The organism is Ornithinibacillus jepli, from assembly GCF_047228935.1.
Taxonomy (GTDB): Bacteria; Bacillota; Bacilli; order Bacillales; family Amphibacillaceae; genus Ornithinibacillus.
Map to the genome: position 1 here is coordinate 1 of NZ_JBFEGG010000010.1, position 49,013 is coordinate 49,013.

The window sequence follows — 49,013 nt, forward strand, 5'->3', positions numbered from 1 at the left end:
GGCCTTTAAGGCCGAGGCCGGTAATAGAGGCTTCCAGCCGCAGAGCAAACCACCAGTTCACACTGGTGGTTTTGATTCAACAAGTATATTCATTGAAGATGAGGTTTATGGTTCGATTTATAAAATTAATACGCCCTATGGTGATGGTTATGTAAGTCGTGAACAAGCAGTAATAACAGAGGATGAACATTTCTCACAAGTTGGACTCGAAGTCTTTTTACCGTTGTTTCCGGATATGTTTGAACAATCATATGGTTTTTTCTTTTTATTCTTAAATGAGAATACCGAAATAATAGAAGATAATGTACAGGGACTAACTGATGTAATTGAAAATCAAGTTGGTGTATCAAGTTTAGAATACAGTAATTATAGTTTTTCTTATTTAATCAATGAAGATTTATTATCATATGGTATTGAAGTTAGGAACATAAACTTGAATAGTCAAGTAATTGAAGATCTAAAGCCACTAGCAAGTCTTTCTTCAACTACAGGTGACATGTATTATTTTTTAACTGAAGAATATGAAGTATTGTTGGATATTGGAAGAGAACGGATAACTTTTAGACTTAATAATTAAATAACATACTTGTATTATAAATACATAAGATTCGATTTTTCTAATAAAGACTTTATTTTGTTAAATATGCAGCAAGTGAATTTAACAAAAGTAGTGTGAAATCATAATGAGACGAATAGAGATAGTGAATTTCCGTGAGTTGCAAATCAATTCTACCTTCAAGTCTGAGAAATCAGTTTACCAGATATACTTAGCAATTATAATTTTTATTAAAAGTTCAAATCACGATGATACCAAGTAATGAATCGACGGAATTACTCAAAGTTAAAACCGGGCACTAATCAACCTGTAAACAAATTATTTGATTGTGCTTGGTCTTTTTTTTGTTATCTTCCCATTTCATAAGTGGAATAGAAAAGGAGTAAGTTGTTCATCAAAATCAGTAAGTAACAAGTATTCCTAAGAGAGGAGGTACATAAATTATAATGCTTATGAGATTCTATGTGGTAAAGTAATGAAATGTTACTCGAATTATAGGGTTCTTAAGAGGTTGACATAGGTTTTAGAGATTAGAATTAAATCTTGTTCACCTTGGTTCAGTTCAATCATCACTTTTCTAAGAATCAGCAATGAAACTTAGGGAAATAAAGTGAATAGAATATAGCATGAATTTAGAATAAACGCCTTATTCTTTTCTTCTTCAATATCTTTTGAGGCTCGTTTCTAATAACGTACTGTCCATCAATCAATAACTTTGAATTTTCCAGGTACATATAATATATCTCTGTTCCGTAGGTCTTCTTTATAATATTATAGGCTTTTTGCATGTGAAATCCCCTATTAGTAATGTTATGAGCATCAGATGCTATAAAATGTGTTAAATGATGTTCTATAAGTTGATGGGCAAATTTTTGTATGGGTTTACCGAAATTACCTGTAAGACTAGATGCAGTTATCTGAGTAAGGGCACCTTTATTAACTAAGTTATAAAGAATGGAAGGATTTTCAGCTAATTTTCTATTACGTTCTGGATGGACTATTATAGGTATATAACCGTTAAGTTGAATTTCGTATATTACTTGCTCAGTAAAAATGGGGACTTCCCAAGAAGGGAGTTCTATGAAAAGATACCTAGTATTATTTATTGGTGCAATTATACCTGATAATATTTCGTTAATGATATTCAAATTGATCCTGATTTCTTGGCCAGGAAGGACAGTAAGTGGAATGTTAGCTTCCTGCAATTTATTATTTAACTCCAATATATGGTATTCGATATCGTTTTTGGGATTAAAATAATAACCGTTTTGGTGGTGTGGTGTAGCAACAATGGTGTGGATCCCTTCGTTAACAGCTGCTCTGGCCATATTCAAACTTTCAGAAAGATCAACCGCTCCATCATCAAATCCAGGTAAAATATGACTGTGTATATCAATCATCTACTTCACATCCACTCACTATATTCTCACCCTATATTATAACAATAAAAAGGAAAGGGGAATAGGTTCTTTGTCCCTCAAGTACTAATATATCCACTAATCTCTAATATCGCGGTTCTACTTCTTCAATATCAATAATTCCTTTGGACTGTAGCTGTATGTTTAATTCTCATTCATATTCTTGCAATTCATATAAATCTCCGTTTATATTTCCATCTTTCACAATAATTTTCGCTCTATCTCAAGTATTCAATTTAATTTCTGATTACTTATAATTCACTCCAAGATAAAGATGAGTGTGCCCCACACATAGGATTCCATAAGAAACTCCCAGCTGCTTTATATAGTATATTACAAGTTTAGAGTGGAAATAGAATGATACAAGAAGTAAGTTGAAACGTTAGTGGGTCGTTGCACCTAATGCTATAGCCCTATCAACCATAAGGAATGGGATATTTTTCCTGCTTGTTTAACTTTCCATTTAATCCCATCCGCGACCTTTGACTCAATTTTTAGAAAAGAACAACAACTTAAAAAAATTCTATGGTAGAATTGTAATGAAACTTACGGTCTAAAAAATACATTATTTAGGATACATAATTCTGTGTAAAGCTTTTAAGTTATGGATACCGAATCGAAACAACTCAGATTGCCTCAGAAGGACCCTCGAAGATCCAACACAAAATATTTATACAATCAAAACATTTTTATATAAAGAGTAATTATCTAACATCATAACAATATTTCAAACGACATAAATACGGTTAACGCCGTGTGGCAGGTGTATGTAATGGGAGTATTAACGGAGTATGGAGCAATTCGCAATATAACCAGTGGTTCTAATGCTAATATTGCGTATGTTCTTCATGATAATAACGACTTTTCACTAACTGAATACAAAGTATTGCAAAGTCAGTATAATACCGGTTTTATTAAGTGCATGCAAATGATGTACAACGGAAAGATTGAATTGTATTATTTGACATCCGAGTATAAAACCTTTTCATCTATGTTACCTACACTGGATGATAAAGGGTTTAAGACGGTTATGGTTAATCTACTGAACGCCATAATAGAGGTTAAGAATAATGGTTTCTTATCGTATCAAAAGATTGATATCTCTTTTGATCACATCTTTATTCATCCAAGCAATCTATCGGTTGGTCTGATCTATGTCCCAATTACTATTCGTGAATTTAAGGATTACGCAACCTTCGAGACGGAATTTAGAACGAGTTTAGTCCAATTTATAAATAGCCTCCCAACACTTCGTTCTCAAAGAATAAGTGATTTTTATACAGGACTTTCTAATGGTACACTTCCGCTCGAAGCTTTAGTAAGTCGAATAATGTATAGTACCCCAAGAACTGAAAAGGAAAGTTATGAGAGTAAGGTTCCAATGATACTTGAAGCATTAAATGCTCCAGAAACTCTCGAACTATCAGTGAATAAAGAAACGTTTATCATTGGTAAAAGTACGATTGATGCGGATGGAGTGATTTCTTTTAATAGTGCCATTAGCCGAACCCATTGTAAGATAACCCAGACAAGTAGAGGCTTCCAGTTAGAAGACCTACAAAGTACAAACGGCACGTACTTAAATAACGTACGACTTCAAGCCTTTGAACCTGTGGGGTTAAAAAACGGCGATGTTATTCGATTAGCAAACACTGATTTTCGAGTTCGTATGATGGACAGGTGAGAAAAGAATATGAATAAACCAAGAATAATTATTGCAGATAGCGATGAAAAATATATATCTCCTCTACAGCTTAAATTTGTAGAAGAATATTTTAATAAAGTTAATCTGGAGATTATTACCGATAAACGGTATTTTGAGGAGTTGTTTTCTACCCCTCAGAAAGTAGATATTCTTGTCATTAGTGAGGAATTTTATAGTGAAACGCTTCATCGCCATAATATAAATCATATTTTCATGATGACAGAACATAATGAGCATGGAATAACAGAGGATTTAGCGGTTGTTCGTATCTTCAAATATACAAGTATTAAAGTCATATTTAATGAAATCGTTGGAAAAAGCTCTGCGGCGCTTCAGAATTCAGAGAAGCTAGAAGAGTGCCAAACGGTACTTGTATACTCGGCTTCAGGTGGGGTTGGTAAGACTACACTTGCACTTGGCATGAGTCATTGCTTAACAAAAAGTTACAAGCGGGTGTTATACATAAACGCTGCTAGATTGCAATATTTTCAGGCATTATTGGAAAACCAAAGTGCCATTACTGCAGCCGATTTCTATTCTAAACTTGCAACAGCAGATGAATATATATATGACCAAATCAAACATGTGATAAGAAGGGAAGTATTTCATTATCTTCCACCCTTCAAAGCACCATTGATGTCGTTGGGATTGCCATATTCCATCTTTGAAACAATTATTAAATCGGCAAAGGCTTCGAAAGCGTATGATTACATCATTATTGATGCCGAATCGACATTTGATGAGGATAAGGCTACGTTAATCAATTTGGCTGACAAAGTAATCGTAGTAACAAAGCAAGACAGAATCTCTGCTTATGCAACAAATGCTTTAGTCAGTAACATCGATGGCGTTACTTCAGAAAAATATATTTATGTTTGCAATGATTTTAAAAAAGACCGAGACAATGCATTGGTCTCATCAGAAATTCATTTCACAGTGAATGACTATATTACGCACTTTGAAAACTATGATCAGATGAAATGTGAAGACTTCTCAATAGATAGTGGAGTCCAAAGAATATCATATTTAGTATTATGAGGGGAAAATCATGGCTGATGAGAAAGCAATTGTAATCCTGAAAATTCATAAACGAAAATTTACTGTTGATTTAGAGGTACCTCTTGATATATCCGCAAATGAGTTCGTCATTGCTCTGAACACCGCTTACGATTTAGGCATAGATGTTTCGAATGTGAAAAATTGCTACTTGAGAGCAGAAAATCCGATTGCTTTACTGAAGGGAAATAAACTGTTGTCCGAATTTGGGGTTCGGAACGGGACGGTTATAAACATTCTATAAGTAGGAGAAGCAAATGCTGAGCAGATACAAACTAATGATATCAAATAAAAATGTATATAAAGAAGTTGAAATTGCTTCTGATACAAGTGAGTTACGAATAGGAACGGGACTAGATTGTGATGTGCGTCTGCGAAAAGAATTGTTCTTTGGTCAGGTCGAACTAACACTTACCAAGCATAAGGATAGTTGGAATCTAATAGTCTCTGACAATTTATATTTGTCTCTTGGTGATGTTCGTAAACTGATGAACAAACAGCTCCATCATGGGGATGAACTAGTTTTAAAATATCAAGAATCAGGAAATGAAGTCTTTACCCTGTCCTTCATGATTGACTTCGATTATGAAAAGAAAGCGTACAATCGCATTATTGATATAGCTGGCGCCAAGCAACTGCGCATCGGAGGCGAGGCTTCTTGTGATATTTCTATCCGTGATGAATTTCTAGATACGGATTCCATGACTCTATCATTTGAAAATGGTAAGTGGTATATCATCGATAACAACACGAAATATGGTGTTTTCGTCAATGGGTGGCGTATAGAGAAGAAACAAGAGCTTCATGACTATGATTTTTTCGCGGTTGTTGGCTATAGTTTTTATTTTAAAAAAGGGAACTTATATACTTCAGCTAGTGAGAATGTAACGATTCATCACTTTAGCTATGAAGACCGATTTGAACAAAAAACTCAATTAGTTTATCCGAAATTTAATCGTAACACACGGATTCAATATGAAATTCCAGAAATCGAATTAGAGATTCAAAATCCGGAAAATAAACCGAATAAGCCGAGGAGAAATTTACTATTATCGCTTATACCAGCATTAGTTATGTTAGCGGCAATTCTCATTCTAAGAGGGTTAATTGGCGGAGGAAGTATATTTATTGTTTACAGTGCGATTGCGATGTCCATGGGTGCGTTTATGTCCGTTGCAACCTACTTTTCCGAAACGAAAAAATACAAGGAAGAAACTGCGGAAAGAATTGAAAGATACCAACAATATATAGTGGAAAAACAGGAAGAAATCGAAAAGGCTCGTGAAAAAGAGCTGCAAATTAGAAATTTAATTTATGAGTCTCTTGAAAATAGTATGAAAGAAGTTTACGACTTTGGTAGAAGATTGTTTGAAAAATCTACCAAAGATGCTGACTTTTTACAAGTGTATTTAGGGAAGGGGCGCATCGAATCTAGCAACCAAGTTAAGTTCAACAAACAAGAAATCATCGATCTGGAAGATCCGTTAGCTACACTTCCGGAACGAGTAACGAAACAATTTAAATATATCGAGGATGCACCTATTATTTCAGATTTCCATGCTTCTAGTGGTATTGGTGTCGTTGGCAAAAAGTCAGACCTCGGGAAAATTATTAAGAATATTACCTTGGATTTGGCAATCCGCCATTACTATGGTGATGTAAAGTTTGTCTATCTCCTTAATGACAATAATGTGCAAGAAATGAGCTGGGTCAGGTGGTTGCATAATGTTGAGAACGACCAGCTGGACGTGAAAAATATTATTTACGATGAAGAAAGCATGAATGTATTACTAGAAAATCTGTACATTATCCTTAACGCTAGAGAGAATACAAAACGGGGAAAAGACTCAGAGGATTGGGAAGAGTATTATGTTGTTTTTGTAACGGATGCATCGGTAATCCGTACGCATCCTGTTTCCAAATATATAAAAAATTGTCATGAATATGGTTTTACGTTTGTATTCTTTGAAGAGTATGAAGAAATGTTGCCACAAGGTTGTACAGAGATTATTCGGATAAATTCCAAGCAAGGGGAAGTCCTACACACAAAACAAGGGGACCATGTGTTAACTTTCGACTATCCGGAAATCCCGACGAACACCGCCTTAGATATTGCACTCAAGCTTGGTGCGGTTACGGTTGATGAAGTTTCATTAGAAGGGGAATTGACCAAAAATATATCGATGTTTGAGTTATTGGGGATTATGTCAGTTGAGGATTTGGATTTAACAGGTAGATGGGATTCTTCCTTGGTATATAACAGTATGGCTGCTCCACTTGGAGTGAAGCGGAAGAACGAGGTAGTTTATCTAGATATAAGTGACAAAGCGGGAGCACATGGACCACATGGATTAGTTGCTGGTACGACTGGTTCAGGAAAGAGTGAAATCATTCAGACTTACATTCTATCCATGGCATCCTTATTCCATCCGTATGAAGTTGGTTTTGTCATTATCGACTTTAAAGGTGGTGGAATGGCAAATCAGTTCAAAAATCTACCGCATCTCATAGGAACTATTACTAACATTGATGGAAGAGAAATTAACCGATCCTTATTATCGATTAAAGCGGAGTTAGTGAAGCGACAAGAAATGTTTTCCGAGGCTGGTGTCAATCATATTAATGATTATATCAAGCTATATAAATCTAACAAGGTTGATACTCCGATGCCACATCTCATTATGGTTGTCGATGAATTTGCTGAACTGAAAGCTGAGCATCCTGACTTTATGAAAGAGATTATTTCTGCTGCTCGTATTGGGCGAACTTTAGGGATACACCTCATCCTAGCAACACAAAAACCAGCTGGTGTGGTTGATAACCAAATATGGAGTAACTCTAAATTTAAATTATGTCTAAAGGTTCAAACGAGAGAAGATAGTACTGAGGTAATCAAAACACCTCTTGCTGCAGAAATTGTGGAGCCTGGTAGAGCTTACTTCCAAGTTGGAAACAATGAAATATTTGACTTGTTCCAATCAGCTTATAGTGGTGGCCATGTTCCTAGTGGAAACGACATGAATGAGAGAATTTTTGAACTGTATGAACGTAATATTTGGGGAAAGAAAAAACTTGTCTATTCCAACCGAAAAACACAGGCAGCAGTGGAAACAAAGAGCCAGCTAGAAGCAATCGTTGACTATGTCCACGACTATTGTGCAGTGAAAGGAATTAAACAACTTCCAGGTATTTGCTTACCGTCACTACCAGATGTAATTAATACAGATACCCTTGATTACAGCACGAATAACGACCTGAACATTTCTGTTCCAATCGGGGTGTTTGATGACCCAGAACAACAGCGTCAAGGCCAGGTTGTTATCGAACCATCGAAGGAAAATGTATACCTTGTTGGTTCCGCTCAAACTGGAAAAACGACCATGTTGCAAACTCTTACTTACGGGCTAATCAAAAAATACGATCCTTCTCAAGTGAATCTGTATATCATTGATTGCGGCAGTATGGTATTGAAAACCTTTGAAAACTCTAAACACGTCGGTGGTGTTGTTCTATCAAATGAAGAAGAGAAATGTAAAAATCTCTTTAAGCTTCTGAATTCCATGGTAGTAGAACGAAAAACAATCCTTTCCAGTAAAGGTGTAGGTAGTTTCTCTGCATACTTGGATGCTGGATACACCGATATTCCGATGGTTGTTGTAGTGATTGATAATATGGCTGCCTTTAAGGAATATTTCCCGAACCAGGCGGATGAGCTAAATAGCCTTAGCCGAGAAGCACAAGGGGTAGGAATATCATTTATCATTGCGTCAGCAACATCGAATGCGCTAAATTACCGAACCCAAGGTAACTTTGGAAGGAAGCTTGTACTCAATTGTAACGATAAGGCTGAATATAGTAATGCCTTTGGTCATAACAAGCAAACACCGAAAGACACAGCTGGTAGAGGACTACTAATGTTAGATAAAAGAATTCTAGAATACCAAGTTGCAATATTTGGTAGCAATGCGAAAGAAGCAGGAAGAAGTAAGGAACTGAAACGATTTATTGAAACACGAAATACTGATTGTACTACCCAAGCTCGTACGATACCAATGGTACCTGAAAAGCTAACCCTTCCAGAAGCATTACGAACAGATGGCGATGCATTTAAACAGAAGGGTATTTTACCTATCGGAATGGATTATGAAAAGGTAGCCTATTCTACACTCGATTTAAATACTAGTGGCTCCATGACTCTAATAGGAGATAAAGAGAGCAAAGAACGGTTTACCATCAATTTGCTTCGTATGCTAAGTGAAACAATTATTTTCCATCATATCGAAGCTACCGTCATTGATGATAAATCGAAGTCACTCAAAGAATTTACGTCCTTTGGATTTGTACAGAAATATACGAGTGATCCTGCAGAAGGACTACTGTTTGTAAATGAATTCAATGAGGACATTTCAAGAAGAAAAGAGGTAGATGAGTTAGAAGATAACTCCTACAAACTCCTAATTTTAAATAATACTGAAGTATTTAAGCGAATAAATAGTGACAGAAACGAAAGTAAATCATTTGCTGAAGTAATTAAGGGAGCAAACGAAGCTTTAGCTTTTGTACTAATAACGACAATGGAAAATGAAGCAGTTGGTTTTAATGCATCAGAGGTATTGAAGACTATCAAAGACGAGCGAAAAGCGATTCTATTTGCTCCAATATTGGAAAGTAAAGTGTTTGATGTCCCTGCTAGACTCCGGGCAGAAACATCCTTTGAAAAATCTAATGGATATCGTTTCGGAGGATCAGGCTATACCAAAATAAAAATCTTTGAATAAGTGAGGTGTTTGTTGTGTCCAGTGGAGGTAAAGCGGTTGTTACAGGTACGATTGATTCTGAAAGGATATTTGAAACCCATACACAAATCAAGGAAATTGTAGAGTCGTATAAAACAGTAAATCTAGAAGTCTCTAAAATTACACAACATGTTAAAGAGAACTGGGTTGGAGAGGGCCGAGATGAATTTGAATCCCAATATAAACTTTTGATTAGAAAAATTGATGATTTTGGAGATGCCTTAAAGGATATTTATGATGCGCTAGTTCAAGCAGAGGCAGATTATGAAACATCCGATGATCAGATACGTCAGCAGTTTAAGATGGCGATGGATAGTTAAGAAAGGGTGAGGGAAGGTGGCTAGTAGTTCTTATTATTATAATCTTTACCGAAAGAAGAAAAATGAAGTAGATGATTATGAGGATAATATACGGGACTTAAGAAGAATTTTAAATCATCTTAATTACGATCTGTATGATGAAATTTGGGACGTTAATTTTGAATACGAGGATTTGACACATGATTTAAAAAAAGGGGTCAGGCATAATTCTTACTTCACCTCCCAAGCAAACACCCATTTGAATAAAAAAGAAAAAAATGTGTCACAAGATTATGATTTAAGTAGAACCCAAGATGGCTTGGAAGACGAAATTTCACGCTTGAATCAACTGTTAACACAAGCAATTGCAAACCGGGATTATTATTATTCTAAATATAAGGAAAAGCAAGCAGAGGAAAGAGCAGAATTCTTAAGAAATTTATTTGGTGGTGGTTGAAAATGAGTATTGCTTCCATATCATACAGTAGTCTAAGGAATGCTGCGAGTGAGGCAAAATCTGTTGCAAAGCGGTTAGATAATTATGCAGATGCAATTGATAAAACTGTTTACGGTAAATTAAACAGCTACAATGGACCATGGTCCTCTAATCTCTCGACTGCGAAAAGTAGAGCAAGTAGTAAAATCTCTAAATTAAGAGACCAATCGACCAAGTACGATAGATATGCAGAGGATTTAACCGATTTAAGAGAGCAATGTCAAGCTACAGATAAGAGCGTAAGAACGAAGGTTTCATCACTTACAGCAACATTTAAAGAAAATCATGGGATAAAGGATAACAAGGTAATCAATGCTATTAGCTATTTCTTTACCAAAATTAGTAACGATACAGCAATAGGTCGTTGGTTGGGAGATGTAAGGGATCAATTTAGTGCACGTTTTGATTATTTTAAACAATCCATTAGTGACTGGTTTCACTGGGATGGTGGAAAAGAACTTCTTAAAGGCATATTGGTTTTTGCAGTGGAACTTGCCTTAGGAGTTGCAACGATAGCACTTGCTGTTATAACGGGTGGAGCCTTATTAGTGGTTATTGCTGGTGTCATAGCTGGTTCAATTATGATATTGAATAGCTTGGTGAATATGGCTAATGAGGGCCGAGCATATCAAGCTACACGAGCCGATGACCCTGCTACTGGAAGGCGGTTAAGCTCATTAAATACTTTATCAGATACGATGCGTCAAGAGGATAGCCGCTTTTTACATGGTTTCGCCAATACTCTTGATGCTGTAAATACGGTATGTACGATAGTCACAGTTGTTAGTGGCCTTGGAAATCTTGCTAAGAAAGGATTTAAATGGGCGACTGGAAATCCAGCTAGCTTGGATAGTATTAAAGTTAAGGATATTTTAACCAATGCCAATCTTAATACATTTACTGGGAAGTTAAAAACAACTATTGGTAATGGATGGATAGAAACAACTAAAGCAATTCAACGTGGAGATTGGCAATTTTTCAGTGGTACAGCAAAAAACTTTGGTACCGATTTTTTAAACAATCTCAAAGGAGATTTTTGGAAATTTAGTAACACCATAGATAGTGTGAAATCAACTAAAAATATTTTGTCATCTATCAATTTACTTAATAGTAATGGGCTAAACTTAACTAGCCTTGGAATTATTGCTTTAGTAAGGGTCCCAGTTGCGAATTTACCTGGAGAAACTCACATACAAGTTGGGGACTTTAAGAGCTTAATTGATGATACTTCAAAATCATTTAAGGGTATTAGGGATATGTTTTCCAATCAATCTCCAATCGATACCGATATTATGAATAGCCTGTCGCAGTCTGGCAATCAGTAGTAGTAGTACGAAACCATATATTTCATCGATAATAATAAACTAGTTAGGAGTACAGGAATGGAAACTATAAGAATGGAAAAACCAAATTATGTATTAAAAGCTAATGAAGCAGTATTAGTCCCTAAAAATGATAACCCCTGGTTAGGCAGGTTAAAAAAAGCTGCTTGGATTATTGTGGGTATTATTATTCTTGGATCCATTATCTTTCAAGATAATATATTTAGTGAACTGAACTGGTCAGCACAAGTTATGCTTATTGTGTTAGCTATCGGATTAACTTTTACTGGTGGTAGCCATAGAGTTCCTTCACCTTTCGAAATTTGGTTTTATGATGATTACCTAATTGTCTATCGGGAGAAACACTACTATAGTCGAAAGGTTTCAAGAAAAGAGTATGATAAGTTCTTTTATAAAGATATTCAAAAAATTCAATTTCGAAAAACAACCCAACGCATTAATATTTACGGGGTTGTAGAAGGGATTTGGTACAACTATAACAAGGATGGAACTTTACCTGAAAAACCAACCTATCACAAAACAACGGATAGTATTTGCTTTTTTTACACGTCTGCAGAACCAGATGTTGACTTCGTAGCAGAAATAGAAAAACATTCTCCAATAAAGGTAATTGTGGATGAAAGCTAGGTGTTAGTATGTCTATTATAGAGAGTACTTCTATCACTAGAAAAGATAATCCAAATTATACACTAAAAGCAAATGAGGGAGTTTTGGTTCCTAAAAATGACAATCCAGGGCTAGGTATATTAAAGAAAGCTATTTGGATTATTGTTGGTGTCGTTATATTAGGCTCCATAATCTTCCAAGAGAATCTTTTAAGCGAACTTTCATGGTCAGCCCAGGTATTACTTATTGTGTTTGCTATCGGATTAACTTTTACTGGTGGTAAAAAGCGGGTTCCAAACCCTTTTGAAATTAGGTTTTACGATGATTATTTTATTGTATTTCGTGAGAAAAGATACTATGGCAAGTTACCGAGGAAAGAATATAATAAGTTTTTTTACAGTGATATTGAAAAAATAGAACATAGGATTAAAACGGAGCGCATTAACATCTATGGGAAGATAGAAGGTATCTGGTATGACTATAACAAGGATGGAACGTTACCTGAAAAACCAACTTATCATAAAACTACCGAGGGTGGTATTTGTTATTTTTATACATCTGAAGATCCTAATATTGATTTTGTTGCTGAAATAGAAAAACATTCTCCTTTAAAGGTAGTTATTGAAGATAATTAGTATGAATCAGGGAAAGTACTCTGACTTGATCCTTAACAAACTTGAATACTATATAAAATAGGAGGAACTCGTTGGAAAAGCCAAATTATGTACTAAAAGCTAATGAAGGTGTGATAGTCCCTAAAAATGAAAATTTTAGAATGATAAAAAAAGCAGTGTGGATCGTTGTGATTGTCATTGTAATCGGTTCTATTATTTTCCAAGATGATTTATTCGGTGAACTTTCATGGTCAGGCCGAATTATGTTAGTTGTGCTAGCTCTAGGGTTAAGTTTTGCTGGAGGGAACAAGCGAGTTCCATCACCTTTTGAGATTCAGTTTTATGATGATTACCTTATCGTTTATCGAGAGAAAAAGTATTACAATAAAAATCTTATAAGGAAAGAGTACGATAAGTTCTTTTATAAAGATATTACGAAATGTCAATATAGAGCCCAAACGAAACAGATTAATATTTATGGGGTTATTGAAGGGATAAGGTACAAATATAGAAAAGATGGTACTTTACCTGAAAAGCCTAATTACCACAGAACAACTAATGGTGGTATATCTTGGTTTTATACAACAGAATCTCCGGAAATTGACTTTGTCACGGAAATAGAAAAACATTCTCCAGTAAAGGTAGTTGTGGAAGATAATTAGTAGGGACAACGGACATGGGTTGGGTTTACTCGTCTCAGCGAAAAGAATGGTTCCCTCGTCCTAAGGAGGTTGCTATGGAAGTTAATGTGAATGAACAAAGGTTGGAAGCAAAAGATTTAAATCAACAAGGTGCGCTTCTATTAAAGACGGGTAATATCCCGGCTGCACAAAAGAAGTTTGATAGAGCGATAGAGCTAGATCCAATGTTAGTAGATAGTTACAAAAACTATGGGGATTTATACATGGCTTCTGAAAATTTTAAAGAAGCGAAGAACCAATATAAAAAAGCACTTTTAATTGAAAAAAGTGGGGAACTCTATTTTCAGTATGGGAGTGCTTGCTTCATGAATGATGAAGTTCATGAAGGATTAGAAAATTATAATCTAGCTATTTCGGCAGGATACGATGGCGACGAAATGTTATTCTTCATGGGGATGGCTTATGAGCATCTAAACGATGATCAAATGGCTTTAAGGTATTTTCATAAAGCTTGTATTAAGAACCCATCCAGACCGGATTATCTCGTGAAAAAGATATCAGCCTTAGTTCGTTTAGATATGATTGATAGTGCTGAGGAAAGTGTGGATGAACTGCTTAAGAATTCACCTGAATTATTTGATGGGTATCATTTGAAAACCCAATTACTTATTTATAAAGGAAAACTTGAAGAAGCGGTTGAATTTTCAAAGGCTGCATCCGACCGTTTTCCTGAGGATCCAGAGTTAATGCATGATTATGTGAAATGTGTTTCTTTAAATGGACAGTTCGATTTGGCTTATCAACTACTAAATACGGCGAAACAGATGAAGTATTATGAAGAGGCTAAAAGAGGATTCATCTTGTTAGAGGCACAAATTGCTGCAGAGAAGAATGATGTTAATCGTGCTATTACATGTTGCGAAGAATGTATTTCCCTTGAGAGTACAGACTTTTTCGAAGGGGAAGCACGTTTTATGCTCATGAATATGTATCTTGCGAAGAAAGAATACGATTTAGCGCTAGATGTTGCTACTGCCCTTATTACCAATGAAGGAGATGACTCCTATTATTATGCTGCATTATATTATAGACCGTTTTGCTTAAAACAGATGGGCAAACTTGATGAAGCAAAACCGCTTTATACTGAAGCAAATTCGATTTTCCGTTTAGCAACATTAGAAAATCCGGCAGCAATCGATGTTTATTTATATCGCGTCATGTGCTTAAAGGATATTGAGGAGTATGACAAAGCCCTTGATTTACTAGATTTTATCTCTGGTATCAGTGATGAGATTGCTGAAGTTCATACACTTCGAGCTGACATTTATCGTTCTTTAGGAAAGGCAGCACAAGTTAAATCGGAACTAGAGAAAGCTTATAAGTTAAAACCTGAGCTGGAAGATTTGTATGAAGGGGTGGGTGGTTAAGTTGGCTTTAGCCCATGAAGGTAATACCGATCTTGCATTTGATACTGATGCGTTAAGAAAATATGGAAAACAATACGGTAGTATTGCTGATGACTTGAGAAAGATGTCGGATAGACTTGAGAAGTTGCTTGCTGAATTAAAAGGAGCTGGGTGGACTACACCTGCAGGAACAGCATTTCATAAGATGGTAAACACAAACTGGAGAGAGAACATCGATAAATACGCAGATTTACTGGATACGTTGCAAAACATTCTAGAATCTGCTGCTTCTAAGTACGATAATTTAGTCGAAAACCATATTGAGAAAACAAAACTTAATTAGGGCAAAAACAGCTACATAGCTGTTTGCAAATATAAAAATTTAAATAAAGGAAGGAAGAGGAAAAATGGCAAATATTAGAGTGACACCTGAGGTGCTAGCAGGACAGGGGAATGATTTACAAACATTTGCAGCGGAACTTTCAGACATTCTAGGATTGATTGACAACAAAATCAAGGAGATTGGTGATAGCTGGGATGGTTTAGCAGAGCAATCCTACCTAGAAATGTATGACAATTTAAAACAAAGCCTAGACCAATTTCCAGTACTAGTTGACAACCTTGGTCAAGCTACTGTTTCTGCAGCAGAAGCATTCAGTACTGTTGACGAAACATTACAAGGTAACTTTAGAGCTTAGTGGGGTTTAGAGTGAATCTTGGGATGTTTTTTGGCGTCCCAAGATTTTTAGTATAAGGTGATTCCCTGCTAGATTACTTCAGAATATTACTGGTGATTGTTAGAAAAAAGTTATACATAAATAGTTAATATTGATGGGAATTATGAGATATGGATAGTTTAATAGATTTCAATTTTGATAGTAGGAGATAACTATGGGGAAAACAATAGTGGAAAAAAGTAAAACTAAATCTGTTGTTATCAATAAGTTAGTACATCCTGAAATAATTAATGACCGTGAGCTAAAAGCGATTATAACTGGTATGCTACCGAGTCTGATACCTGTTAATGCAAAATATAGAAAAAAAAGAGTTACCTTATCAGCTTCGGTTGAGGGGTTATTGTCTCTAAGAGAATATTTTAATGGCATTGTCGACAGGAAGATGTTTCTTGAGGTTATTGCACAACTCATTACAGTCATTAAAGAATGCGAGAAAAATATTATGAATATCAAAAACTTACTATTTCATGTTGACTATATTTTTATTGATCCAGATACGAAAAAGGTACAGTGCATCTTTTGGCCGATTTTGAATAATCAGCACCCAGCTTCTATTGCAGGCTTTTTTAAGGATTTACCTTATCGTGTTGTTTTCTCTAAAGACGAAGATAATGACTATGTATCTACTTATTTACACTATTTTAGTAGTCCCCCTCCTTTCTCCATTTATAGTTTCGAAAAAGTCATTCATGAATTAATGGGGAAAACAGAATCGAAACTATACATGGAGCAACAATCTTCAACAAGAGAACAAAACTACAGTGAAACAACCGTGTTAGGTACAGAAGAAGCAGGTGAAACAACTGTATTAGGTTTTGAGGATGAAGATGGAACAACTGTCCTTGGGTTTCAAGAACCTACTTTTCCTTATTTAATTAGAGAAAGCACACAGGAAAAAGTCAGTGTGAATAAGCCATCGTTTCGTATAGGGAAAGAGAAAAGGTATTGCGACTTATTTATTTCCGATAACACTGCGATTAGTCGAAGTCATGCAGATATTCTTACAAAAGATAATCGGTATTTTATCATTGATAACAATTCTACGAATAAGACATATGTTGATGGTCGTGTCATTCCAGTAAGAGAGGAAGTAGAGATTTTCTCTGGCACGAAAATAAAACTTGCCAATGAAGAATTTGTATTTTATCTATAGTGGGACAAAGGGGCTGTTACCTTGTCCTAGCGAGGGTGAACGGATATGGAGATATTGACAACTGCACATACTGATATTGGTATCCAAAAGCGTGCGAATCAAGATAGTTTATGTGTAAAAATTGCTGATACTTCCGTTGGAAAAGTCGTGTTAGCGGTAATTTGTGATGGCATGGGTGGTCTTGCCAAAGGGGAGGTTGCTAGTGCAACTGTTATTCATGCTTTTTCTGACTGGTTTGAAAAAGAACTGCCCACCCAGCTTTCTAAAGATAATTGGAGTGATATTCAGCTTCGATGGAATCAGATTATTCAAGAACAAAACGAGTTAATTGGCGCTCATGGTAGAGCGATAAGAAGTAATCTCGGAACAACGCTAACGGCAATGCTACTAATTGATTCAAAATTTATGCTTGTTGGTCATGTAGGTGATTCTAGATTGTATCGCCTCGATTCGGAATTACGTCAATTAACTGAAGATCAAACGGTTGTGGCCAGGGATATTAGACAAGGAAGAATAACTCCTGAACAGGCGGAAACTGACCCAAGAAGAAACGTCCTCCTTCAATGTATTGGTGCTTCCAAAAGCGTGGAACCAGAATTTTTTGAGGGCAGGGCCAATGTAGGAGAAGTGTACCTACTCTGTTCAGATGGATTTCGTCACAAGGTTTCGGAGGAAGAAATTTATTCTACCTTTGCTCCAAGGAATTTGCATAATGAAAACGACATGGAAAGCAAAGCGAGACACATGATTGAACTTGTGAAGGAAAGACAAGAAACAGATAATATCTCAGTTATCATTGTCAAAATTCAATAAGGATGGGGAAGTTGTTTTGGCTGAAATAGGTTCTGTAATAGAAGGGAAATATGAAATATTAAAGCTCGTTGGTCGGGGAGGTATGTCCAAAGTATATCTGGCCATGGACAAACGTCTTAATAAACAATGGGCGGTCAAAGAAATCGAAAAAAGCACCCGAGAAAAGAATACGAATGAAGTTGTTATTCAAAGTGCCATTGCAGAAGCTAACTTAATTAAGCGACTTGATCATCCTGCTTTACCTCGAATCGTAGATATCATTGATCGAGATAATGTTATTTATGTCATTATGGATTATATCGAAGGAGAGCCTTTAAGTAAGATTATTGATGAATATGGAGCACAGCCTCAAGAACTGGTTATTGAGTGGGCAAAGCAATTGTGTGAGGTACTTGATTACTTACATACTAGAAAACCATCTATTATTTATCGTGACATGAAACCAGCCAATGTAATGTTAAAGCCAGATGGTAATTTAAAGCTAATTGACTTTGGAATTGCGAGAGAATTTAAAGAAAAGAATTTGGCTGATACAGTAAGTTTAGGAACAAAGGGGTATGCTGCTCCCGAACAATTTGGTGGCAAAGGGCAAACCGATGCCCGGACAGATGTCTATTGCTTAGGTGTGACGCTTTACCATCTTGTTACTGGTCATAATCCAAGTGAGCCTCCTTATGAGTTATACCCGATTCGAAACTGGAATCCTAATCTATCTGGGGGGTTAGAAAAAATTATCCTCAAATGTACACAACTTAATCCAGATGACCGTTACCAATCTTGTGCTGAGTTGCTATATGCTCTAAATCATTACGAAGAGGTAGATGACGAATACCGTGCTAAACAGCAAGCTAAGCTTCGAAAATTTAGTTTCGTTACTGGTGCGGCAATCATTAGTTTAGTTATCGGTATTTTTGGTCAAGTCATGAAGGTTCAAACGGATAACTCAGATTATAGTAGGTATGTTCAACTGGCAGAAAGAGCGACAGCTGAAGGAGAGAAAGTTGATTATTACTTGAATGCAATTGATATAAAGCCAACAGAGAATGATGCGTATTTGGGATTAATTAAGACTTTTCGAAGTGACTTGAATTTCACAGTAGAAGAGGAACAGATTCTCATGAAAAAGGTTACCCCCCATTTAAGTGACCTTAGGGAACAGGAGAATTACGAAGAGCTTGCTTTCGAAATAGGTAAAATCTACTGGTACTATTATGGCTATGGTAAAAATGAATCCAATGATAATCAAGTAACTAGAATGAAAAGCTCAGTCCAATGGTTTGATGATGTCATTCAACATAGTTCAACAGATCAGGATAATTTTGAAATGGCTACGATCTATCAAAGCATTGGGAAGTTCAATGAAGAAATAAATATTCATATCGAAGAAGCGTCAGATAAAGGGATGTACCGGCCATACTGGGATAATTTAAAAGAATTAATTGAGTTGGTTTCCAAAAGTCAAGATGAAAATGAGATTGTGAATCTAGAACTCTATAAATTAACGATGTATTCTATCGAAACGTATGCTAGAAAATTTAAGTCAGATGGGGTTGAAGAAGCAGAAATACGTTCTGTTTTTGACCAAGTTAGGAATAGTACGGAACAAATCTCCGTAACTACTGATAAAACGGAAGCAATGAAAAATGACATTATTGGTCGAATTTCAACGGCTGAAAAAGCCATTGATAATGCGTACCGAAGTTAGGAAGGGATTCGAATGGATGCAACTATATGGCAAATTATTTCCATTGTCGGATATTCCCTATCAGGATTACTATTTCTGGTAGCCATTGTCATGTTTATCAAATTGAATATTCTATCTATCATTGGAGATCTGACTGGAAGAACGGCAGCCAAACAAATTCAGGCAATCCGCGAGGAGAATAGTAGAACAGGTAATAAACGGTTTGCACCGAGTACTTTTAATGCAGAAAGAGGAGAACTAACAGAACCAATTACGAAATCAAAAAAACTTCGAAAGTCTGGTAGCACTTGGAGAATAGGACGTCGCGGTAATACAGGAGAAAATACAGATGAGCTACCAAACAGTACGCAGGTATTGGCAGATGGTACACAGGTACTATCGGAGGGCACACAGGTATTATCAGACGGTACCCAAGTATTAGCAGAAGGCACCCAGGTATTAAATGTTGATAGAACAATAGTAGAAGATAACGGCACAACTGTTTTAGATATTACTCAGGACTTAACGAGCGAAGAGCATCCTTATAATAAACAAGTGGTTGATTTTAAGATAGTGAAGGATGTTAAAATAACCCACACGAATGAGATACTTTAATAAAATCAGAGATAGGAATAGGGAGAGAAATCGATGATTGAAAAGAATAAAGTAAGACTAAATCGTGTTGTAGCAATTTTCCTAGCCTTCATCATGCTCACATATCAGCTGCACTTAGGTTTACCAATTGTAATTGCCCAAGGTGCAGAGGAAGAAGCTTTTACATTACAGATTTTAAATAGTAGTAATCCTGTTGAAGGGGCGATTATAACTGGTAATAAAGATGGAAATGTTGTTGGTGATTCCCGTCAAACAGATGCGAATGGGGAAGTTTTATTTCCAGAAATCACACAAGCAGATTTACAAGGGAATAGTACGTTTGAATTTGTGATGCAAGAACAACCTGAAGAAGAAAATGATCCAATACGTTTTACCATTCATAATACCGATGGAACAACGATGACATACCAATACGATTTGGCGATAGGTGAAGGTGAATTTATTGTTGAGCCAGTAACAGATCCTGGTGCTGGAGAGGGAACAGATCCTAATCCTCCAGAACCTGTATTATATCAAGTTTCCGTTAATCCAATTGGCTCAGGCTCTGGGACAATTAGGATAAATGAAGAAGCTTATGTAGAACCAATTAGGGTGGAGGAAGGTAGTGATGTAAGTATTAATATCCAACCTGCTTCCGATTCTAAAATACAGTCTATTAAAGTGAATGATGTAGCATTAGAGAGTGTTAGTGAAGATGGCTATGAGGGAACTATTACTGCCTCTCAAGATATGGTAATAGAAGTGGAATTTGTAAAGTATTATACGATTACTTTTAATAGTAATAACCAAGGAATAATAGAAGATGAAGATGGTAATCTTATCAATGCATTAGAAGGAACGATAATTACAAGTCAGGGCTCAACACCATCTTTTACAGTTACCCCAAATGAAGGGTACCACGTGGGAGAGATAAAAGTTGATGGTCAAGTTGTTGATTTATCCACCCTAAGAAAAGATGGAAATAGTTATACGTATACTTTTACAGCAGTAGAACAAAACCACACGGTTGAAATTACTTTTTCCATCAATAAGTATAATATTAATGCGGAAACGGTTGACCATGGCGAGATTGCCGTATCTGATACCGTAGTAGAGCATGGAGATAATGTAACGCTAACCCTTACACCAGATGAATATTATCAATTAGAAGCGTTAATCGTTAATGGTGCAGAAGTTGATTTAAATGAAGTAGTTCTAAATGATGATGGGAATTACATTTATACACTGACTAACGTTACGGAAGATTATACGATTAGTGCAGTTTTTGATGAGATTCCTACTATTAACCCTGGAGGGGAATATGTCACTTTTCATACAGAACAGGCACTAAAAGAAGTCCATAATGGGAATGAAATAATTTATATATTGCCCAAAAACGGTGAAGTAAAAATAACTCCTAATGGCGACTACAATAAAATAAGAGTTGGTTTTTTAAACTGGAAAAACGAGAGGGTAATTAGGGAAAATACGACTATTCGAGAGTTAATGGTAAAAAATGGATTGGATATCGTTAGATTTACCCTTGAACCGGAAGTAAAAATTGTTTTTGATACAGAGGCTCCTGAAGTAACAGATATCGTAACAAATGGTGACAATGAATTTTCCCATGAAGGTTCTAAATGGTATAGCGGGAACGTAACCGTATCAGGACAAATTGACAATATAAGTCAAAGTTTTGATGGATACACCTATTCCACTGAAATAGAAAATGTCTATTACGTGAAAGGTAAATGGAATGATCCTGTAAGTACAGAAAACATAGCTACACTTAAAGCAGACAACACGTTTGAATTTCCCGTCTTAGATGAAGAATATAGTGGGTATTATACTGTATGGGCGGTAGATAAATCAGGAAATATTTCTGGACTGAAATATGTCGAAATAAATATTGATAAAACGAATCCATCTTTAATTGATGGTGAAGCAGTAACCTTTGAAGCAGTTAATGATGGAAAAATGGATGGATTTATTAACTTCCTCACTTTCGGAACATTTGCTAAAAAGGCTATTCAAGCTACGGTTCGAGTAGAAGATACTGGTGCTGGAATAAAATCTATTGAGCTCATACCTAATGGTGAAGAGGCCCCAACCATTGAAAAAGAGGAACTAACAAGAAATGGTAAAAAAGCCGAACAGATTTTTACCATTAAATCAGCAAGCTACACTGGCTCCTTCACTGTGGAAGTTACAGATAACTTGAATCATACTGAGAGATATATAGTATCTGTCGAAAATTCCAACATCCTAGCAAATAATAGTGGAATTATCATGATGGAAGAGGTTGTACCGGAAGCATCCATTTCACTGACTCCAAGTCCAGATTATGTAGAGCAAGATACGTATAAAAAGTACTTTGATCAGGATGTATCTTTTTCGATTATTGCCAAGGACCAAGATTCCGGAGTAGGTAATGTTACTATTCTTGTGAATAATGAGGAATTTGTCAACGAGAGCTTCACTTCTGAGAAAACTTTAGAAGCATCTTATAACATCTCAACAGCAAATTTCACTAGTGAAAATGGCGAATATAATGTTGAAGTACTTGTGACTGATAACGCTGGTAACATATTTGAGACAAATGAAACTGTATATGTGGATAAAACGAGTCCGGTTATTAAGGGAATCGCTTTAGGAACAATAGATGGTGAATTTTTAATTGACAACGAAGAAGCGCTTGAAGAATATGTAGAGCTCACCGAGTATGGTTACTACTTTAAAAAGCCTATTGAAGTGACTGTCATGGCATCAGATGAAAAGGGAGAAAATGAAGCAGCTAGTGGAGTACAGTCCATGATAATCTACTTAAAAGCCCATGCAGAGGATATTTATTATTCTGTAGACGAAAATGGGACGATTGAGGAGATTCGAGCTGAAGATTTTGAAGTAAATCAATTACCTTCCATTCCAACAGAAGGAGAATTCAAGTTCGCTGCCCCGGAAAACTTTAAAGGACAGATTATCGCAAAAGCTATTGATAATGTGGAGAACATTGGTGCATTTGAGAGCATCCGAGGAACCATTGTCGAAAGTCCTACACAACATGAAATGGAAGAACATATTGAAATGTCTATTGGGAAGAGTTCAACCGGAGTGGACTTCAATGGGAAAGACTTATACGACGGAGATGTTGATATCGATTTAACCGTTAAGGATACGTACTCTGGAATTGAGAAGATTGAATGGACGGTTGAAGCCCCATTTGATACTGGAAATAATCAAAGTGGTACACTCACAATCAATAATGATGGTTCCTTTAAAAAGGGTAGTGATTCAGAAGGATGGGATCCTACCAAAACAGATCAAAACCTCGTAACAGAGATGGTGAAAACACTAAACGTCAACCATAATAGTAATGATATTGTTATTCATGTCAAAATGACGGATCTAGCAGGTAACATATCGGAAGAAGAACTTACATTTAGTATTGATAAAACAGCTCCAGAAATTAAAATTGAATACGATTATAACGATTCAGACGAAGAAAATGATTATATTTATCCAGAAGGTCGAGTGGCAACAATTACCATTACAGAGCGTAATTTTGATCCAGAAGATGTCTTGGTAGATATCATCAATGAATCTGGAGGAGAGGTTCCAGTCATCAGTCAATGGACGACTACTTATCCAGAAGAAGGAAAGAACCCGGATTTGACGACTCATGTTGCAACTATCAATTTTGATCAAGATGGGGTTTATACTTTCACGATGTCTTATAAAGACAATGCTGGAAATGAAGCACAGCCGATGGAGACTGATAAATTTATTATTGATAAAAAGGCTCCCGAAGTGAGTGTGACCTATGATAATAACGATGGAGCAAATGGTAATTATTATAAGAAGGAAAGAACAGCAACAATAGAAGTTCGTGAAATTAACTTTGATGAAAAACGCTTTGCTTTCAAGGATACCATGCCAAGTAGCAAGGATTTTCCTGTTTTAAGTGAATGGGTGGAAGTACAGCCAGGTGTTCATCAAGCTACAGTCTCCTTTACTGAAGATAATTACTATGAATACGATATCGAAGTGTCGGATAAAGCTGGCAACAAAATGAGTGAGGAAGCTTTTGCTGTTGAGCAATTCTATATCGACAAGACTGCTGCGGTATTAGCAGATGGCGATGATGACGATGACTACGCGATAACCTTTGAGCAAAAGAATGATGGCTTTTTTGCGAAATTAATTAACCATGTCTCTTTTGGTACGTTCTTTAATAAGGAAGTTCATATTACGATAGACGGTAAGGATGAATCGTCCGGTGTTGAGTCAATTGAGCTTGTATCAAGTGATGGAGTGATTATTGAGCATGAGGAGTTTTCCGTTGATGAAGATAATTTAACGGCAAGAGCAGAATATGTATTAGATGTGGATCAATTCAACGATTCCTTCCAAGTAACGCTTACAGACCTTGCTCATAACGTTGAAACTTATGATGTAAACCATGAAAATTCCAATATTGTCTCTGAAACTAACAATCATATTGTGGTCGAGAAAGAAAAACCAAAAGTAGGCATTACTGTTGTACCAGATGAAAACGTATCCTCATATAAAAATCAGTACAGTGGGGATGTTACGTTTGAAATCAAAACGTCTGATGTGGATTCTGGTGTCGCAACAGTTAGCATTGATGTGAATGGAAAAACATATAAGTATGATTATACCGATTTAGCAGAATTGCAAAGTAATAAAGCCTATGAGATTAACACAAAAGATGTCGGAATAAAAGATGATGGTTCTTACGATATTTCCGTTGAGGTGTTTGATAATGCGGGTAACAAAGAAACAACCTCTCGCAAAATCTATATTGATAGAACGGAACCAATAATTACGAAATTTGAATTCTCTCCAGTTGGTAAAAGTTTTACAACAATAGAGGAAACGGAGAACCTAGGTTCCTCATTGGAATTAACTGAATATGGATATTACTTTAAAGAGAGAACACAGGTAAGAATTAGTGCGGAGGATCCAGGGGTTAGTAAGGAATTTACTAGTGGTGTTCAGTCGATTACTGTCTATCTAAAAGACTATGACAATGGTAAATATTATGCCGTTCTAAAAGATGGTTCTGTGAAAGAGATTAAAGAGTCTGGGATTAAGTCAATCGCACCAATAATGACCAAGAACCATCTGGTCTTTACCGTTCCACAATCCTTTAAAGGACAAATCTTTGCCCAAGCAACGGATTTCGTTGACAATATGGGAGCTTATTATGCACCGGATGGGACGATTGTGGAAAGCAGTGGACAGCACGTAAAAGAAACACATATCAAATTTGATAAATCAAAAGCTCCATTTAAAGATAATAATGGTAAAGATCTTTATTCCAGTAATGTAGATATTGAATTAACCGTTACAGATACTTACTCTGGCATAAGTGAAATTGAATGGTCTGTCGTTGCGCCGTACGATACTGCTAACAATCAACATGGTAGTCTAAAGTTAAATAATAATCATACGTATGCAAAAGACAGTAATACAAAAGGGTGGAAACAGACCAAAAGGGATAAAAACCTTGTCACAGAAATGAAGAAAACTATTACCGTTAATAATAATAGTAATGACATCAAGGTGAAAGTAAAGATGACAGACCGATCTGGACATACATCTGAAGAAGAAATTACATTCAGTATAGATAAGACAGCACCAGCAATTAATGTAGTTTATGATAATAATTCTCCAGATCCAGAACATCCGGATTTTTATAATGAAAACCGGACAGCAACGATTACGATTACAGAAAGAAACTTTAACCCAGAAGATGTAGAATATTTGATAACAAATACTGACCGAGTTGTTCCGGTTATAAGTGGTTGGTCTAGTCGAATTGACAGAACTAATCCGGATTTATCTACCCATACGGCAACGATAAGCTATACACAAGATGGGGATTATACATTCGATATATCATTTAAGGATATTGCTGGAAATCAGGCTGCTGCCTATGCGCAGGATTCCTTTACGATTGATAAGACGAAGCCAGTGATTAATGTTGCTTATGATACGAATAATGCAATGAATGGAAATTACTTTAATACAGCAAGAACAGCAACGATTTCTGTAACAGAGCATAATTTTGATCCAAGTCGCATTGTCATTACTGGAACTGCGATGGATGATGGTAATGAAGTTGCTTTTCCTACCATTAATGGTTGGGCATCGAATGGAGATGTACACACGGCAATGATTGCATACCAAACCGATGCTTTATACAGCTTTGACATAGACTATATGGATATGGCAGGAAATCTAGCAGATGATTTCGCGCCACAAGAATTCTATGTTGATTTAACAGAACCAGAATTATCTATTACTGGAGTAGAGGATTTGTCTGCTAATAATGGGGAAGTGGCTCCTGTTATCACTTATTCGGATACAAACTTTGATGAAAATGGTGTAACGATTGAGTTAGTAGGAGCAAATAGAGGACCGGTGGATATAGAAGGAAGTTTTTCCGATAGTACCAATGGTCAAGTATTTACATTTGATAACTTCGCAGAATTGAAGGAAAATGATGATCTATACACGCTATCAGCAACCATTGTGGACTTAGCGGGAAATGAGAAGCGTGAAGAAATTCGTTTCTCCGTCAATCGTTTTGGATCTGTTTATGTCTTTGATGAATCATTAGAAAAAATAGTAGGTAAGTTTGTTCAAGAGGAGCAAGATATTATCTTAACCGAAACGAACGTGGATCGTTTAATTGATGGTTCCATTTCTATTAAAATGATGCATAATGGTTCTCCTACTGACCTAGTAGAAGGAGAGGACTATACAGTTACAGAGACGAGTGGCCAAGGCCAATGGAGTCAGTACACGTATACGATTCATAAGGAACTTTTTGAAGGGGATGGAAGATACAGCATTGCTATCTATTCGGAAGATAAAGCAGGTAATATCAATGAGAATATTGATGAAACAAAACGAGCCGAAATTTCATTTGGTATTGATAAAACCAATCCAGTTATTGCCCCTATTGACATTGAAGATGATAAACAATATCCAGTTGATGTTAAGACAGCAACGATTTCCATTAAGGACAACTTAGTTCTAGATCAAGTAAAAATTAATCTAAACGACGAAGAAGTAGACTTTATCGTTGATGGTGATAATTATTCGTTTGAAATACCAAATTCCAATTCTACTCAAGATGTAGTAATTGTTGCTACTGACGCGGCTGGGAATGAACTAACTACGGAAGTAAATGACATACTTGTAACCACTAATCTATTCGTACGCTGGTACAATAATAAACCTTTATTTTACGGGTCCCTTGGAGGCGTTGGTGCCCTTAGTTCAGCAGCAGTTGGTTACTACGTATTTAGAAGGAATGGCAAGATAGTAACCGAAGAAATCATGGAAGATAAAGTAGGTTAAGGAGGAATACAACATGTTAGAAGAATTAACTTCTCTTACAAACTTACTTATTATTGCTAGTATCATCTTGAATATGATCATCATCATCATGATTAGTAAGAATAAGTCATCTGTTAGACAGAACAGTGGGGATCCTATACAGAATACGAATACTACTTCAAAGCAAATACAAGGAATGGAAGTGGGAGTAGTATTCTGCCGTACCTGTGGCAACCAATATGATTCTACAGATAAAAGCTGCCCGAATTGTAAGACTACTAGGGTGTAGAAATGAAACTAAAACAAGGTAAAGGTTCTCTTGTTTCATTTGTGCTAATCCGATAGTGTGTTTGAAAAGTAAAGGAAATATGATAAAAATCGCTCATAACTGGGCGATTTTTTTTATTCATAGGCTTATATTATTGCGGTATAACCATAAGTCTACTCACCAAACTAATCAGCCATGATAGTTTGTGCTCTTATTAATTGATGTCTTTTAATTGTGTATCTACGTAACGATTGGCCGGTTTGACTAGATACGTTGAGCAAACATTGGCTTATCACGAAGCTATGCGACATCATCTTTAAAATATTTTCGAACCTTTTTCTTTTGAAACACCCAAGAATATTTTTGAATTTTAAATTATTAGAATTTTTATAAAAATATAATTGACAGTAAGCGTTTTCAATAATACAATGTTTACAAAAGTAATTAACTAGAACAAATGTAAAGGAGAGGTTTTAATGTGGGGAACGATCATTGTGGTATTTGCTTTATTATGGGTTGTTCAAATTATTCTTTCCGTCGTTCAAATGAAGCATTACCAGAAGACCATTAAAGAAATGAGTAAGCATAGTTCTGGTTACTTAGGAGTGGGGGTGGATAAACGAAAATTAGGAGTAGGGACAGTTGTAGTTATTGTATGCAATAAAAATGGAATGATTATCGATAGTAAAAAAATGCATGGTGTAACCGTCTTTCAACGATTTTCCAATTATGAAAATCTACTAAACATGCATATTAACAAAATTGTGTTCAATCAAAAGGATAAATTACAGCATGCTACCAATATGGCTATTGATAATATTCGAAAACAGATTCAAGCCAATTAATTAGGAGGGGAAATGGATGGATTTTTTGGTCAAGTTAGCAGAAGGATTTATTGGAATGTTTCAAGCTGGAGGAGAAACATTCATGGGGCTCGTAACGGGTATCATTCCGACGCTTGTTGTTCTCATTACATTTATTAATGCTTTAATTCACTTAATCGGGGAAGATAGGATTAATCGATTAGCCCAAAAAAGTACAAAGAACATGATATTACGTTATACCGTATTTCCGGTATTAGCAGTATTCTTCCTTACTAATCCAATGGCCTACACGTTCGGAAAGTTTCTACCAGAAAATCAAAAGCCCGCATTCTATGATTCTGCCGTTTCTTTTGTACATCCAATCACAGGTCTATTTCCACATGCAAACGCAGCCGAATTGTTTGTGTACTTAGGTATTGCTGCCGGAATTACAGAGCTAGGGTTATCGTTAGGACCACTTGCAATCCGATTTTTCTTAGTTGGTGTTATTGTGATACTAATTCGTGGTATTGTTACCGAGATTCTAACAAATAGAATGATGAATAAAAGAGAATTAGAAGGTTAATTTCGGGGGAGGGAAAGGACATGAGTTCATATCAAGCGGTTAAAGTATCGAAGGGATCGAATGGATGGGGTGGACCACTTACAATTCTCCCAACAGATAAGAAAAAATATATCGTTTCTGTTACAGGTGGGGGAATCCATCCAATAGCCGAGCAAATAGCTGAAATGACTGGTGGTGAAGCTGTTGATGGTTTCGCTACTAAGATTGAAAGTGATGAAATGGCATGTGTAGTCATTGACTGTGGTGGGACAGCAAGATGTGGAGTTTACCCAAAGATGGGAGTATTGACTATCAATATAACACCTACACCACCATCAGGACCTTTAATGAAGTTTATTAAAGAGGATAACTTTGTTTCTGGTGTAAAGAAGCAAACGATAACTGCCATTGATCATAGTGAAGTAGCAGCTACAGAAGCATCTCCAAACGAAGACCCCGAAGAAAAACGCACACCTCAGGAAATAAAAGAACAAGCAAAACAAAAAGCCGCTCAGTACAAGCAACCGAAGAAGAAAGCAAACATTCTTGAAAGGATTGGTCGAGGCGTTGGAGGAGTAGTAAATGTCTTCTATCAAGCCGGAAGAGAAACAATCGAACAAATTATTAAAAACATTCTTCCTTTTATGGCCTTTGTCAGTACGATTATTGGAATCATTACCTTTACAGGTATTGGAGATATCATCGCAAACTTTGTTTCCCCGTTGGCAGGTAATATCTGGGGACTGTTAATTTTATCCGTAATTTGTGCGGTTCCAATATTATCACCATTACTTGGACCAGGAGCCGTCATTGCTCAGGTTGTTGGTGTTTTAGTTGGTGTAGAAATAGGAAAAGGAAATATTCCGCCGCAATTAGCATTACCAGCCTTGTTTGCTATTAACCCACAGGTAGGAGCGGACTTTGTACCAGTAGGGTTGACTTTAGGAGAGGCTAAGCCTGAGACGATTGAAGTAGGGGTACCTGCAGTTCTAATCTCTCGTCAATTCACTGGACCAATTGCTGTAATTATTGCTTACGTATTTAGTTTTGGATTATATTCATAATATTTAGATGTTGGAGGTAATAGCATGACAGTCATCTACGAATCTATTATTACGAAGATCGGTAGTGACGTTTCCGATTTAATGGATGAAAATATGCTGATTCTATTTAATGATACCGTTCCTGAAGAATTAGAAACAATTTCTGTTATTCATAAGCAAGGTCCAATACTTGGCTTGGTAGAAAAAGGTGACTATTTATATTTTAACGGTGAGGGATTTGAAATTCTTTACGTTGGAGAGAAAGTCAACGAAACACTACAAGAATTAGGACATTGCACAGTGAAATTTTCTAATGAAATAGGTGAAGAATTACCAGGCACCATATGTGTGGAGAAGAGATTGGTACCTACGTTAGCGGAAAATATGACAGTGAGATTTGTAAAACGATAACTAGATTTAGGAGTGGAATCATGTTAGGGATTAACAGAAAATTAGTAGATTACGAAAACCAAGGGAAATATATACGAGTTGGGCTTGTAGGAGCAGGTCAAATGGGGAGAGGGATGGTCTCCCAAATTGAAGGAATGAAAGGCATTAGAGTTGTTGCATTAGCGGATATTGATATAGAAAATGCAAGAAATGCCTATTTAAAAGCGGATATCCATTTAACAGATATTGTAGAAACTGATGTGCTTGAAAAGGCTAATATAGCTATTTCTAGTGATAAGGTCGTAGCTACGACTAATGCGAACCTTGTCACAAGAATTCCCGAAGTAGATGTTGTGGTTGAGGCAACAGGTATACCGAATGTTGGTGCCGTTGTTGCGTCGAGTGCAATCCTTAATAGAAAGCATGTTGTAATGCTTAATGTAGAGACAGATGTTACCGTGGGGCCGTTCTTAAAGAAAATGGCGGATGCAGTAGGTGTTGTCTACACTGGCTCAGCTGGTGATGAGCCAGGAGCAATTATGGAGCTATTTGATTTTGCTGATGCAGTAGGTTTTGAGGTTGTTGCTTTAGGAAAGGGAAAAAATAATAAGCTGAACCATGAAGCAAACCCTGAAACGGCAAGGGAGGAAGCTATTCAAAAAGGTGCAAGTCCCAAAATGTTAGCTTCCTTCCAGGATGGTACAAAGACGATGGTTGAAATGACTGCCGTAGCAAATGCAACTGGCTTTGTACCAGATATTGATGGCATGCATGGTCCGACTGCTACTGTTAAGGAGCTTCCATCTGTCATCATTCCTAAAGAGGATGGGGGAATCCTTTCCCGAAAGAGAGTAGTGGAATATGTAAATGGTGTTGCTCCTGGGGTCTTTGCGATTATTAAAACAAATCATCCAGAAGTGGATCATGAACTTCAATATTTAAAGTTGGGTGAGGGTCCTTATTATGTCCTTTACCGCCCATATCATCTAGCAAGTCTTGAAACACCGTTATCCATCGCAAAAGCCTATTTTGATGGCTCTCCGACCATAGCACCTTGGTACGGGAATGTAGCTGAGGCAGTAGCTGTTGCGAAGAAGGACTTAAAGGAAGGGGAATATCTTGATAACATTGGTGGATTCACAACCTATGCAACCATCCTTACAAGAGAACAAGCAGTAAAAGAAAATGCGCTTCCAATTGGTCTTGTAGACCAGCATATTGTCATGACAAGAGCGGTTAAAAAAGGTGAGATCATTACGTATGATTCCATTCATCAAACGAAGCCTTCCACAATATGGTCACTTCGGGAATTACAAGATAACGGCTTAATAATCTAGTAACTAATTCAGCGAATAAGGCAATACGAAAGAGAGACGGTTCAGCATAAGTTGAGGGTTAAACCGTCTCTCTTTTTAGTTCTTGTTCTAGTGAAGATGAACAAATCATCGCAGTTATATACACATATTACCAGCGACAAGTTTAAAGTGTTTGCTCCATGGTATCCATATTTTCATCCCCCCATCGAATTCCCTAAAAAAAGAGGATTTACCAACCCCAATCACGAAAATAATATATACAAAGAAAAGGGGGAAGCCTATGAAACCACCTATAGCAAAACGCATACCACATCTCCATGAAATACATGGCGATGTTCGCGAAGATGATTATTATTGGTTAAGAGACCGAAACAATCCGGAGGTCATTCAGTATCTAGAGGAAGAAAATCGATATTACGATGAAATCATGCGACCACTGGAAGAACAAACAGAACAAATCTATCAAAGTATGGTAGAACGTGTTCCGGAATCAGAAGAGCAAGTTCCTCTGCAGCATGGGCCATTTTTCTACTACTCCCGCATGGATAAAAGCAAGCAATATCCAATCTATGCGCGGAAGAAGGCGGAAAATCGTGAAAAGTTGTCTGATGCGCAAGAAGAAGTAGTGCTCGATTTAAATGAACTAGCCGTAGATGGTGAATTTTTGAGTGTCACATTACAACGCTTGAATAACGATCATAATAGACTCGCTTATTTGGAAAACCGTGATGGTACAGATCGATATACCATCTATATAAAGGACTTAGAAACTGGGGAGCTACTACCTGACCAGATTCCGGATGTCTATTTATTTTCTAGTTTGGAATGGAGCAAGTGTGGGAACTATATTTTTTATATTACCGTAGATGAAAATCAACGCCCCTACCGGCTATGGAGGCATCGATTGGGTACTGATGTGGAAAGTGATGAGCTATTATATGAAGAAAGCGATTCGACGTTTACGTTATACATCACGAAATCCCAAAGTGGGAAATTTATTTTTGTCCTTTCCAGATCGAAAACGACGAGTGAAGTCCGTTTATTAGATGCGAACGCTCCGTTATCTTCTTTACAATTATTTGATGAGCGTAGAGAGGGGATAGAATATGGTCTTGACCATTGGGGAGATGAGCTACTCATTATGACAAATGAGGGAGCGACTAATTTTCAGTTGCTTCGTTGTCCACTGAATGATTTTGACTCACGAGTGGTGCTGATTGAGCATAGTGAGGAACGCTATCTTCAAGGGGTGTACCCGTTCCGAAATGCATTAATTATTTTTGGAAGAGAAAAAGGTTTGACACAACTTTGGGTGCTGAAGGACAAAGAGTTGAAGCGGATTACTTGGGATGAGTCGCTTTATTCTGTATCGATTTCTTCCCGTCAAAGCTATGAGGCAGAAGAAGTTTTGATTCAGTATGAGTCCTTACTTACGCCTAAATCTACATATGGGTTGAACCTACTAACTGGAGAGAAGCAATGCTTACAAGTTGCCCCCGTGAATGGGCAATATGAAAAGTCCTTATACCGTCAAGAATATTTGTGGGCGGTCGCAGAGGATGGAGTTAAAATACCGATGACAGTCGTTTATCGAGAAGGAGCATTTGAAGAAGGACCTGCTCCGTTAATTCTGTCTGGGTATGGCTCGTATGGAGCAAATAGTGATCCGCGTTTTGACCCATATCGTCTCCCGCTCTTGGACAAGGGTATTGTATTTGTGACAGCGCAAGTTCGTGGTGGCTCGGAGATGGGTCATAGTTGGTACGAGGACGGAAAAATGCAGAAAAAGCGAAACACATTCACTGATTTTATCGCTGCTGCAAACCATTTGATTGAAAACGGCTATACAACACCAAGTCAAATGGCAGCTCGAGGGGGCAGTGCAGGTGGGTTACTCGTAGGCGCAGTTGCTAATATGTCTAGCGACTTGTTTCAAGTCATCGTGGCACAGGTTCCATTCGTCGATGTCGTGACAACTATGCTCGACTCTACCATTCCACTGACTACTCTAGAATGGAACGAATGGGGAAATCCTCAAAATCAAGAAGACTATTTCTATATGAAGTCGTATAGTCCATATGACAATGTAGAAGCGAAAGATTATCCGCATATGTATGTGACAACTGGTTTGAATGATCCGAGAGTTGCTTATTGGGAACCGGCTAAATGGGTTTCGCGTTTAAGAGCACTGAAAACCGATCATCATATCCTAGTGCTCAAAACGAACATGGCTGCGGGACATTCCGGTCCATCTGGACGCTTTAATCATTTAAAGGAATCTGCCGCTTGTTATGCGTTTATATTGGATAAGATTGGAACAAATCCCTTGTCCCAGTGAAATAGATAATAGTCCAGAACATTAATTAATTGCCTCATTCTGAGCGATCCAAATATAAAGCATTAATCAATTTTTTTGGTTAATGCTTTTTGTTATTATATGGCACTGATACTGAAGGGCTGTTGTAAATACGAAGATTTATTATTCAACATATGGTTGCATAACTTTGACAAGCAACCAAAAAGTTGCATATACTCGATCTATGAATAAACATAACGACAACATATTCAAAGCGCTTAGTGACTCGACACGGAGGCTAATATTGGACGAGCTGTCCGATCGTAATGAGCTGACATTATATGAACTTACCGTTCGTCTGATGATGAAGCATGACCTGTCCATTTCGCGCCAGGCAATAGCGAAACACCTTAATATTTTGGAGGAAGCTGGGCTTGTTCAATCAAAGCGGAAGGGAAAATATCGTGTACTTATTTTCCATAATGAACCATTGAAAGATTTATTGAAAGGGTGGGTAGAGTAAAGCTTGTCCATAATTAATGAAGAAGATGAGTGTAGAAAGAATGCTAACTGGCTAATAAAGGAGGAAGTAACACGATGGAAATAATCGTAACGAGTTTATTTGTAGATGATCAAGACAAAGCACTAAAGTTCTATACCGAAAAGCTGGGATTTATAAAGAAGCATGACGTTCCCACGGGGAAATTTAGATGGATTACAGTTGTTTCACCGAATAATCCTGAAGGTACTGAACTATTACTCGAACCGAATGAGCATCCTGCTGCTCAAGATTATCAAAAGCGGATTGTTGCAGAGGGGATTCCCGCGACGATGTTTGGGGTAGCTGATGTACAAAAAGAGTATGACCGGTTATCGGAACTCGGTGTAGAGTTTACGATGAAGCCAACAAAGATGGGGAATATGACGATAGCTGTATTCGATGATACTTGTGGGAATTTAATTCAGATTATGGAGCAGTGATATTAGTTAGAAGATGAATGATGGAATAATGGATAAGCGCAAAATGTTCAAATCAGCTTACAGAAAATAGTAACCGACTTTCACACGATCAAAGTGGAAAATGGATTACTTCTATTAAGGTCTTGCATAATAAAGGCTGCTATTTTTCATGCAGTATGATCTCTTAGAATGAGTGTTACAGCACTCATTCTATTTTTATTTTGTTTAGATTATAATAGATTATTACATATACTTCTACCTACATCTTCCTGAAACCAAATACCCCAACCATTCGTATATACACTAAAGGAGTTGCTTTTATGAAAAAACTTGCAAGTATACTTATTTTCTTATCTTCACTTCTCATTCTTGTCCAACCAGCCTTTGCAGATGTTGAATATACCATTAAAGATGTTCAAATAAATGCATATTTAAAGGGAAATGGGGATGTTGAAGTAAAGGAAAGGTTCACATATTATTTTGAAGATGATTTTAATGGAATTACCCGCACGATCATTCCGAAAAAGGGTACATCTATTAAAGACTTTGTGGCAAGTGAAGATGGAAAATCACTGAATGTAGAAACGGACGATAACGTATATAAAATTTACCGTAGTGGTAAAGAGGAAACGGTAACGGTCGACTTGAACTATACCATTCTTAATGGAGTAGAGGTATATCCAGATGTCGCCCAGTTCTACTGGCCGTTTTTTGATAGTAGTAATGAATCGGAGTACGAGAACATGACGATATATGTGCATCCACCTAGTGAAACGGATAATGTTACCGCTTATGGTTACGATGAAGCGTATGATACAGCAGAAGTTTCACAAGAAGGGGTGGCTATTTTTTCCTTAGGTCATGTGAGGGACGAGAAGAATGGGGACATTCGGGTAGTCTATGATGCTACTCAATTTAGTGCTGCATCATTAACAAGTGAAAACATGATGCGAGATTCAATTGAGGCAGAAATAACCAATACTGAAGCGGAAATAGCTTTGTTTCAAGAGCGGACTGAGTGGCTAAATAGTGTTGCTCCTTATGTTATTGGGCTATTTGGAGTTTATTTTATAATATTGCTCTTGGTAAGTATACGGCAAAAAGTGGAACTAAGACATTATGTACAACGCCGATTAAAACAGGACTTGAGTGTACCGAAACTTGAAATGAGCTTACCCGCAACAATACTTTATACAAGTCCATTCACACCGAGTAACCAGTTACTTACCACCTCCTTATTAGAATTAGTTCGAAAAGGTTATGTGCAATCAGACAAGGAAGAGGAGTTCTTGTTAGTAAATCGTCATACAGAGTATGAGCATGAGCGATTATTAATAGAATTCTTGTTTGATAAAATTGGTGATAGTACAACATTTCGATTTGAAGATTTAAAAGCATTTACGGAGAAAAAATCAAATCATAATGATTACAACGAACAAGTTCAAACATGGTTAAATGCAATTCGAGAGGAATTACAATCGAATAAGCTCACCCAATCAAAAGCGGGCTTTCGATGGACAGTTGCGATCTCTAGTCTGCTGCTAATTCCATTTTGCATTTATTTAGGAATGCACGAATTGTTTATGTGGATGTTCTTTTCTATTATCCTTATGTTTTGCTTACTCGCATTTAGTATTTTTCATAATCCGAGAACGTTAAATGGTGCTGTCATATGGGAACAATGGAAACATTTTAAAAAGGGTGTTGGTGAACTGCCATCTAGTCAGTGGTCAAAGTGGAGTGAAGATGACCAAATCTTGGCGATAAATTACACCCATGGTATAGGTGATAAAAGAATAATTGAACGAAGTAAAATACTTTTTAATCAAATTAATAACACATCTAGTTCGAGCATGGATACAACAAACATTATGCTATTCTTTCTTATTGCAACATCAGCTAATCAACACTTCGGCCAAGCAGATACTGCAGTAGCCGCAACGACTTCGACTGGTTCTTCAACTACAGTAGGGACTGGTACAGGTGTAGGCGGTGGTGGTGGCGGATCGGGTGCGTTTTAATAAAGTGGGGCGAAAAGCCCCACAAGCATGATGATTTTCTTGTTGAGTACCTAATAATTAGCTAGATGAATCGACTTTTAAGATTATTTTTCCTATGTTTTTATTTTGTTCCATGTATAGATGTGCGTGTTGAATTTCCTCAAAAGCAAAAACACGGTCAATAATTGGTTGAAGTTGTTTCGTCTTAAATAGTTCTAAAGCAGCTGTCATAAAATCAGCAGTTAGTTTTTCCTTATACTGATCACTTCTTGGGGTAAGCAATGTGCCTGTTAGCTGGATTCGTTTGTTCATGATATCCATCAAATTAACTTCTTTCTTTGCTCCCCCTAATATGCCAATCAATACCCAGCGCCCGTCTACCTTAATGCTGGAGAGATTTTTTTCCCAATAGGATGCGCCGACAAAGTCCAGGATCAAATCAACACCTTGACCGTTCGTGACTTGTACTACTTCCTCGGAAAAATCACTTTCCTTATAATTAATACAGTAGTCTGCTCCTAATGACCGAGCAAAATCTAGCTTTTCTTTTGAGCCAGCAGTCGTGATGACGTTCGCCAAGGCAATTTGTTTCGCCAATTGAATTGCTGCAGTTCCAACTCCACTTCCACCAGCATGAATGAGTACGGTTTCGCCCTTTTTTAAATGTCCTAACCAAAATAGCGTTTGATAAGCAGTTAAAAATACTTCCGGGATTGCTGCAGCCTCTTCAAATGATAAGCCTTCTGGAATGACCATTGCCCGTTCAGCAGGCATGATCGCATATTCTGCATATCCACCACCATTTACAAGCCCCATCACGCTAGTACCGACTTTAACTTCTGTGTTCGGTCCAGTTTGTTCCACAATCCCTGCTACTTCTATTCCTAGCACTGGATTTTTTAAATAACCTGATTGGCCTTCTCGATTGATTATATCTGAACGATTAATCGCCGCAGCTTTTACTTTAACTAACAATTCTCCTTCACCGGGTTCGGGTTTTGGCCAATCTGTTACATGTAATTGTTCCGCCCCACCCGGTTGTTTTGTGATAATTGCCTTCATAGTAATATCCCTCTTTTTTATGTGGAATTTTTTGGGTAGTTCTTTTGTTAGGGTAGCAGATAGGGAGTAGACTGTTCAAGTGGATTGGTTGTTAGGGAACAATTTCCCATTACTTTCCTTGAATAAAAGATGTAATTTTTCCCCTAAATTGTTTTCCTATTGATTTTTATGAATTTTTATACTACGATTTAATAGTTCATATTTACTATAATGAGTATAAAGAACTATGATAAAGGCAAACCATTTGAAAAGATGGGACGCAAAGCTCTAGGGTCTAACGTCTACAAAGACTATGATCGCCTGGCTACCAAGTTTATACATATTCCTTGGCTATTCCTATATTGGGGTAGTCTTTTTATTTTTTATAGTGGAAATCATAAATACAGGAGGTCAACATATTGCTTACAGCAACAAACGTGAAAAGTGAGTTTGTTACGATTTTGTTAAACGGAACAATCGATTCATTGAAAAAGATCATCCCTATTGATCATACTATCGATAAACCGAAACTATCCAACGATTCATTAAAGCTAGAATTTGGAGTGCTTATCGGGATTACTGGGGATGTAAAGGGAAAATTAGTATTGTCAGGTGCCCCATCCATATTTGGTTCAATCGGTGAAGCAATGTTTGGAATGCCATTACAAGACGAAATGTTAGTATCGTTCAGCGGGGAACTTGGAAATATGCTAGCAGGAGCCCTTTCTACAAGTATAGTGGAAAAAGGGGTTACAACAGATATTACAGCACCTACCATTATGAACGGAAGTACGACACTTTCAGGGTATGAGAGGTCATTAGTCATTCCAGTAAAGTTTGGTTCACTAGGAGATTTAAACCTTTATTTATTACTAGATTAATTAAAGCCAGAAGGGAAGTGGAGTAGACATGGATACAGATCAATACATAGAAGTATTCCTGGATGAAAGTCGTGAACATTTGCAGGCAATTAATGATCATCTTCTTAGACTAGAAAAGCTACCGACGGAGATAGATATTGTACAGGAAATTTTCCGTTCCGCGCACACATTAAAGGGAATGTCCGCAACAATGGGCTTTGAAGATATTGCTTCATTAACCCACCAAATGGAAAATGTACTAGATAAAATTCGTCACCATGAATTAACAGTCACTACAGAAGTTATTGATATTTCTTTTTTAGCTACTGAAGCTCTAGAGGAAATGGTTCAATCGATAAGTGAAGGAAATGATGGAAAGAAGGATGTATCAGAGCTTGTTATGCGTTTAAAGCAAGTGGAGAGTGGTACTTCCTCCCAGGAACAAGTCCAAAGCAATGCATCTGATCCCAAAGCTTTTCAAACATTAGAGTTAGACGAGTACCAGTCTACTGTTATGTCACAAGCTAAGGAAAATGGCCATCAAGCCTTCCAAATAACTGTACAATTAAATTCAGACTGCATATTAAAGGGTCCAAGAGCTTACATGGTTTTTGATCAATTGGAAGATCTAGGGGAAGTAATTAAAACGGTACCTGAGGTTGATGTGATTGAAGAAGGAAATTTCGAACAGGCGTTTACTATTCTTTATATCACGACAAAATCAAGTAATTCTATAAAAGATGCGATTGAAAGAGTTTCAGAGATTCATAAGGTGGATATTCATGATTTTTCGCTTGAGAAGAGAGAAGTTGAGAAATCAGTAGAAAAGGTGCAACCATCTAATAATGAAAAACAAACTGAATCAGAAAAACCGAAGCTATCGAAAACTATTCGAGTAAATATAGAACGTATAGATAACTTAATGAATCTATTTGAAGAAGTCATCATTGATCGTAGTAGATTAGAAGATTTGAGTAAGAAATATAAAGACCAAGAGTTTATCGAGACAGTTGAAAATTTGACCCGTGTTACAGAAGATATGCAAGGCTTGATGTTAGCCATGAGAATGGTGCCGATTGAACAAGTATTTAATCGATTCCCACGTATGGTGAGAGACTTATCAAAGGATTTACATAAAAACATTGCATTAGAAATTTATGGAAGTGATACAGAACTAGACCGCACTGTTATTGATGAAATCGGTGATCCGCTCGTACACCTAATTCGAAATTCCCTTGATCATGGAATAGAGTCTCCAGAAAAAAGGTTACAGGCAGGGAAACCGGAAGAGGGCAGAATTACTCTAAAGGCATATCATAGTGGAAATCATGTTTTCATTGATATTGAAGATGATGGTGCTGGTATCAATCGTGAAAAGGTTGAACAGAAAGCAATTGAAAATGGATTAATTAGTTCTGAACAGGCAAGGAATTTAACTGACGAGGAAGTTTACCACATGATTTTTGCCTCAGGGTTCAGTACTGCAGATCAAATATCCGATATTTCAGGTCGTGGAGTAGGATTAGATGTAGTAAAAAATAAGATTGAGTCACTAGGCGGTTCTATTGTAGTCCAATCGGAACCAGGAAAAGGTAGTAAATTTTCGATACAACTACCTTTAACACTTTCCATATTATCAACTCTATTAGTGAAAGTACAAAGTGAAACGTATGCTATTCCGCTTTCATCTATAATTGAGACCGTTACGTTAGAATATAAAGATATTAACTATGTCCATGGGCAGAAGGTGATGGATTTTAGAGGGCATATTGTACCTTTAGTTTCATTAAGTAACGTTTATGGAATTTCTGATGAGGACGAATCGAGTAACTCTGCAGTAATCATTCAAACAGGGGATAAACGTACAGGGTTATTAGTAGATTCCTTTATCGGTCAACGGGAAGTCGTACTGAAATCACTAGGTAATTATTTGAAAAATGTGTTTGCTATTTCAGGTGCTACGATTTTAGGTGATGGTGAGGTATGTTTAATTATCGATCCGAATGCATTAGTGAAGAAATAGACAGGAGGCGATTTGATGGAGGAATCAATCAAAGTAATTGTGTTTATGTTAAATAATCAACGATATGGTGTAGACGTTCAACAGGTGATGTCAATTGAAAAAATGAAAGAAATCACGCATGTACCGGGAACTTCGGAATTTATAAAAGGAATTATCAATATCCATGGTGAAACTATCCCGGTTATAGATTTGAAGGATAGATTGCAAATGGCACATACTGAAGAAACAGAATTAAATAGGATTATCGTTGCTCGTGTAGAAGATATCCTAGTTGGAGTTATAGTTGATGCGGCAACAGATGTGATGGATATTGAGTTAAATGTTATTGAACCCGCTAAGGAAATGCGGGGTATGGTTCATAAGGAATACGTAAAAGGTGTTGCAAAGCTAGAAAATGAGCTCTTGATTTTATTGGACTTTGGACAAGTTTTAGAGGTGACGGAAAAGGAAGAATTAAAGGAAGTAATTGTACATTAATTGGAGGATTTCAAAATGGCAAGAGTATTAATTACAGATGATGCAGCATTTATGAGAATGCAATTAAAGGATATTATTTCGAAATTAGGACATGAAGTAATTGGAGAAGCAGAGAATGGTTTAATTGCCATTGAGCAGGCTAAAGAGTTGACCCCAGACCTAATTACGATGGATATTACAATGCCAGAGATGAATGGTGTAGATGCAACTAAAGAAATCAAGAAGATACTACCAGGAACAAAAATCATTATGTGCTCCGCGATGGGGCAACAAAGTATGGTTGTGGATGCGATTCAAGCTGGTGCAAATGATTTCGTAGTGAAACCATTTAATATGGATCGAATAAAGGAATCGCTTGGAAAGGTGTTATCATAAATGAGAGAAAAAAACCCCCACTTCCACTGAGCAAACAAGCAGCATTATGGAAGAGGTTGCAGGAAGTTCTGAACAATTAGCTAAAATAGCAGAAGAGCTAACTACCCTAGTCCGCCAATTCAAACTATAGTGGGTCAGGAGCCCTTGTCACAATGAGATATTTAATGGACATGACTAGGTTGTTTTCATTCTGCTTAGATATTAATATGTAGAAGGTAGGCATTAATCAATATTTATTGGTTAATGCTTTTTTGTTTTATTGGGCCAGTAAATTCGTGGGACAAGGAACCTGTCCCCCCTGTCCCCAAAAATAAAATGAACTTTTTGATGTTTTCGGTGCTCATATAGATAAGAGAGGTGATAACTGGATGACAAGGCAGCTAGTTAGAAAAGCAAAAAAAGGAGACAAAGCGTCATTATTAAAATTAATTATGGATCAGAAAGATGATTATTATAAAATTGCCTTTTCATATATGGGAAATAAACATGATGCATTGGATGCAATGGAAGACATGATTGTTAAGCTTTATGAAAATATCGGTCAATTAAAGAATAACGACGCTTTTTATAGTTGGAGTAAGAAAATTTTAGTTAATTGCTGTTATTCCATATATAGAAAAAGAACTAAAGTGGTTTTAGTTGATGAATGGCAAGAGAATCTGGTAAACACTTCGGATTCGAATCAGGAACATGACCAAGTGGAGCATCAAATGGAGATCCAAGATTTATTAACCATGATTAATCCAAGGCAAGCTGAGGCTATTAAGCTTCGTTACTTGAATGACTTGGAATATCAATCAATTGCAGATTTGACCAATACATCAATTGGTACTGTTAAGTCCCGCATATTTAATGGTTTGAAAAAACTAAATAAAATCGTTGGAGGTGCAAGGCATGAGTGATAATATCGAAAAAAGGTTAAAAGAAGAAAAACAAAAAATAGACGAACAAATTGCTCCACCGGAATTAGAGGGTCGTTTGAGAACAGCTTTATTTAGTCAGAAAAAACAAAGGAGATTGAGGTCCCCCTTTATATGGAAGACCATTGCTGCCATTTTGGTTATAACCATGTTGACTAGTTATCATTATCAGGCATTTGCGTATTATGGAAAAAAGATTTTGGGATTTGATGGAATCGTTTCGGATACCTTACAAGACTTAAATGAAGCGGGCTTAGGTCAAATTATAGATCAAAGTTTCCAACTTAAAGAGGGTATAACGATGAAATTAAACGGGTTAATTACAGATGAAAATAGAATGATTCTTTATTACACCATTTCATCTGCTAACGGAAATTTAGATGAGCCAGAATTAGACTATACTCCATCTAAAATTACTGGATTATTTACGAATTCAATGTTCGAAAGTGGTAGCGGAAAAATAAACAAGGCGAATACGGAAATTAAAGGGACCTTTAGCTTCGAGCCCCCGAGTCCATTTGCTAAAAAATTGACCTTACATTTTCATAGCATAAACAAACAAATTACATTTGATTATGATCCATCAAAAGCTATGGAAGCGACTATCAATCAAAAAGTGAACCAAGCTGTAGCAATAGACGGTGGAGAAATCCAATTCCAAACGATTACAGCATCGCCAACTTTAACAACCATAAAAGGGTCTACGGATGTGAAAGAAATAACTCAAGTAACGCAACCATTTGAACAAATAAGCTTAATAGCAAACGGTGAATTAGTGGAACCAAAAGGAAATGAATATAGTTCTTCCTTCAATAAGACGAATTTTGAATTAGATTTTGATGCGCTACCAAAGGATTTGCAAAGTTTACAAATCAAGGTAGATCAGTATTTAGGATACGAAGAAGTCAAGGAAAAGATTCAGTTGAACAAAGGAGAAACGGTTGAAATTGCAGGTCATGAACTAACTATCCATGATATAAACGTTTCGAACGGGCAAACAAAAGTGGTAATAGCTACAGACGAATCAGTCACGCTCGACGAAGTTTCCATTGGCGATGAATCACAGAAATCCCCATTAGAAAAAGTAGAGGATCAAAAACTTACAAAGCAACAAGATCAGATAATAGAAGAACGTACTCTTATTTTTGAATCAACAAGTCTACCAAAATACCTATATATAGAAGGAGTACACTTCATGAAGCCATATAATGAAATAATTAATATCCGACTTAATTAAGTGGAACAGAGGGACAGGTCAAACTGTCCCTCTGTTCCTAACTTGACGGGTGAAATTTTCTCTCGTTATCTAGTATAGGTTGAACCGGTCCGATTCCCCTTGGAATCTCTAGGGTCTCGCTAGTTTTTGCTTCTAATGCTTGAATAATATATCGGACGGCAATCCAAGGGTCTACTTTCTTTCCACATGTATACACATCGATACTGGCATAACTCTTTTCAGGAAAACTATGAATCGTTAGATGAGATTCTGAGATGACAACTACTCCACTTATTCCATATGGTGAGAATTGATGAAAGACGACCTCACGAACTTCTGCTCCAGCTCTAAGTGCTGCATCGACGAAGATTTGTTTGAGTATTTCTATATTATTTAATGTATCTATATTACAATCCCACAGCTCTGCGATAACTTGTCTCCCCATTACTTCCATAACGATAACCCCTTAAAAAGTATAATGATAGTTATATCTAGCATAACATATAATGATGTACGAAAATGCTCAATTTTGTTGGTAAAAAAGTGGGTAGAAATTTATTTAAATATGAAACCTATTATCTTGGTTACTCGTATGAGTAATTAGATTGTAAATCTAAAAGGGCTTATTATACCATTATAATTAGAGTAAGATAGGAATAAAGATGTGAGGTGATTTGATGGGGCTGTTTTCAAAACTATTCTCAAAAAATAAAAGTAACAGTGAAGTACCAAAAGAAAGAACTGCATTGAACATAAAAGTAGGAGACATTATCAACTATAATCTAGTTGACTATGAAGTAGTAGGGAAAATCACCTATCGAGATGGAAATTATACTTGGTATGCATATCAACTACTGGAAGGGTATGATACAATTTGGTTAGCGGCAGAAATGGATGATGAGCTGGAGTTAGGGATTTATAAAAAAGTCCAATTACCAGTATCCAAACCATTTCCGAAGCAGCTTACCTTTGAGGAGAAAACCTATTATCTGGAAGAGTCAGGTATCGCAAAGGTTATTGGGGAAGGTAGGAGCCAAAATATCCATGATTCGAACGTACATTACGCCGACTATTCTGATGAGGATGAAGTAAGTTTCTTAAGTATAGAAGGTTGGGGAACGGAATTTGAAGTCAGTGTAGGATACCCAATTGAAAGTTATGAAATAAAAATAACGGCTGGATCCATATAAAACTATAGAAGGAGTTTTTCAATATGTTTAATTTTTTTAAACGAGTAAAAACAGTAGTAAGTTCAGAGTTAAATGCCATGTTAGATAAAGCTGAAGATCCGGTAAAAATGCTAGATCAATTCATGCGTGATATGGCAGAAGATATTCGTGAGGTTGAATCAGCAGTTGCCAAACAAATTGCCAATGAAAAAATGCTGAAGCGTAAAATGGATGATGCGAAAGCGTTGGTCGAAAAAAGACAGAGTCAAGCTGAACAAGCGATTCTAGCAGGAAATGACGATTTAGCTCGTCGTGCATTAGAGGACAAAAAACAACACGAGTCTACTGCTACAACATTAACAGAGTCTTGGGAGAGAGCAAAGCAAGATTCAGATGTATTAAAGTCTAAGCTAGATGAAATGAAAAAAGAATACCAAGAAATGAGCTTGAAAAAAGACGCATTAAAAGCTCGTGCAGAATCTGCTAAGACCCGTACGAAAATCAATCGGGCGATGTCTAATATTGGTAACGATCAATCAAGCCAAGGGTTTTCTCGTATGGAAGAAAAGGTATTGCGATACGAGGCAGAAGCTGATACTAGTGAGGAATTGTCCTTTGGAAGTCGTAGTCTTGATGATGAGTTTAAAGAGCTAAATAAAAACAGTGAAGTTGATGATGAATTAGCTAAACTGAAAGAAAAAATGGGTAAGTAGAAAACTAAACTAAAGTGGAGCAGCTTACTTTTGACTGCTCCTTCTTATGAGAGGGGGATTGGTTTGTGTAAGAAAAAGCTATATTATATAGGGTTCTTGTTTCTAGTTATGTTATTATCCGCATGTTCTTCTAGAGGAATGGATGGGGGAGCAATTACGGCTCAGGATTTACCAAGTGAGCCGCCGAAAGCAGACATAACCGCAACGATTCAGAATTCCTCCAATTATGAAATGGATGATATTATTGAAGCTAATTTTCCTAAGGTTACAACAGTCGAGGGAGACGGTAGTAATGCGGAGGTTTATGCAACAACCCGTTTCAATCTGTCAGAGCTTAGTACACTCCTGACTGATACGATTAAACCGGATGAAATCAGTGATGTAAAGAATGATCAGCAAATTTTAATCTATCCGAATGAATTTATTACATTGCGTGAAAGTGAAGCGGATAATAGTGTGCTATTGATTGAAGTTGCCAGTGACGAATTTGTAAGACGTAATTATTCCCCTAATTTTCTAAGTACATATTTTGCGCTTCGATTGTTAGATGATGTGTTAGATGTGGATGATTGGGGAAAACGTTATAAAGGTACATACTCTGGAATGGGTGGGCTAGGTACACCAAGTCGTGGGAATACCACATTCCGAGGTGGCGGACCTGGTACAGGTAAATAAAAAATAAAGGGAGGCGAAAAATTTGGAAATTTTAGAACCATTTATCTCAACGTTAATTTATTTTGTTATTTCGATTGTTATTGTATTAATTGGTTTATTCATTTTTGAAAATTTAACACGTAGCTATAAGGATTTAGAAGAAATTAAGAATGGAAATGTAGCTGTTTCCTTATCAGTTATCGGAAAGGTGATCGGTATCTGTATTATACTAGCCTTTGCGATTTATAGTAGTAATGTGATTTGGGAAACGATTATCTGGGGAGCATTTGGTGTGATCTTACAAATGATCGCTTATGTTCTATATGACTTGTTTACTCGAAACTTTTCTGTTCAAGAGCAATTATCCAAAAATAATATAGCAGTTGGACTGATGTCCATGGGTGTTTCGATTGGATTGGCATTAGTCATCGGCGCATCTATTACATAATATCATCCCATTACGGCCGAGCTTTTTGCTTGGTCGTTCCTTTTTTGTTTATGAAATAGTAGAATGTGGCATAGTTGGAGGGCATGAGGTTTGAATGATGGAGCAGTGAGACAAAGTAAAATAATTTATTGGTCTTCAGGGATTGTTTCCATTTGTGGGATTGTCTTTGAAGTATTATTTGGGGCATTAGGATCGTACATATTAGGGGATGGTGTGAAGCAGTATACGTTAACGATTTCTCTATTCCTAACTGGGATGGGAATCGGGGCAAGTTTAAGTGAGAAATTCATGAAAAACCTCATTATAACTTTTGTGTGGATTGAATTTGGGGTTGCCATTATTGGGGGATTTTCTAGCTTTACCATGTTTGGGATTACGGCTTTTGCCCCTGGGGGAACCGATGCCCTGTTTTTATATACCATTACGTTAATAGTGGGTGCTCTTACTGGGGTGGAATTACCCATTTTGATACGAAAGGCGAATGAAATCGGTGTTACGTTAAATAAAAGTACGGCACGGGTATTGTTTTCGGACTACGCAGGCGGATTAATTGGTGGCTTGCTTTTTGTGTTTCTATTTCGTCCATATTTTGGAATGGTAAAAACAGCATTTTTAGTCGGTTGTATTAATTTACTTGTTGCTTTAATCGTACTGTATTTATTTCGAAAAGAAATACGACATTTTCTAGTACACGCGATAATTGGTGTCGGGATTGGAATGGTACTGATTTTGGGCTTGGTTTTTGGGGAAGAGTTGGCATTTCACTTTGAACAAAAGCTTTATAAAGACCCGATTATTCATATGGAAGAGTCAAGCTATCAAAAGATTACCCTTACAAAGGATAATGACGATGTGCGGTTATATTTAGATGGGCAATTACAGTTTAGTACGATTGACGAACACCGATATCATGAAGTGCTAGTTCATCCACCAATGGCATATACAAAGCATCCACGTAATATATTGGTTCTTGGTGGTGGAGATGGGATTGCGGCAAAGGAAATCTTGAAGTATCAAGAAGTAGAATCGATTAAATTAGTAGACTTAGACCCAGCGGTAATTGAACTGGCAAATACAGACAAGCTACTATTAGAAGTGAATGAAGGATCTTTAATGGATGAAAAAGTCCAAGTCAAAAATATGGATGCCTTTAAGTTTTTGGAGGAAACGGACGAATGGTTCGATGTTATTATCGTCGACTTACCTGATCCGAATAATGAAAGCTTAAATAAGCTCTATACCCGAGAATTCTATTCCTTAGTTCGCAATCATTTACGACCAGGTGGTGCTGTAATGATTCAAGCAACAAGTCCTGTCTTTGCGACGGAAGTGTATTGGACAATTTCAGAGACTGTAAAATCAACCGGGTTACATGTAGAGAACCTGCATGTTGACGTACCAAGCTTCGGAAATTGGGGTTTTGTCATGGCTAGTCGTGATGAGATAAATTTGTCAGAAATAGAGATATCTGCTGAAACAGAATTCCTTTCCACTGATATGTTATCTGCATTAAGCGTATTTGGAAAAGATGAAGATAGAGAGATTCAAGATAAGAATGGCAAACTAGCAGAATTAAAACCAAACACACTAATCAATCCCCACCTCATCGAAATCTACGAAAAATCCTGGCAAAATTACTAGATGGGACAGAGGCCTATGAAATGTACGGACCTCTTTACACACTATTGATGGAATGATAATGATTATATAAATGAGATTTGATTCTTAAAGAGGATAGTATTGTTGCTATCCTTTTTAACTTAACAATGAGTGAAGTAAATTTTCTTGTATTTCGCTAGAGTTGGACATAAAAAACTTTACTTCTTTGGTTCTAAAAAAGAATATATGGTTACTAATGGTAGATCTATTGATTAAGACGGGGGAGGAGTAAAGAAGAGTCACATAAATTGCAGGTGAGAATTTATTTTCTAGAAATTAGTAATTAATTTTAAAAAAATGATTGACTCACAGTTTAATAGTGTGATATATTATCTCTTGTCGCTTTTAAAGTAATGCGATAGCGATTATAAAAAAAGATTTAAAAACTTGTTGACATAATCTAGTCAGCGTGATATGATATAAAAGTTGTCGCTAATAAACGGCAACAAAGATTTGCTCCTTGAAAACTGAACAAAACAACCAGTATGTCAAGAAGAAACATACCCTGTTTTTTCTTAAATTTAAAGAA

General features: G+C 36.7%; 43 protein-coding genes and 1 riboswitch. Of the genes, 40 read left to right on the plus strand and 3 right to left on the minus strand.

Annotated features, from left to right (window positions below; genetic code table 11):
- A partial coding sequence (locus tag AB1K81_RS18290; RefSeq protein ID WP_489685626.1) for a hypothetical protein occupies nt 1–577 on the plus strand: 577 nt, incomplete at its 5' end.
- A gap of 611 nt (nt 578–1,188) precedes the next feature.
- Here the strand turns inward: AB1K81_RS18290 and AB1K81_RS18295 are convergent.
- A complete protein-coding gene (locus AB1K81_RS18295) occupies nt 1,189–1,956 on the minus strand; it encodes a tyrosine-protein phosphatase (RefSeq protein WP_412978098.1) in 768 nt (255 codons plus the stop codon).
- Between the two features lie 790 nt (nt 1,957–2,746).
- On the opposite strand from AB1K81_RS18295, the gene AB1K81_RS18300 reads away from it, so the two are divergent.
- From AB1K81_RS18300 to AB1K81_RS18435, 28 genes are all read left to right on the plus strand, one after another.
- The gene (locus AB1K81_RS18300; protein ID WP_412978099.1) at nt 2,747–3,658 is read left to right on the plus strand and encodes an FHA domain-containing protein; all 912 of its coding nucleotides are present in this window, start codon (nt 2,747–2,749) and stop codon (nt 3,656–3,658) included.
- A gap of 9 nt (nt 3,659–3,667) precedes the next feature.
- Complete coding sequence (locus tag AB1K81_RS18305) at nt 3,668–4,717, plus strand: AAA family ATPase (protein ID WP_412978100.1); 1,050 nt, start codon at nt 3,668–3,670, stop codon at nt 4,715–4,717.
- 10 nt (nt 4,718–4,727) lie between these two features.
- Complete coding sequence (locus tag AB1K81_RS18310; RefSeq protein ID WP_412978101.1) at nt 4,728–4,979, plus strand: EsaB/YukD family protein; 252 nt, start codon at nt 4,728–4,730, stop codon at nt 4,977–4,979.
- Nucleotides 4,980–5,013: 34 nt separating this feature from the next.
- Complete coding sequence (gene essC / locus AB1K81_RS18315; RefSeq protein WP_412978102.1) at nt 5,014–9,513, plus strand: type VII secretion protein EssC; 4,500 nt, start codon at nt 5,014–5,016, stop codon at nt 9,511–9,513.
- A gap of 14 nt (nt 9,514–9,527) precedes the next feature.
- A complete protein-coding gene (locus tag AB1K81_RS18320; protein ID WP_412978103.1) occupies nt 9,528–9,851 on the plus strand; it encodes a WXG100 family type VII secretion target in 324 nt (107 codons plus the stop codon).
- A gap of 16 nt (nt 9,852–9,867) precedes the next feature.
- Nucleotides 9,868–10,287 carry a hypothetical protein gene (locus tag AB1K81_RS18325; protein ID WP_412978104.1) on the plus strand — a complete coding sequence of 140 codons (420 nt, stop codon included), beginning with the start codon at nt 9,868–9,870 and terminating at the stop codon, nt 10,285–10,287.
- 2 nt (nt 10,288–10,289) lie between these two features.
- Nucleotides 10,290–11,651 (plus strand): hypothetical protein, encoded by a 1,362-nt coding sequence (locus AB1K81_RS18330; RefSeq protein WP_412978105.1) that lies wholly within the window; start codon nt 10,290–10,292, stop codon nt 11,649–11,651.
- A 57-nt stretch (nt 11,652–11,708) separates the two neighbouring features.
- A complete protein-coding gene (locus AB1K81_RS18335) occupies nt 11,709–12,296 on the plus strand; it encodes a hypothetical protein (RefSeq protein WP_412978106.1) in 588 nt (195 codons plus the stop codon).
- A gap of 8 nt (nt 12,297–12,304) precedes the next feature.
- A complete protein-coding gene (locus tag AB1K81_RS18340; protein WP_412978107.1) occupies nt 12,305–12,910 on the plus strand; it encodes a hypothetical protein in 606 nt (201 codons plus the stop codon).
- A gap of 71 nt (nt 12,911–12,981) precedes the next feature.
- Nucleotides 12,982–13,551 (plus strand): hypothetical protein, encoded by a 570-nt coding sequence (locus AB1K81_RS18345; protein WP_412978108.1) that lies wholly within the window; start codon nt 12,982–12,984, stop codon nt 13,549–13,551.
- A gap of 74 nt (nt 13,552–13,625) precedes the next feature.
- Nucleotides 13,626–14,957 (plus strand): tetratricopeptide repeat protein, encoded by a 1,332-nt coding sequence (locus AB1K81_RS18350; protein WP_412978109.1) that lies wholly within the window; start codon nt 13,626–13,628, stop codon nt 14,955–14,957.
- A gap of 1 nt (nt 14,958) precedes the next feature.
- Nucleotides 14,959–15,279 carry a WXG100 family type VII secretion target gene (locus tag AB1K81_RS18355; protein ID WP_412978110.1) on the plus strand — a complete coding sequence of 107 codons (321 nt, stop codon included), beginning with the start codon at nt 14,959–14,961 and terminating at the stop codon, nt 15,277–15,279.
- 64 nt (nt 15,280–15,343) lie between these two features.
- On the plus strand, nt 15,344–15,634 hold the full coding sequence (locus AB1K81_RS18360; protein WP_412978111.1) for a WXG100 family type VII secretion target: 291 nt from the start codon (nt 15,344–15,346) through the stop codon (nt 15,632–15,634).
- 193 nt (nt 15,635–15,827) lie between these two features.
- A complete protein-coding gene (locus tag AB1K81_RS18365) occupies nt 15,828–16,826 on the plus strand; it encodes an FHA domain-containing protein (protein ID WP_412978112.1) in 999 nt (332 codons plus the stop codon).
- Between the two features lie 45 nt (nt 16,827–16,871).
- On the plus strand, nt 16,872–17,639 hold the full coding sequence (locus tag AB1K81_RS18370) for a PP2C family protein-serine/threonine phosphatase (RefSeq protein WP_412978113.1): 768 nt from the start codon (nt 16,872–16,874) through the stop codon (nt 17,637–17,639).
- Nucleotides 17,640–17,655: 16 nt separating this feature from the next.
- Nucleotides 17,656–19,344 (plus strand): serine/threonine protein kinase, encoded by a 1,689-nt coding sequence (locus AB1K81_RS18375; RefSeq protein WP_412978114.1) that lies wholly within the window; start codon nt 17,656–17,658, stop codon nt 19,342–19,344.
- A gap of 12 nt (nt 19,345–19,356) precedes the next feature.
- Complete coding sequence (locus AB1K81_RS18380) at nt 19,357–19,938, plus strand: hypothetical protein (RefSeq protein ID WP_412978115.1); 582 nt, start codon at nt 19,357–19,359, stop codon at nt 19,936–19,938.
- 33 nt (nt 19,939–19,971) lie between these two features.
- Nucleotides 19,972–27,309, plus strand: coding sequence for an InlB B-repeat-containing protein (locus AB1K81_RS18385; RefSeq protein ID WP_412978116.1), 7,338 nt, complete (start codon nt 19,972–19,974; stop codon nt 27,307–27,309).
- 13 nt (nt 27,310–27,322) lie between these two features.
- A complete protein-coding gene (locus AB1K81_RS18390) occupies nt 27,323–27,577 on the plus strand; it encodes a hypothetical protein (RefSeq protein ID WP_412978117.1) in 255 nt (84 codons plus the stop codon).
- A gap of 455 nt (nt 27,578–28,032) precedes the next feature.
- Nucleotides 28,033–28,401: a transcriptional regulator GutM gene (locus AB1K81_RS18395; protein WP_412978118.1), complete on the plus strand. Its 369-nt coding sequence runs from the start codon at nt 28,033–28,035 to the stop codon at nt 28,399–28,401.
- 16 nt (nt 28,402–28,417) lie between these two features.
- Entirely contained in the window at nt 28,418–28,945 is a 528-nt protein-coding gene (srlA, locus tag AB1K81_RS18400) for a PTS glucitol/sorbitol transporter subunit IIC (protein ID WP_412978119.1), read from the plus strand.
- A gap of 20 nt (nt 28,946–28,965) precedes the next feature.
- A complete protein-coding gene (gene srlE / locus AB1K81_RS18405; protein ID WP_412978120.1) occupies nt 28,966–29,988 on the plus strand; it encodes a PTS glucitol/sorbitol transporter subunit IIB in 1,023 nt (340 codons plus the stop codon).
- A 24-nt stretch (nt 29,989–30,012) separates the two neighbouring features.
- Nucleotides 30,013–30,378, plus strand: coding sequence for a PTS glucitol/sorbitol transporter subunit IIA (locus AB1K81_RS18410; RefSeq protein ID WP_412978121.1), 366 nt, complete (start codon nt 30,013–30,015; stop codon nt 30,376–30,378).
- Between the two features lie 20 nt (nt 30,379–30,398).
- On the plus strand, nt 30,399–31,694 hold the full coding sequence (locus tag AB1K81_RS18415) for an NAD(P)H-dependent oxidoreductase (RefSeq protein WP_412978122.1): 1,296 nt from the start codon (nt 30,399–30,401) through the stop codon (nt 31,692–31,694).
- A gap of 259 nt (nt 31,695–31,953) precedes the next feature.
- The gene (locus AB1K81_RS18420) at nt 31,954–34,011 is read left to right on the plus strand and encodes a S9 family peptidase (protein WP_412978123.1); all 2,058 of its coding nucleotides are present in this window, start codon (nt 31,954–31,956) and stop codon (nt 34,009–34,011) included.
- A 202-nt stretch (nt 34,012–34,213) separates the two neighbouring features.
- A complete protein-coding gene (locus AB1K81_RS18425; protein WP_412978138.1) occupies nt 34,214–34,492 on the plus strand; it encodes an ArsR/SmtB family transcription factor in 279 nt (92 codons plus the stop codon).
- Nucleotides 34,493–34,566: 74 nt separating this feature from the next.
- Nucleotides 34,567–34,950 (plus strand): VOC family protein, encoded by a 384-nt coding sequence (locus tag AB1K81_RS18430; RefSeq protein WP_412978124.1) that lies wholly within the window; start codon nt 34,567–34,569, stop codon nt 34,948–34,950.
- 299 nt (nt 34,951–35,249) lie between these two features.
- The gene (locus tag AB1K81_RS18435; protein ID WP_412978125.1) at nt 35,250–36,950 is read left to right on the plus strand and encodes a DUF2207 domain-containing protein; all 1,701 of its coding nucleotides are present in this window, start codon (nt 35,250–35,252) and stop codon (nt 36,948–36,950) included.
- 57 nt (nt 36,951–37,007) lie between these two features.
- On the opposite strand, the gene AB1K81_RS18440 is transcribed toward AB1K81_RS18435, so the two are convergent.
- Nucleotides 37,008–37,991 (minus strand): NAD(P)H-quinone oxidoreductase, encoded by a 984-nt coding sequence (locus AB1K81_RS18440; protein ID WP_412978126.1) that lies wholly within the window; start codon nt 37,989–37,991, stop codon nt 37,008–37,010.
- Nucleotides 37,992–38,215: 224 nt separating this feature from the next.
- Nucleotides 38,216–38,303, plus strand: a riboswitch (cyclic di-GMP riboswitch).
- Nucleotides 38,304–38,389: 86 nt separating this feature from the next.
- Between AB1K81_RS18440 and AB1K81_RS18445 the strand changes: the two genes are divergently transcribed.
- From AB1K81_RS18445 to AB1K81_RS18470, 6 genes are all read left to right on the plus strand, one after another.
- Nucleotides 38,390–38,851: a chemotaxis protein CheX gene (locus AB1K81_RS18445; protein WP_412978127.1), complete on the plus strand. Its 462-nt coding sequence runs from the start codon at nt 38,390–38,392 to the stop codon at nt 38,849–38,851.
- Nucleotides 38,852–38,879: 28 nt separating this feature from the next.
- On the plus strand, nt 38,880–40,853 hold the full coding sequence (locus AB1K81_RS18450; RefSeq protein WP_412978128.1) for a chemotaxis protein CheW: 1,974 nt from the start codon (nt 38,880–38,882) through the stop codon (nt 40,851–40,853).
- 15 nt (nt 40,854–40,868) lie between these two features.
- Complete coding sequence (locus AB1K81_RS18455; RefSeq protein WP_412978129.1) at nt 40,869–41,330, plus strand: chemotaxis protein CheW; 462 nt, start codon at nt 40,869–40,871, stop codon at nt 41,328–41,330.
- A gap of 15 nt (nt 41,331–41,345) precedes the next feature.
- Entirely contained in the window at nt 41,346–41,705 is a 360-nt protein-coding gene (locus AB1K81_RS18460) for a response regulator (RefSeq protein WP_412978130.1), read from the plus strand.
- A 368-nt stretch (nt 41,706–42,073) separates the two neighbouring features.
- A complete protein-coding gene (locus AB1K81_RS18465) occupies nt 42,074–42,607 on the plus strand; it encodes a sigma-70 family RNA polymerase sigma factor (protein ID WP_412978131.1) in 534 nt (177 codons plus the stop codon).
- Entirely contained in the window at nt 42,600–43,862 is a 1,263-nt protein-coding gene (locus AB1K81_RS18470) for a DUF4179 domain-containing protein (protein WP_412978132.1), read from the plus strand. Before AB1K81_RS18465 ends, AB1K81_RS18470 begins: the two co-directional genes overlap by 8 nt.
- A gap of 37 nt (nt 43,863–43,899) precedes the next feature.
- Here the strand turns inward: AB1K81_RS18470 and speD are convergent, their stop codons facing one another.
- Complete coding sequence (gene speD, locus AB1K81_RS18475) at nt 43,900–44,295, minus strand: adenosylmethionine decarboxylase (RefSeq protein WP_412978133.1); 396 nt, start codon at nt 44,293–44,295, stop codon at nt 43,900–43,902.
- Nucleotides 44,296–44,518: 223 nt separating this feature from the next.
- Between speD and AB1K81_RS18480 the strand changes: the two genes are divergently transcribed.
- The 5 genes from AB1K81_RS18480 (at nt 44,519) to AB1K81_RS18500 (ending at nt 48,466) form a co-directional block, all read left to right on the plus strand.
- A complete protein-coding gene (locus tag AB1K81_RS18480) occupies nt 44,519–45,031 on the plus strand; it encodes a DUF4178 domain-containing protein (RefSeq protein WP_412978134.1) in 513 nt (170 codons plus the stop codon).
- A 23-nt stretch (nt 45,032–45,054) separates the two neighbouring features.
- A complete protein-coding gene (locus tag AB1K81_RS18485) occupies nt 45,055–45,723 on the plus strand; it encodes a PspA/IM30 family protein (RefSeq protein ID WP_412978135.1) in 669 nt (222 codons plus the stop codon).
- A 63-nt stretch (nt 45,724–45,786) separates the two neighbouring features.
- The gene (locus AB1K81_RS18490) at nt 45,787–46,398 is read left to right on the plus strand and encodes a DUF4247 domain-containing protein (protein WP_412978136.1); all 612 of its coding nucleotides are present in this window, start codon (nt 45,787–45,789) and stop codon (nt 46,396–46,398) included.
- A gap of 28 nt (nt 46,399–46,426) precedes the next feature.
- Nucleotides 46,427–46,825 (plus strand): DUF350 domain-containing protein, encoded by a 399-nt coding sequence (locus AB1K81_RS18495; protein ID WP_412978139.1) that lies wholly within the window; start codon nt 46,427–46,429, stop codon nt 46,823–46,825.
- A gap of 90 nt (nt 46,826–46,915) precedes the next feature.
- A complete protein-coding gene (locus AB1K81_RS18500) occupies nt 46,916–48,466 on the plus strand; it encodes a polyamine aminopropyltransferase (RefSeq protein WP_412978137.1) in 1,551 nt (516 codons plus the stop codon).
- Nucleotides 48,467–49,013: the final 547 nt, after the last annotated feature.

Excerpts from the sequence above, each read along its gene's own strand:
- AB1K81_RS18295 (WP_412978098.1), bottom strand. The coding sequence starts at position 1,956 with ATGATTGATATACACAGTCATATTTTACCTGGATTTGATGATGGAGCG.
- AB1K81_RS18300 (WP_412978099.1), top strand. The coding sequence starts at position 2,747 with ATGGGAGTATTAACGGAGTATGGAGCAATTCGCAATATAACCAGTGGT.
- AB1K81_RS18305 (WP_412978100.1), top strand. The coding sequence starts at position 3,668 with ATGAATAAACCAAGAATAATTATTGCAGATAGCGATGAAAAATATATA.
- AB1K81_RS18310 (WP_412978101.1), top strand. The coding sequence starts at position 4,728 with ATGGCTGATGAGAAAGCAATTGTAATCCTGAAAATTCATAAACGAAAA.
- essC (WP_412978102.1), top strand. The coding sequence starts at position 5,014 with ATGATATCAAATAAAAATGTATATAAAGAAGTTGAAATTGCTTCTGAT.
- AB1K81_RS18330 (WP_412978105.1), top strand. The coding sequence starts at position 10,290 with ATGAGTATTGCTTCCATATCATACAGTAGTCTAAGGAATGCTGCGAGT.
- AB1K81_RS18335 (WP_412978106.1), top strand. The coding sequence starts at position 11,709 with ATGGAAACTATAAGAATGGAAAAACCAAATTATGTATTAAAAGCTAAT.
- AB1K81_RS18340 (WP_412978107.1), top strand. The coding sequence starts at position 12,305 with ATGTCTATTATAGAGAGTACTTCTATCACTAGAAAAGATAATCCAAAT.
- AB1K81_RS18350 (WP_412978109.1), top strand. The coding sequence starts at position 13,626 with ATGGAAGTTAATGTGAATGAACAAAGGTTGGAAGCAAAAGATTTAAAT.
- AB1K81_RS18360 (WP_412978111.1), top strand. The coding sequence starts at position 15,344 with ATGGCAAATATTAGAGTGACACCTGAGGTGCTAGCAGGACAGGGGAAT.
- AB1K81_RS18365 (WP_412978112.1), top strand. The coding sequence starts at position 15,828 with ATGGGGAAAACAATAGTGGAAAAAAGTAAAACTAAATCTGTTGTTATC.
- AB1K81_RS18370 (WP_412978113.1), top strand. The coding sequence starts at position 16,872 with ATGGAGATATTGACAACTGCACATACTGATATTGGTATCCAAAAGCGT.
- AB1K81_RS18380 (WP_412978115.1), top strand. The coding sequence starts at position 19,357 with ATGGATGCAACTATATGGCAAATTATTTCCATTGTCGGATATTCCCTA.
- AB1K81_RS18385 (WP_412978116.1), top strand. The coding sequence starts at position 19,972 with ATGATTGAAAAGAATAAAGTAAGACTAAATCGTGTTGTAGCAATTTTC.
- AB1K81_RS18390 (WP_412978117.1), top strand. The coding sequence starts at position 27,323 with ATGTTAGAAGAATTAACTTCTCTTACAAACTTACTTATTATTGCTAGT.
- AB1K81_RS18395 (WP_412978118.1), top strand. The coding sequence starts at position 28,033 with ATGTGGGGAACGATCATTGTGGTATTTGCTTTATTATGGGTTGTTCAA.
- srlA (WP_412978119.1), top strand. The coding sequence starts at position 28,418 with ATGGATTTTTTGGTCAAGTTAGCAGAAGGATTTATTGGAATGTTTCAA.
- srlE (WP_412978120.1), top strand. The coding sequence starts at position 28,966 with ATGAGTTCATATCAAGCGGTTAAAGTATCGAAGGGATCGAATGGATGG.
- AB1K81_RS18410 (WP_412978121.1), top strand. The coding sequence starts at position 30,013 with ATGACAGTCATCTACGAATCTATTATTACGAAGATCGGTAGTGACGTT.
- AB1K81_RS18415 (WP_412978122.1), top strand. The coding sequence starts at position 30,399 with ATGTTAGGGATTAACAGAAAATTAGTAGATTACGAAAACCAAGGGAAA.
- AB1K81_RS18420 (WP_412978123.1), top strand. The coding sequence starts at position 31,954 with ATGAAACCACCTATAGCAAAACGCATACCACATCTCCATGAAATACAT.
- AB1K81_RS18425 (WP_412978138.1), top strand. The coding sequence starts at position 34,214 with ATGAATAAACATAACGACAACATATTCAAAGCGCTTAGTGACTCGACA.
- AB1K81_RS18430 (WP_412978124.1), top strand. The coding sequence starts at position 34,567 with ATGGAAATAATCGTAACGAGTTTATTTGTAGATGATCAAGACAAAGCA.
- AB1K81_RS18435 (WP_412978125.1), top strand. The coding sequence starts at position 35,250 with ATGAAAAAACTTGCAAGTATACTTATTTTCTTATCTTCACTTCTCATT.
- AB1K81_RS18440 (WP_412978126.1), bottom strand. The coding sequence starts at position 37,991 with ATGAAGGCAATTATCACAAAACAACCGGGTGGGGCGGAACAATTACAT.
- AB1K81_RS18450 (WP_412978128.1), top strand. The coding sequence starts at position 38,880 with ATGGATACAGATCAATACATAGAAGTATTCCTGGATGAAAGTCGTGAA.
- AB1K81_RS18455 (WP_412978129.1), top strand. The coding sequence starts at position 40,869 with ATGGAGGAATCAATCAAAGTAATTGTGTTTATGTTAAATAATCAACGA.
- AB1K81_RS18460 (WP_412978130.1), top strand. The coding sequence starts at position 41,346 with ATGGCAAGAGTATTAATTACAGATGATGCAGCATTTATGAGAATGCAA.
- AB1K81_RS18465 (WP_412978131.1), top strand. The coding sequence starts at position 42,074 with ATGACAAGGCAGCTAGTTAGAAAAGCAAAAAAAGGAGACAAAGCGTCA.
- AB1K81_RS18470 (WP_412978132.1), top strand. The coding sequence starts at position 42,600 with ATGAGTGATAATATCGAAAAAAGGTTAAAAGAAGAAAAACAAAAAATA.
- speD (WP_412978133.1), bottom strand. The coding sequence starts at position 44,295 with ATGGAAGTAATGGGGAGACAAGTTATCGCAGAGCTGTGGGATTGTAAT.
- AB1K81_RS18480 (WP_412978134.1), top strand. The coding sequence starts at position 44,519 with ATGGGGCTGTTTTCAAAACTATTCTCAAAAAATAAAAGTAACAGTGAA.
- AB1K81_RS18485 (WP_412978135.1), top strand. The coding sequence starts at position 45,055 with ATGTTTAATTTTTTTAAACGAGTAAAAACAGTAGTAAGTTCAGAGTTA.